Source organism: Pseudomonas sp. NFACC45 (assembly GCF_900113505.1).
Lineage (GTDB): Bacteria > Pseudomonadota > Gammaproteobacteria > Pseudomonadales > Pseudomonadaceae > Aquipseudomonas > Aquipseudomonas tehranensis.
This window is the reverse complement of sequence record NZ_FOPO01000009.1, coordinates 267,750-319,309: the sequence shown is the minus strand read 5'-3', so window position 1 is coordinate 319,309 and position 51,560 is coordinate 267,750. Positions and strand designations below refer to the sequence as shown.

Below are 51,560 nucleotides of genomic sequence, written 5' to 3'. Positions count from 1 at the left end.
ACCGTGCGCGGGCGTGACGGCATGGCCGAGGCGTCGATGCAGGTGCGTGATGCGCAATTCCAAACGGACCTGGGCGAGCCCAAAGTGCTGACCGCTGACGGCGACTGGTTCATTGAGCTTCCGGTGCTGGAGTTTCGTACCTACACCCTCGACGCGCAGCAAACCTTGCGTGGGCAAGCCTCCGAGCGCAGTGAGACGGTGACCTTCACGGTGGTGGTGTTGCCGCCGGAGTTTGACGTGCCGCAGCCGGGCGGCAATCTGCCGCGCAGCATGACATTGTCTGGCACAGGCATGTCGGGCGGGCGGGTTGATATCTGGCTGCAAGGCGCAAGCGAACCGTTGATCGAGGATGTTTTTGTCGGCGCCGATGGCTGGAAAGCGCAAGTGACCCTTCCCGTTGGCGAGACCACCATTCTGGCTCGGCAACGCTTCGAAGGTCGCCCCTCCAAAGACACCGCGCCGTTGACCTTCAACGTGGTTCCTGCTGCCCCGTACATTGAAACCCCGGCCACCGACGAGCACATTGGCCGGCGCGTGGTGGTGTCCGGTTTCGGTGTGCCGGGCGACACCGTGACGGTGAAACTGGGCGACGCCGCGCGCACGGTGCTGGGCAGCAGTCCGGTGCTGGAAGACCGCACCTGGTCGCTGACGGTGGTGTTCGATCAACCCGGCGGCCCCTACGGCCTGATGGCCGTGGCGTCGAGCGAGGGGTTTGATTCCGCCGATTCACCGGCGCGGGCGGTGGTGTTGGGCACCTATCTGCCTTCCATCGAGGTGCCCATGGCCGGAGCCTGGGTCGACAACCCGGTCCAGTTCGAAGGCGAGGGCCGGCCAGGCATCGGGCAGGTGGTGAGCTGGTTCAATCCGGATCAGATCTGGGCTTCGGGGCTTAACGTCGAAACCGGTGGTTGGCAGGGCGGGGCAGCGCAATCGCTGTCCGCTGGCGGCCACTGGTGCCGGTTCAAGCAAACCCTCACCGACACGGCGGACGGCGCAACGGTTTCCGATTGGGTTGAGAGCGAACGCTTCGAAGTCCTGCCGCCCACTCGCCCGACCCAGGCGCCCAACTCCCGATAGACGGTCATGAAACCTGTCGGTTCTGACAGTAGACGGCTTCGGCCCTTAAGCGCCCAATCATGTTAACCAAACGCTCGACCTGACGGCTTCCTCGGGCCGTTGCGGGCCGACATCGAATGCGAGGACTCGTTCATGGCTGATTCGCGCCCTGCTTTACAGCTGCTGACTCAGGTGTTCAGTGAGCAACAACTCACACATTACTCGACACTGCAGACGTACCTCGAAGAGGGTGGTTCGATTTTTGCGCTGGTGGAAAAGGGCGGGCAGGGATTGGTGAGGGACTTTGGCGTGAGCCCCGATGATGCCCGTCAGTTGTTACGGCGCTTTAACAGCATGGCCATTTACCTGCGGCGTCAGTTCATCGAACACAGTCTGTACGGTTCTGCAAAAGAACGGCGGCGGGCAAGCAGTGGCTTGCTGTCGATGGTTCAAGGCCCCAGTTTTGAACTCCTGTTTGACCCTAGGTTCGACAGTCTATGCCCACCCCAGGCGCTGGAGTCTATCGCCTCACCCGTGGCGTATTTGATTGAGTTGATGAGGTGGATCGAGCAACGCATCGAAGCGGCGTCGAACCATATGCTCAAGCTGCCATTGCATGACCGGCGCAAAGACCTGAAGCCGCTGAGCATTGATTTCAACGCGGTGCATCAATCGGTGTCATCGGTGGACATCATCGTCCCGGTGCTGGAAAAGTTTATCGATCTGGCGCCAGAGAACCTTGAGCAGGCCATGATCGAGGCGCGCTACCCCAATGGGCTTCCTTACTACCAGCATTGGGTTACGGTGGATACGGTCGCCCGCCATCATGGTTTGTCGGTGGGCAGTTTTGCCCAGCACGTGAGCCCGTCCTTTCCTTACTTTTTCCAGACTCAGGCCTGGTACGGCGATGCAGGACCTGCCCTGGCCCATGCGTCGCGGCTGGGGCCTTATCAGCGGCGCTTGCTCACGGAGGCGGCTGCAAAGCTCGCCGACCGCGAAGTCTTTTATAGGCAGAACTTTGGCACGGATGACTTGACATGGCAGGACCTCAACGAGGTGCCGTTCTTCGGCGAACGGACCAAACTCGACACCCAGGGGCTCGAGGCCCTGCTGTCGGTACGCGGCTTCGCGCCAATACGTTCGGCCAATGTGACCTACTTGTCGCAAACGGAACCCGACGTGCCGGAAAGCGGGCGCTCGGGGTCGGTTTACCTCAATGCCAACAACCACCCGGGTGTCAGTATTGTGGGCAGCGCAGACGATCTTGCGTTCCTGCACAGGCTGTCAGTGAGCCCAGATGATGCCGCCGGACTCGCACATTACGACCGAATGAATCGCAAGTTGCGCCTGGATCAATGGCTGGCACTGCCGAGCGAGCAGGTGGATGGGCTGCTGGTGGCGGCCATCAAGGCTGAAGTGCGCGGTGGTGCGCCGGCCGGCGACTGGTGGATCACCGAACAAGTCGTGCATGCGCTGGGGTTGTTTCAATCATTGCGCGAGCGCTGTGAGTGTCCGGTGGACGATTTTGCGGTGTTCATCGACGAGTTGTCGATTTACGGTCGCGGTGAAGCGCTCTCCCAATTCGATCAGGTCTTCAATGACCAGGGCGACTACCGTGAACCCTTGAAGCTCGATGACGGAACGTTTCCGATCGTGCCGGCACCGGAGGTGCCCGACCTGACCGTGAGCCAGCTGTGCAGCGCGTTGGGCATCGACCTGCAGACCTACAACTACCTGGCCGTGGCGATTGCCAAGGCTCATGGCATCGCCGGCGACAGTCTGCCGCGTAATCTGGCGATCATGTCCAGCTTCTACCGCATGGTGAAGCTGCCCCGACTGTTGGGCATCACCCCGGTCGAAGGCGTGTTGTTGCTGACGGTGCTGGGTGGAGAACTTTGGCTCAACGGCCTGGCGGGTGTGCCCCTGATCCATTCCAGCGCCAGCGACAGCCCGGATGCGCTGAACCTCATCCATGCCATGCAATTGTGTGTGGACTGGTGCGCCGACCACGACCTGCCGGTGCTTTGGATGGTGCAGCAGGTCTCGTCGCCCTCCGTGCTGGACACCTCCCTGGACGCTGAGGGGCGGCTTTTTGAACAGCTGCTCAACCTGTTGCCCGGCGCACTGCTCACCCACTCGGCGATCCTGATGGCCGGGGTGCCGGCGATGGCGGGCGCCAGCTGGCTGGAGTTGTTGGGGATGCAGACGATCTTGGTCGAGTCTGACGGGCTGGTGACGTCACGGCCGGGCACCGAGGCTCAATACCTGGAGTTTGCCCGAGAACAGCTTAATCAAGCCGTGACCATTGGCCTGGGTGACCAATATGAGTTGGAGCGGCCCGCCATTGTCGAGAGAATGCTCGCCGTGGTGCTGGAGGCCAGGGACGCCCAGATGTCGGTGGTCAAGGAATGCCTGGCGGTTTACACCGGGGTCAGTGCGGAGCAGGCATTTGAGGTGCTGGCGTGGGCCAATTCAACGGTGAGCCGGCTGCTGCGCCAGGTGCTCGACCGTGACCTTTCGAGTCTTGACGGCAGGGTGAAGGGCCGTAACGCATTGACTGACCCATTGCTTGCGCTGTTGGCCGATGTACGCCGGCGCAGTGCGGTGGTGGCGAAACTGGAGCTGGGTGCCGTTGTGTTGCGCGAGTATCTGGATTACGGCCATAAAGCCTGGCTGGACCAGGACGACAAGCATGCATTCACCCTGCGCACGCTGTACTACCTGACCACCCTCAACCGTGCGTTTGAGCTGAGCGACCAACCGGCGCAGACGCTGCTCGACTACCTGCGCGAGGTCAATGCGCTGCCTTCTCCAATAGGGGGGCACGCGCTGCGTCTGGCCGAACAGGCGGCGTCCATCCGCCTGGCCGGGTTTTTTGACTGGAGCGTGCAAGAGGTGCGCGAGTGCGTCAGCCGTTTCGATTCTGCGCACAAAATCCTGAAAAACCTGCCTCAACTGGATCTGCTGATGCGGGTGCGGGTGCTGGCGGCGCGCACCGGCATGGATGCCTTGACGATTTTCCTGATGGGCGGGCTGCCAGAAGAGGTCGACAAGCCGGCCTACAAAGAGGCCGCCGAGCATGCCTTGCTGAGCCTGTCCGAATCCGATCGGCCGTTGGTGACCTTCACCGGGGATCTGAAGCAACTCGTTACCGTGACTTGCGTCGCGGACACTGACACGGTGGTGGCTGCGGCTGGGGAAAAAATCACCTTCACGGTCACCCTCAAGGACAGCGACGGCAACCCGTTGGTCGGGGTCAACGTTTACTGGAGCGCCGAGCTGGGGACCATTGAAACCGAGGCGACGACTACCGAAGGCGTGGTTCTGGCCGAGTACATACCGGGCAAGGTGTTGGGGTGGGACACGCCGCAATTCTGGCTCGATCTGTTTGAACGCGAGCATGCCCCTACCGTCCTGGTCACGATCGATCATCTCGAAATACGTATCCCAAGAGCGTACATGTCACCGGTACCACTGGATACGGTTCCCTTCGGTCAGGAAGTCGAACTTTACGCCACTATCCAGGACGCTCATGGAAACCTTGCGAAAAACCATCTCGTACGCTGGTTAACCGAGGATATGGACGGTGGGCAAGGTACGGTGGTTTATCGACCGGACCAGTCCTTCACCAATCAGGAGGGTATGGCTCGAACATTTGTGTCCAGCCCTACCGGCGGGAGGTTCATGATCACCATTTATCCTGAAGGTGACGTGACCGCTGATTTCCCGCCCATCACCTTTGAAAGCGAGGAGCCAGCGCCATGACACTGAACACGATGAGCGACTTGCTCGAAAAGCGTCGGACCGCCCTGATCGAATACAGCCTCGGGCATGTTGGGAAAAGTGGCGCCAATCCTCCGTACAACTTCCTGCGTACCCCGGCGGATCTGTTCGAACTGCTGCGCCTGGATCCGTTGGACAGCTACCCGGTGCAGAGCTCCTGGGTCGCCGAAGCGACCAGCTGCGCCCAGCAGTTCATCCATGCCGCCTACCGCAAACTGGAACCCGGCTATGCCGACACCGAGTTCGACAAGCGGGACCTGGCCACCTGGGAACTCTACAACAACTACCCGGATTGGTCGGCGCTGCAAATGATCGCGCTGTACCCGGAAAATTTCATCAACCCCTTCGTGCGGCAGCGCAAGACCAGCCTGTTCAAGGCCCTGGAAAACAACCTCAACCAGGCCCACTTGAACAGCGATTCGGTTCAGGTGGCTTTGCAGGAGTACCTGCAAACGTTCGAGCAAACCTGCAACCTGGACGTGCTCAGCAGCTACATGGACAGCGTCTCGCCCGCCCGGGCCGATTACTACTTTGTCGGCCGTCAGCGGGTGCCGCCTTACCAGTATTTCTGGCGCAAGGCCGAGGTCGAGCTCTCCCCCAGTTGCACAGCCATTAACCCGGCGGCCTGGAGTGAGTGGCTGCCGGTGGATACGCCGACGGGCGTGAATATCCTGGATATCCGACCGGTGTTCTGGAGCGGACGGCTGTGCCTGGTCTGGGCTGAATGGCAGTACAAGGTAGAAGGTAGCGGTGATCAAAGCGTGCCGCACCGTCTGGACGTCAGAGTGGCGTTCATGGCCCAGAACGGTCGTTGGTCGGCACCGCTGAGCCTGCACAGTGGCGAGTATGAGGAGGACCGTTCCGAAGGCGCCCGCCTGATTGCCATCGTGTGGGCCGACCACTACCACCCCAAGGGCAAGCTGGGGGTTTTGTTGACTAACGGCAGGGCTGATAACGACCCCGAACGCCTCAAGGTGATAGCCGTGCGTGATGTGCTGTTCCGCCCTGTGACCTGGGATGATGGGCACTGGTTGGAGCAGGCTGCTTACCAGCGCTTTATCAGTGCAAATACGGTCCAGCACCCGCTGACGAATCAGCCGACCATGGTCAAGACCGTCGAGGGTGCAGGGGGCACGCTGACGCCGTACCTGGGTTTGCAGGCTGTGGTGTTTCGCGTCTTGGACGATGATGTTCTCATGGTGCAAGGTTTTTTGCGGCCCTCCGGTCAAACCGGCAGCGCTGTGTTTGATTTGACCTTGGACCACAAGGATGGCAGTGACCCGGACCCGATTACCGTCACCAAGTCGGTTGCCGGAGGCTGGAGTACCGAATGGCAGGTCTTTAGCCGGAGCAAAGGTTCATGGAACAAGCCTGTCTTTTCCTTTGGTACTAAAACCGGCGGCTATGGGCGTATAAACGTTGAACTGACCATTATCAACGTCACGAAGTTTCCTCCCGCGTCACTGCTCAAAAATAGCCTGGATGCGGCGCAGTTCCTCTCTCTCAACCAGGCCGAGCTGACCCTTAAATACGCCCGCCTGAATTCGCTGTTCGGCCCCGAGCTGGTGCAGCGCTCGAATATTTCTGTCGATGCGGTGCTGGATTGGGACACGCAGTTTCTGGCGGAGCCGCCCCCGGAATCCCAAACGATCAGCGAGCCCAACGGTGCCTTTGACGGGGCTAACGGGCTGTTTTTCTGGGAGCTGTTTTTCCACCTGCCGCACCTGGTGGCCACACGCTTGCGCATCGAAGACCGGTTCCTGGAGGCGCAGAACTGGCTGCATTACCTGTTCGATCCGCAAGCGCCGGCCGACCCTGGCGATGACCCTCAATACCCCCATCCCAAACCGGCGTATTGGCGCTGCCGTCCCTTGAGCGGTTCGGGCAACCTGGGCTGTGAAACCCAGGCGCCCACCGACCCTGACGCCATCGGCTATTCGGCGCCCAAGCACTTTCAAATCCTGGTGTTCTCCGATTACGTCAGGAACCTGATGGCCTGGGGAGACTGGTATTACCGCCAACTCACCCGTGACAGTCTGGTGGCGGCCAAGCTGTGTTACGTCCAGGCCGAATTCCTGATGGGCAAGGCACCGGCGGTGCGAACGGTCAACCGTTGGGAAACCGACACGGTGGACAGCCTGATCAACAAAAGCACGTCGCGACCGGATCTTGAGGCGTTTGAGCAACACTTCGCCTTCAGCCTCGCGGACTTTCCCGCTGCCGCCGAAGCACCGCCGTTGCTGGGGCTGTTGGCCAACGATCCCTTCAAACCGCCGATCAATGAACAGTTGCTCGCACTGTACGACTTGCCCGGCCAGCGCCTGCATAACCTGCGCAATAACCTCACCCTGGACGGCAAGCCACTGGAGGTCGCGCTGTTCAGCCCCCCCACCGATCCCAACGCGTTGCTGCGTGACCTGGCGGCCGGTGGTGCCGGTGCGCCCAGACCCATGGGCGGCCGATTGGTGGTGGGGGCGTTCCGTTGGCGTACGACGTTCGAGGTGGCATTGCGCGCCGTACAGGCACTGCAGGATCACGGCGCCCAGGTCCTGCGTTTACTCGAACAACGGGACCAGGCCGAGCAGCAGGAGCTGCAGCAAAACCATCTGGTGGAGCTGGGCGCTTATGCCCAGACCGTGCAAGAAGAGAACATCAGTCAGCTACAAGCGAGCAAGATCGCGCTGGAGCAAAGCCGGGCGGTGGCACAGGAGCGGGCAGACGCTTATGGGCGTCTCTATAAAGAAAACGTGTCGAAGGTTGAGTACGAGGTCATGGAGAGCCTGCAGCTTTCCAAAGTGCTGTCGTTGACGTCGGCCAATATCAAACCTGGAGGTGCGGTGATTGCCTCGCTGCCGACGATCTTCGGCCTGGCCAACGGTGGAAACCGTCTCGAAAAAATAGCCGACGCGGTGTGTTTCGGGTTGGATATCGCCGCGTCGGTGAAGCAAATGGACGCCGACAAACAGGCCACCACCGAGAGCTACCGTCGCCGCCGCGAAGAGTGGTTACTGCAACGTAATCAGGCGTTGGCGGAGGTGCGTGCCATCGATGCGCAAATCGTCGCCCAAGACCACGCCGTGAAAGCCACCCAAACCACCCTGGAGCAAACCCTCGTGGCCAACAGTCAGGCCGTGACGGTGTACAACTTCATCAAAAAGCGCGCGACCAATGCCGAGCTGTACGGCTGGTTGCTGGGCCAGTTCAAGGCGTTGCATTACCAGGCCTACGATGCCGTCGTCAGCCTGTGCCTCAGCGCCCAGGCGTCGCTGAGTGCCGAAACCGGTGACTATGACTCGCAGGTTCCCTTGCCCCAGGTCTGGTTGGACGAGCGCCACGGCCTGACGGCCGGCGAGCACTTGCGCGGGCATTTGATGCGTATGGAGCGCGAGTACCTGCAGCGCTATGAACGACGGTTGGAGCTGGTCAAGACCATTTCCTTGCGCCAGTTGTTCGATGATACGAGCGACCCGCAGACGGGCATCGACAGTTGGGACAAAGCGCTGGTGCAGTTATCCAAAGGGACGCTGGAGTTCAAACTCTCTCAGTTGCTGTTCGATCGCGACCACCCGGGGCACTACTGCCGGCAAATCAGCTCAGTCGAGGTCGACCTGCCTGTGCTGATCGGGCCTTATGAACATGTACGTGCCACCTTGCTGCAGATCAGCAGCATGACCGCGACCAAGGCAACCATTCCGTCGGTGGAGTACTTGCATGATCCGACGGGTAAAGTGGCGCCTTCCGATCTGCAGATCAACCTGCGCAGCGGTCAGCAGATCGCCTTGTCGATGGGGCTTGGCGACCACGGCATGGTGGCGATGAAACCCGATGACAGCATGCTCAACCCCTTCGAAAACACCGGGGTGGTTTCGCGCTGGCTGTTGAGCTTTCCAAGGCCGGACAAAGAGCCGCAGAAAAGCATGCTGCTCTCTTTGACGGACATCATCGTGCGCATCCGTTACATGGCCAGGGCCGGCGAGCCGCCGTTCGTGCGAGCCGTCGAAGATCAGATCAGCAAGACTGAAATCAAACCTATCCGCTCTTCAACCGGCGAAGGAGCAGGTCGCCATGAATAAGCCGATTATCCTGGCCAATGAAAATCTGGTGCTCAATGGCGACTTCGATTACTGGACCGACTACTGGACAGTGGGACCGATTCAGGGCTACTTGGGGACTATGAGGGAGTGGTATGAGGAGGAGACCCAGTTCGTTCGTTTCCTGACCGCCGGCAATGGGGCTTCGCTCAGTCAGGCGCTGACGGCGCCCAAGGATCCGGGCGCACAAGCTCGCTACGTCCTTACCTTCCTGTGCGAGACGAAACATACCGAATCGGGCAGGCTGGTGATTAGCAGCGATAAACAGCCGCAGGAGCAGGAAATCCTGTTGCCGCCGGGCCCAGCCCGGGATGTGGAGCAGGATCAGGCACGGCTGAGGGATGGTCAGCCACTGGTGTACAGACCCATTGTCTACAACGTCCCGCTGGACCTGCCGTTCAACGCTCAAGACACCCTCACGGTGAGTATCTACAGCCCGCTAAACGCTCCCGGTGACGTTCTCTCAGAGATCCGCATCACGCGCATCAACCTCCAGCTGCACCTTGAACCGGCGGTGATGCAAACGTTCAGGCTTGACGAGCAATCACTACCGGCAACCGGGCCTTTGTACGTGTGCCTGGGTGCCTCGGGTGACTTGGCTCATCAGCTAGCGTTCGTTCCTGATCCGGGCAATGCCTGGGTCGGCACCAGCGCCGCGTTGAGCAGCGACGATAACCCTCAGGGTGCGGTGGTCGCGACCCCGGTCTGGGGCGTGGATCACCCGTTGGATTCGGCCTGGATCCTGGACTGCCCGGCAATCGGTGAGGACGGCCCTTATCTGTTCTCGATGGACCTGGTCAACCAGTTCGCCGCCGAGGCGTATCCGGTGCAGGTGTCCCTGGGGCATCACCGGTTGGCCTTTCGTGAAGTGCTCGAGGCGGCGTATTACCCGGTGCTTGAATACGCGCAAAGTGTGCGCTTGGGGGTGCAGGTTACGTCCTATTACACCGGGCAACCCTTGAGCGACCGCACCGTGAACTGGACATCCACGACCGGGCAGGTCACCGGCGTCGCCGTCACCCGCACGGACGGCTGGGCCTACTTTGATTTTCAGCCGACGCAGGCCGGCGATGCCGAGATCCAGGCGTCGGTCGAGAGCCTGTACTACGCCTCTGGCGTCCTGACTCAAACCCTGACGGTGCGGGTGCTGGCGACGGATCCATGGAAGGATGTGCTGGCGGTGGTGGAGGGCGTTGAGTCGCGGTGGGAGGAAAAAACCGGTTACCCCAATCGCGGCTCGGATTATCCCCTGGACTTGAAACTGCCCGCCGACAGCCCCTTGCAGGGGACGCAGTTGGCGTTGCACTGGAGCGGTGATTCCCATGAGCAACTGGGCGTTGCCGTCAGCCCGGCCCTGGAAGCCCCCGTGCCGGTCACCGGCGCCGAGCTGGCCTGGACCCTGACCAGCGAAGATCAATATGACGGTCGGTTCGAGCTGCAACTGGTCTGCTCGAAACTGTTGCAGCCTTCGCCGAAAAAAGCCATGTCGCTGGCGCGCAATCTGGTCCGGGTGGGCGAAGTACGAGAGGCCAACAAGTTTCCCGTGGTGGACGAAAACGAAAGCGTACTGTTGCGGGTGCAGGTGCTGCACTTCGTGGTCAGCGGTGACGGTGATCCGGTCATCAATGCTCAGGTCGAATGGAAAACCGGGGGCGTGCCGCTATCCACCGTGACCACGGGCATTGGCGGTTGGGCCAGTGTGTTGTACACGCCGCAGAGCGCGGGGGACAAGGTGGTCATCGCCAGCATCAAGGCCCATGACGAGGCCGTGGCGGTGGAGCACCCCTTTGATGTGACGGCGATTGCCACCAGCCCCTGGAAAAACGAGGTCAGTATTCTGCTCGATGATGAGGTGGTCGAGCGCAATGCGCTCGGTGTGCTCTGTCGGCGCGGGCAGACCCACACACTCAAAGTGGTGCCCGAACCCGGCAGCACCTGGATCGGTAAAAACATCAGTTTGCATTGGCGCGGGGCCGCGCCGGATATCGGGTTGGTGCCCAGTGACCTTGGAGCGGCCAAGCCGTTGGTAGCGGCAGGCGCGCAATGGACCCTCGCCTCACAGGTCAATAGCAGCACCAGCAGCCTGTTTGAGCTGGAGTTGCGCCTTGAGAGTGTGTCGCTCGTTCGTGAGCTGACGGGGCGATTGGTCTCCGAGAATCTGACGGAAGAAGTCAGCCTGAGGCTCGACCAGATAACCGCCGCACTGGACGCACAGGCGCTTTATCCGTGCCTGGGGGCGGTTCATCGCTTTAGCGTTTTGCCCAATGCACTGAGCCCGCTGGTGGGATTGGAATCAACGCTGGCATGGTCAGGGACATCCGCCGAGGAGCTGGGGGCAACGGTTCGCCCGGCGTTGAATCTGGCGCAACCGATCAACGACGGCGGCGCAATCTGGACGCTGGACTTTACCGCCAGTCAGCAACCCGGCGAGTTTGCCCTGGCGTGGGCAGTGCCTGCGCTGGACTTCATCGCCACGGCCAAACCGATGACGCTGGCGCATAACAAGGTCAGGATCCACGCCTGGCGCGATGCGCCGGTCGACCCGGTGCCAGGCCAGGAACCTGCGTGGTTGTGGGTCCAGGTGGTTTCCCACTTCACCGGGCTTGCCGTCGATCAGGTTCCGGTGAGCTGGACAGCGGGCCGCACAAGCACGCAGCCCACTAACGCTGAAGGCTGGTCCGGTTTTGCCGTGGCGCCGGCCAGCGCCGGCACCCAGGCGGTGAGGGCCTCGGTCAGCAGTCGCTACGACGGCTACGAGGAGGAACGCCCCTTTGAAGTCACGGCGTTGGCCAGTGACCCCTGGGCGGGGCTGACGGTCCGGTTTGACGGCGCAGCGGCGCAACCCTGGGGCGAAAAAACCTACTTCCCGCGGCGCAAGGGCGAGCACCTGTTTGAGTTGATGGCCCCCGAGAACAGTCCCTTGTTTGAGCGTGAGCTGGCCCTCGGCATGACCGGAACCGGGCCCACCGAACTGGGCATCAGCTTTTTACCTGACCCCTTGGGAATGCCTCGCGAGTTTCCCCGCGAGGGCCTGCGCTTCACGCTCAAGGCCGGCGACCTGAAGGACGGCAGCTTTGCCTTGCGCCTGGCGTCCCAGCGTCTGGCCAGCCTGTCCCCGGCGAACGCAATGTCGTTGGGCGAAGGTGAGCAAGTGCTGGAGATCCGCTGGGACAGCGCTGTTCACCAGACACTGGACTGGGAGCAGGAACTGGTCGAACAGGTCAGCGTGGTCTCCTCCATCAGTGGCAAGCCGATTGCCGGGGTGACCGTGACCTGGCGCGGTGATGACCTGGGGGAAGTGACCACCGTGACCGATTATTACGGCGTGGCGCGCGTGCGTTATGTGCCCACCACGCCCGGTGCGGCGCAGTTGACCGCGACGGTGGGAGAAGGGCAGTACGCGGCATCGGTGGCGCTGTCGTACTTCTTGCACGAGCCCCGGGAAATCCAGTCGCTCACCAGCGACAAAACCAATGGTCATATCGGCGAGCTGGTTTCAGCGGTCGTGACCGTGGTGTCGGCCTTGACCGGCGAGCCTTTGGAAGACGTCGAAGTGCGGTGGGAGTACCCCCACATCACGATTGCTCCGACCAGAACCAATGCCGATGGACAAGCCCCGGTGCAGTTCAGGTTGCCGGGTGTCAGGAAGGGAAGGCTATACGCCATTGTCACGGGGGGGTACGCGGGATGGGAGGTTGCAGTCATGGTTTTTGAATTGGTACCCAATGACATGACCTGGCTTCAGGAGTTCAAGCCCTACATCAATGGCCAATCCGTAAGGTGGCCTGAAGTGGAGTTGAATCTGGTCCCCGAAGAGGTTTGCACACTGACGCTGGATTATGAATACAGCTGGTTGATCGGCGATCCGGAGGCGCAAATCCTGCTGGAATACAAGCCGGGCGAAGAGACGCAAGGGTTGGTGTTCGATCCGCCGTTGGGGCAGTTGGTGGCGATGGAGGCGGGAAGTACTTCGTTGAGTTGGTCTATTTCCACCCAGGAGACGCAGTCTGACCCGTTTGTATTGCAGTTTGATATGCCGTTGATGAGTGGGATGCCGAAGTCACCGCCGTTGCCGGGACAAATAATTCAACCGGAGTTTGAGAACAGGTTTGACGAAATTCCAGTGACTTTCGGAGGCAGTGCCTATCCCTGCCATGGCGCAAGGCATACTTTTACCGTGCGACCTCACACCACCAGTCAGTTTCTGAATAAAAATGTAAACCTGGTCTGGAGCGGGGTGCCCGCCGCAGATCTCGGTGTGGTGATCACTCCCCCCTTGCACACTGCCCAATTGCTCGGCCCCGAGGGTGTGACGTGGCAGTTGAATTTCTTGAATACGACCCAGGATGCGGATTTTTCCTTGCACATGGAGGCCGTGGAGTCGGGGGAGACGACGGAGGCATTGGCTATGTCATTGGGCAATAATCTGGTAACGGTTGAACGTTGGACGACGAGGCTGAATATGGACAGCTCAACGACGAGTCCGCCACCTGATCGTGTTAAGAGCATCCGTGCCCGCTCTCGGTATTCGAATAAAGTCGCCGCGGGGCTTGAGGTACTTGTCAACGGCGGGCCTTCCAGCATTCGCACCGATGCGCACGGTGAGGCTTCGATAGACGAATTTGGAGACGATAATTTTCATTTGTCGATCCGTAACCGTTACGACGGAAGTACCGTCTGATAATGCTTCTGACGGCCTACAGATTCCCCGCCTTCTTCCACCCCAGATACAACGTCACCAGCTCGGCCCCCAACTCCCCGGGCCGGGCTTGCAGCACCGACACACCATGGGCATTCAAGCGCTCATGCAGTTCGGCCCGGGCGTTCAAATAATCCACTGTTCCACAGTAGGTCAGGGCTTCGGGCAGGGTTTGCACCGGTGTCTGACGTAAGCGGTCGAGGGCCTCTTCCCGCAGGCTCGCCACCAGCACCCGATGCTGCTGGCCCAGGCGTTTGACGGCGGCCAGCAGTTCCTCATCGTCTTCATCGCGAAGGTTGGTCACCAGCACCACCAGGGCCCGGCGTTTTTGCCGGGTCAGCAGTTGGTTGACGGCGGCCTGGTAGTCAGCGGGGCGCTGGCTGCTGTCGAGGTCGTACACGGTGTTGAGCAGCACGTTGAGCTGGCCGCTGCCTTTGACCGGGGCGAGGTAGCGTGGCTGTTCGCTGGCGAAGGTGCTCAGGCCCACGGCGTCGCCCTGGCGCAGCGCGGTGTAGCTGAGCAGCAGGCAGGCGTTGAGGGCGTGGTCGAAGTGCGCCAGCTCGCCGTCCTGGCTGCGCATGCGCCGGCCGCAATCGAGCATGAAGATGATCTGCTGGTCGCGCTCGTCTTCGTACTCCCGGGCAATCGGTGTGCGATGGCGAGCGGTGGCCTTCCAGTCGATCTGGCGCAGGCTGTCGCCTTCGCGAAATTCGCGCAGTTGATGAAACTCCTGTCCCTGGCCCCGGCGTTGGCGCTGGCGGATACCCAAATGACTGAGCCAGTTGTCCACCGCCAATAGCTGACCGTCGTAAAGCCGGGCGAAATCCGGGTAGACACGGGTGTCGTCGCGCGCGTCCAGCAGGCGTTTGCCGTCCCACAGGCCCAATGGGCTGGGCAGGCTGACTTCGCAGTGTTCAAAGCTGAAGTGACCGCGTTTGAGCGGGCGCAGACGGTAGCCAATTTGGCTGTGTTGATCTGGTTGCAGCTCGACCGACAAGGGGAGGTTTTCGAAATCCAGGCCGGCGGGGACGTGATCGAAGACCTGAACGCTCAGTGGCTGTGCAAAGTCATGGCTGATCTGTAGCCGCACTTCGCTCCAGCGACCCAATGCCAGGCTGCCGGGCATCTGCCTTTGCACCCGGGGCGAGGGCAAGCGCTTGAGGCGCATGGCGTCGAGTATCGCCAAGGCGAGCAAGGCCAGCAGCAGTCCCCAGTGGATTGACAGCAACATCGATGGAACCGCAACGCCCAGCGCCCGCAATGCGCCCAGGATGATGCCGAGGACTAGCAGAATGGCGAGCCAGGTCAGGAGCAGGCGCGAGGGTTTCATGGGGGCGTTCCCATTGGAGAAATGCAGAGCGCGCTTTTGTGGCGAGGGGATTTATCCCCGCTGGGCTGCGAAGCAGCCCCCTGTTTTTGTCTGACACACCGCAAGGGGCCGCTGCGCGCCCCAGCGGGGATAAATCCCCTCGCCACAATGAGTTTCTCCATCATGAAATGTGTATTCACAACCGCGGCGCCGGCACTTGATCGAGCAGTTGGCCCAGCACCTGATCCACCGACAACCCTTCGATGTCCAGCTCCGGCGCTAGCCGCACCCGGTGGCGCAGGACGGCCAGGGCGCAGCCCTTGATGTCGTCCGGCACCACGAACTCGCCCCCGCGTAACAACGCCCGGGCCCGGGCGCAACGTACCAGGGCAATCGAGGCACGCGGTCCGGCGCCCAGGGTCAGGCCCGGCCAGCTGCGGGTGGTGCGGGCCAGGCGCACGGCGTAGTCGAGCACCTGATCATCCATCGGCAGGTCACTGGCGATGCGTTGCAGCGCTTGCACGTCCTTGGCCTGCAACACTGTGCGCAACGGCTGTACATCGAGCATGTCGGCCCGGGTCGAACGGCTGACCTGACGGACCATGTTCACTTCCTGGTCGGCGTCGGGGTAATCCATGCGCACCTTGAGCATGAAACGGTCGAGCTCGGCTTCCGGCAGCGGGTAGGTGCCTTCCTGTTCGATCGGGTTCTGGGTGGCGAGCACCATGAACGGTTGGGCGATGGGCAGGGCACGGCCTTCGAGGGTGACCTGGCGTTCCTGCATGGCTTCGAGCAGCGCGGCCTGGGTCTTGGCCGGGGCGCGGTTGATTTCGTCGGCCAGCAGCAGGTTGGTGAACACCGGTCCCTTGCGCAGCTTGAATTGCTCGGTTTGCAAGTCATATACCGCATGCCCGGTGACGTCGCTGGGCATCAGGTCGGGGGTGAACTGGATGCGCGCGAACTCGCCGCCGAAACAGCGGGCCAGGGCGCGCACCAGCAGCGTCTTGCCCAATCCCGGAACCCCTTCGAGCAAGACATGGCCGCCGGCGATCAGGGCCGTGAGCACATCGTCGATCACCGCGGCCTGGCCGACCACCGCCTTGTGCAGCTCAGTGCGGATGGCCTGGGCCAGTTGACTGGCGCGCTGGCGCTGTTGGGCGGCGTGGGTCTGGCCGCCGGCAGGTTCGTTCTGTTCAGTCATAAGGCATTCCTGAGGGTTTGCAGATGGGCGACCTGGCGGCAGAATTCAGCGCTGGACAGGCGCTGTTGCGGCCGGGGGCTTAAGGCCTGGCTGATGGCCCGCGTAGGTTGGCGGGTCAGGCGGGCGAGCACTTGCCATTGTTCGGCCACGGCCAGTTGTTCGAAACCGGGATGCAGATGGCGTGCCCGACGCAGCACGTCTTGTTGCAAGCTGTGCAGCAGATGCTGCCGGCCATTGTGCCGCAGATGAAAACCGGCGCTGGCCTGCAAGTGCTCCTCCAACTGACGCCGCGCTTTGGGTGCCGGTTGTTGCAGGGGGCCCTGACGCACCGCCGAACGCCAGAGCCAGAGGGCGATCAACGCCAGCAGCGCCACCAAGGCCTGGGGGAAATAGCGGAGTAACAGGGCCAGCAAGTTGTCGTGGTCGATGTCGTACAGCAGCGTGACGTTCGTGTCGGCGCTCAAATACCAGAGCAGCCAGGCGTTGTCGTATTGGTCGATATGATCGTTCTTCCACAGCTCGGCGTCGGTGAGCACCGTGATCGAGCCCAGGCCGTGGTTGAGCTGCATCATATGGGTCGCCAATGCGCTGTTGGCCCACGCCTGGGCGAGGTTCTGCGGGTCTTCGAGGTGGAAGTCGGTGTCGAAGCCGACATACGCAGGCGCTTCTTCGTCCTCCAGGTACAGCTTGGTCAACTTGGGGTAGCGATCCTTGATGAGCTCGGGCTCCGGCGCCTTGAGGTCCTTGCTTAGGAATTGACGCAGGCGCACACGGTCCAGCAATAAGTCGCCGCTGCTGGCGGTACTGTTATCCCACAAGGCTTCGGCGACAAACAGCAAGCGTCCACCGGCCTGGGCCCAGTTCATCAATTGGTCGACTTCCCGTGGGGTCATGTGGGTGCGTTCACCCAGCAACATTAGGCTGCGCTGGTGAGGCTCAAGGTTGGGCAGGTCCTCCAGGTTATTGGCGTGCTCGACGTTTATGCCCTGCCGGCGCAGGAAATGTTCGGCGGCCAGGTAGGGATTGGCCTGGGCCTCGGGAGAGGGGCCGTGATCGATGGTTTCCTCATAGGGCACCGCCTTCAAGAACAGGTAAATGCCCAAGACGCACACCAGCGCGGCCACCCCGGCGCCGACCAACAACCCTGCGCGGCGATTCATCGAGCCCCCTGCGGCCCGAACAACCCGCGCCAGTCGTCGCACAGCTGCTGTTGCAGGTGTGTCGGCGGCGGGCGATGGCCGTACGCAATGTTTTGCCAGTGCTGAGTCAGGTGTCGGCTGAATGTCAGCAGGCGTTCATGCTCAAGCAGTTCGATGCGTTGCAGCACCTGGCCTTCGGTGTCGGCCGGTTTCAAGGGAATCGCAAAGTCATTATGTAATCGGCTGAGCAGAGCCCGATACAGCAGGCCCAAGGCCTGGCGCGGGTCAGTGGCCCATAGCTGTTCCACGCTGGCGGCCACGTCGTCCGGCAGGCTCTCTTCGCGAATGTCCAGGCCGAACATCTGCGCCGGCACCGCTCGTTGCGCGGACGGGCGTTTCGGCGGCCGCAGATTCACCAAGGTCCTGAGCCTTTCCCGGTAGCGCCAGGCCAGCCAGACAATCGCCGCCACCAGACACGCCCACAGTACGATCTGGATCAGTGCGGCGGCGATGTCGAAGCGTTGGCCGCTGATCCATTTGAACCATGCCTTGAGCCAGCCCGGCGCTTCGTCGGGCCCGGGCGATTCGGCGGTTTCTTCACCCAGGCGATAGCGGGTGAGCGTTTCCGGGTTCTTGAACGGCGGAGCCTGGAGGATCGCCTTGATGCTGTCCCTGGAGGCTTCGCTGGTCAGGGGTTGGTTGAGCAGCCGCGGGCTGTCGGGGGCGGTGCTGTCTTCGGCGGCCCAGGCCGGCGGTGCCAGCGGCACCAGCAGCAGTGCCAGCAGCATCAGCGCGGGGGCGGTGCTGCTCAGGCGTTGGCGCAGGCGTCGGAACACCAGTTCAATGTCCCAGGCTTCGAGTATCGTGCGCCGGTTCAGGTAGAGGCTGAAACCGCAGGCGACATACACCGGCTCCCAGACGATCAGCAGCAGCGGATACAGCAGGTTGATCAGGTGTTCGAGCCACAACCAGTCGTGCTCGGCGACGGCGATCAGCGTCTGCCAGTTCCACTGCAGTTCGACCTGTTGCGGCACGAGCAGGTAGAACAGGGCCATGAGGCCGAACCACAAGGCGATCTCCAGGTGGACACCGATCACGGTCAGCCATTGAGCTGCGCCACGGTTGCGTTGCAGCAGCACTCGCAAGCGCTGTTCACGCGCCTCGCCGTCGAGTCCTTCGAGTTGCACCACGGGCATCAGGAAGCTGCGACTCAGGCTCAGTCGGCGCCAGGTCAGGCTTGCCAGCAACTGGGGTTTGAGCAGCGTGGGCCACTGACGCAAGGCCTGTTTCAGCGTCGGTGTTTCGCCGAACAGCGCCTTGGACACAATGTACAGGGGCAAACGGTCAAAGGCCGGTTTCAACCACCAGAACAGGAACATCGCCAGGGAAGGTGAATCCCACAGCAGCAGCGACAACAGTGCAAACACCGGCAACGTGATGACGGCCCAACTGGTCATCAGCAAACGTCGATGCTGCTGGCTCATCAGCACGCCCAGGTCCATGGCTTCCCAAGTGCTGCGCGGGCGGATGACCACGGTGGCATCACTCAGACGCATGGCGGGCCCGTCCGGCAAACACCAGATAACTGATCACCAAAAGCCACAACAAGGCGCCGACCGTGTATTTGGTGGCGGCTGTCACGGCGCTGGAGGACCAGTACGCTTCGATGAACGCGGCAATCAGCAGCAACAGCATCACGCCGCCGACCATCAGCACGCTTTTGCCGGCGGCGATGCGCAAGGCCTCGCCTCGGGTGAGGCGCCCCGGTGCGATCAACGCCCAGCCCAGTTGCAGGCCGGCGGCGCCGGCCAACGTGATGGCGGTGAGTTCGAAGGCGCCGTGGCCGATGACGAACGACCAGAACGTCCCACCCGAGCCGATCTGGGTCAGGTGCCCGGCTACCGCGCCAATGGTCAGGCCGTTGAAAAACAGGAAGAACGCGCTGCCCAGGCCAAACATCAAGCCACTGGCAAACGTCTGAAAGGCGATGCCGATGTTGTGCATGATGTAGTAGCCGAACATGACCCAATCCTGGCTGGCGGCCCGCTCGATCGAGCGCCCCAGGTGCCCACTGGCCGGGTCGTACATGTCACGTATCTGGCTGACTTCCTCGACGCTCAACAGGCTGTAGACCAGCTCGGGAAACAGATAGACCAGCAGCCCGATGCCGATCAGGCTGCCCATGAACATCAGGCCGGCGGCCAGTACGAAGCGCCATTGTTCCCGCACGAGGCGTGGGAAGCCGGCCAGGATGAACGCCGACAGGCTGGTCGATGGCCGGCTGCGGTCGCGGTAGAGTTGCTGGTGGCCGCGCAGCGCCAACTGCTGCAGTGTGTCGACCAGCAGGCTGCTGTAACCCCGTGCCTGGGCCAGCGCCAGGTGATGACAAAGCCTGCGGTAAGCAGGAGGAAAGTCGCTGCTTTGAGGGACGTTGCGGCTGCGCTCCAGTTGATCGAGCTGCCGGGACAGGCGATCCCATTCCCCTTGGTGGCGGCTTTCGAACAGGCTTTGTTTCATGTCGGCCCCAGCAGGCCACGGGCGATGCCATTGAGTTCGGCCACGGCTTTGGGCGCCTGGACGTTCAGTGGCGAGGCCAGGATGCTCGCCAGTTCATTGACCCGTGCTTCGGACAGTTCAGCCTGGCGTTCAGCGAAACCCAGCACGGCGCGTTGTTCGTTCAGGCTAAGGGTAAAGGGCGATCGTATCGACTGCGCCAGGGGCAGCGCGGGACGTTTGACCGGTTGCTCGCGATACACCACCAGGGTGCCGGCGGCCAGGTCTCCCAGGCGTTTGAAGGCAGGATGTTGCAGGCAACTGATTGCCCCGAAGGTATAGCCGAAGGGCAGCATGTCGACAAAACGCAGCAGGTTGCGGATCAATGAAGCGGACCAGCCGATAGGCCTGCCGTCGTCCTGCACCACTCGCAACCCCATGATCTGCTTGCCGGGGGAGCGCCCTTGGTTCAGCACCTCGAACAGCACCATGTACCACCAACTGACAACGAACAGCAGGATGGAGCCCAGACCAATGCCCAGCTCACCAAAAAACGCCAGGATGATGAACAGCAGCCCCAGGACCAGCCCGCGTATGCCCAGGTCGATGGCAAAGGCCAGCGCACGAGGCATCAACCCCGCCGGGCGCAGCGGCAGGTCGATGCCTTCGGGCGTTTCAACCTGATACCGCGTATCGAGTGGCGGGGGCAGCGTCGCGTTCCTTTGCAGTGCTGGTCTCTCGAGCATGGGCAACCTGAGTGATGGGCCGGTTCGAACGTTGAATGTCGGCTCAGATGCTAGCAGCCTTCGCACGGGCAAACGACATAACTATGTATGTCATTTCATGGCTTGCAACAGGATTGAGGGCCCGAAGACAAAGCAGAACCCGTGTGGGAGCGAGCCTGCTCGCGATAGCGATGGCGCATTCAACATTGATCCCGACTGATCCACCGCTATCGCGAGCAGGCTCGCTCCCACATTGATTTTTCAGTGCTTACAGAACCCATGTCCGCCTCAGCGCCCGTTTGGATTTCAAAAGTTATGCAGCGCTGGCCGCCGATGGGCTCGAAGGCCTAGACTTCGCCAGTCTTCAACCCAGGAACAACCCGTGACTTCCATCTTCTGGTACGACTACGAAACCACCGGCATCAACCCACGTTGCGACCGGCCCTTGCAGGTGGCGGGGATCCGTACCGATTTCGAACTCAATGAAATCGACGAGCCGGTGAATCTGTATTGTCGGCCCAGCGAGGACATCCTGCCGCATCCGGCGGCTTGTGCGATCACCGGCATTACCCCGCAACGCCTGGCCGACAATGGCTTGACTGAAGCCGATTTCATGACCCGTATCCACGGGCAACTGGCCGCGCCCGGCACCTGTGGCGCCGGTTACAACACCCTGCGCTTCGACGATGAAATGACCCGCTATAGCCTCTATCGGAATTTTTTCGACCCGTACGCGCGGGAGTGGCAGGGCGGCAACAGCCGTTGGGACCTGATCGACCTGGTGCGCGCCGCCTATGCGCTGCGCCCCGAAGGCATTGTCTGGCCGCAAGAGGAGGGCCGCGTGACCCTCAAGCTGGAGCGCCTGACCGCCGCCAATGGTATTGACCACGGCCAGGCCCACGATGCGTTGTCGGACGTGCGCGCGACGATCGCCCTGGCCCGTCTGATCCGCCAGAAACAACCCCGGCTTTACGAGTGGCTGTTCCAGTTGCGCAGCAAACAGAAAGTCATGGATCAGGTCCGCCTGTTGCAGCCTATGGTGCATGTTTCCGGGCGCTTTTCGGCTGCGCGAAACTATATCGGAGTAGTTTTGCCATTGGCCTGGCACCCGAAAAATCGCAATGCTCTGATTGTCTGTGACTTGCACCTGGACCCGCTGGGTTTGCTGGACCACGATGCTGAATCCCTGCGGCAACGTTTGTATACCCGCCGTGAAGAACTGCTCGAAGGCGAGTTGCCGGTGCCTCTCAAACTCATTCACATCAACAAGTGCCCGGTGGTCGCCCCACTCTCGGTGCTGCGTGCCGAGGACCAGCAGCGGCTGCAACTGGACATGGACGTTTACCACGAGCGTGCGCTGCGGCTAACTGACGCACAGCAAGTTTGGCAGGACAAACTTCAGGCTATTTATGGGCGCGAGGATTTCACGGCCAGTGAGGATCCCGAGCAGCAGTTATACGCAGGCTTCATCGGCGACCGCGATCGTCGATTGTGCGAGCAAGTCCGCATGGCTGACCCTGCTCAATTGGCTTCAGCGCACTGGCCTTTTGATGATGAGCGTTTACCGGAGTTATTGTTCCGATATCGCGCGCGTAACTTCCCTGAGACCTTGACCGCCGAAGAGCAGGAGCGCTGGAGACTGTTCTGTCAGCAGCGTTTGTCTTCCCCGGAATGGGGGGCGCCTAATACCTTGCAAAGTTTTGATGAGGCGATGGAGGAGTGGATGGCCGTTTCTACGCCATTGCAGCGCGAGGTACTCATAGAGTGGCAGGGCTACAGCCAGCAATTGCGTAAACGTTTAAGCCTTTGAGTGGCGATGAAGTGGGTAAATCACAGGCATAAAAAAACGCCAGCAATCGCTGGCGTTATTTTTGTTCGCATAAAGCGGCGCGAACCGCTGAGGCTTAGCCCAGCAGGGTTGCCCAGCTTTCAACCACGTCACCGCCCCACTTGGCTTTCCACTCTTTCAGAGTCTTGTGGTTGCCACCTTTGGTTTCGATGACTTCGCCGTTGTGCGGGTTTTTGTATTGCTTAACTTTGCGAGCGCGTTTGGTGCCGGTAGTTTTTACGGCGCCACGGGTTGCTTTGCTCGATTTGGCTTCTGGATCCAGCATGGCAATGATGTCACGCAGCGATTTTTGGTATTCGCCCATCAGCGTACGCAGTTTGCCTTCGAATTCCAGCTCTTTCTGCAGCTTGTCGTCTTTGGAAAGGGCTTTCAGACGCTCTTGCAGTTCTTTGATTGCTTCTTCGGTGCTGCGGTATTCATTGATCAAGGACATGAGGACTACCTTATGTAGGACGCGGGTGACAAGGAGACAGTGAGGCAATAGTAATCAGACAGTTTCATCAAGTAAACATTTAACCGATGTTTTATTTAATTAATTAGTGCAGCCTCGCAAAAACGGCGTTGCAGTTAAATACTGAAACACAGTCTTCACATCTGCTCACAAATATAGCGTGTTGCCGAAGGTCCGCCCCATTGCTGCCTGGGCAGACAAATGTGCGCGGCGTGTCATCGATACTGCAGTTTTGCCGCGCAATGGCTAGAATGGCCGCCTTTGTGAAGTTCTGGAGTTCCCCTAATGCGCACTTTTCGGCTGGTGATCGCTTGCCCGGACCGCGTCGGCATCGTTGCTAAAGTCAGTAATTTTCTGGCGTCCCATAATGGTTGGATCACTGAAGCGAGCCATCACTCGGACACTCACAGTGGCTGGTTCTTCATGCGTCACGAGATTCGTGCCGACTCGCTTCCTTTCGGCATCGAAGCCTTTCGCGAAGCGTTCGCACCGATTGCCGAAGAGTTTTCGATGGACTGGCGAATCACCGATACCGCGCAGAAGAAACGCGTGGTGTTGATGGCCAGCAAAGAGTCTCACTGCCTGGCGGATCTGCTGCACCGTTGGCACAGCGATGAGCTCGATTGCGACATTGCCTGTGTCATCTCCAACCATGACGCCTTGCGCAGCATGGTGGAATGGCACGGTATCCCGTATTACCACGTCCCGGTCGACCCACAGGACAAGCAGCCGGCGTTTGCCGAAGTGTCGCGGCTGGTCAAACAGCACGACGCCGAGGTGGTGGTGCTGGCCCGCTACATGCAAATCCTGCCGCCTTCCTTGTGCAGCGAATACGCGCACAAGGTCATCAATATCCACCACAGTTTCCTGCCATCGTTTGTCGGTGCCAAGCCGTATCACCAGGCTTCGATGCGGGGCGTGAAGCTGATTGGCGCCACCTGCCACTACGTGACCGAAGAGCTGGACGCGGGGCCGATCATCGAGCAGGACGTTGTGCGCGTCAGCCACAGCGACAGCATCGAAGACATGGTGCGTTTCGGCCGTGACGTGGAAAAAATGGTACTGGCGCGAGGCTTGCGTTATCACCTGGAAGACCGGGTGCTGGTGCACGGCAACAAGACCGTGGTGTTCTGACTACACTGCAAAGGGCCTGGGCGAGTGATCACCAGGCCCTTTTTCATGAGGTTCGCCATGACCGATCCGTTGGACAAAGCCACCTCCCGAGCCCCGGCGACCCTGGGTGAGGGTTGCCTGAGCCGTTACGATCCTGAGGCGTTGAGCCCGGAAGATGGCACGGAGTTTCCCGACGCTGCGCAACTGTGGAAACAAACGCACCCCGAGGATGAATCCGATCCCCCGTAGGAGCTGGCGAAGCCTGCGATCTTTTGATCTTCAGCCTCGCTGAAAACACCAAGAGATCGCAGGCTTCGCCAGCGCCTACAAAAGCGCGAAGCGGTGATGTGTGGATGGGCGTCAGGCTTGCTTGAGCTTGATCAGTTTCTTGATCAATGGTCGCCCGACCATCAAAAAGAACACCGGTCCACCGGCGACCAGATAAAAGTAATAGGTTACCGCCCGCCAGATCAGAATCGCCGCTGCCGCCGTGGATTTGCCCACCATCGGCGCCAGCAGTGCCGCCGAGGTCAACTCAGCCGCCCCGGCGCCGCCGGGCAGCAGGCTGAACTGCCCCGCGCTCAAGGAGAGCATCTGGATCAGGAAACTCCAGGCCCACTGCAAATCCGCGCCCAATCCCCTCAACGCCAGATATAACACGCTGTAGCGCAGCGCCCAGTGAAGGCACGTCAGGCCGAAGACCTGAAACAGGGTTTGACGGGGCAATTTCAGGGTGTCGGTAAATGCCGCCAGAAAGTGCAGGATCTTGCGTCCCCAGCGTTGGCGAGTGGCGGTCTTTACCCGCAAATGTCGCAATAACCGCGCGCCCAGCAGAATCAGTTTGCGGTGGTAGCGGGCCACCAGCACGCAGCCGAACAGTCCGCCAAACAACGAGAAGGCACTCAATGCCAGCATCCATTCGATGCGCTGGCTGAGGTTCTGGAACAGTGCATAAAACAGGATGCCGACCAAGGCGCAGAGGAAAAACAGCAGATCGCTCAACTGATCCATGGCAAACACCGCGCTGCCATGGGCCGGACGCACGCCATTACGCGCCAGCAATGCCATCAGCGTCAGCGGCCCGCCACTGCCGCCGGGCGTGGCGCACATGGCGAACTCGGTGGACATGACGACGCCAATGCTTTTCAGCCGGCCGACGCGCCCGCGGTGTTCACCCAGCAGCAAACGCAGACGCACGGAGTTCAAGCCCCAGCAGAGGACAATCATGCCGAGCATGGTCAGCAGCAATGACAAGGGAAAGCGCTGCACCCGCGACCACATCTCCCCGCCACCCATCAGCCACGGCACCAGCAGCGCCATGAGCAAGGCGGCGCTCAGCCAGATCAGCCGTTTCATGCGGCGTCGCAGGCCCGCAGGCCTTGGGTCATCAGCCATTGGACCTTGGTCAACGGCTCGCGACCGTCGTTGAGCAGGCGCTCGAGGGTGCGCAACCAATAATCCCGGGAAAAGTCGTGACGCATGTCGACGGGATGCAGGCCTAGGCGAATGACTGGCGCCTGGCGCCAGCGCTGTTCACGTTGATCATTGATGACTTTGGAAAGGCCACGGCGCCAGGCGCTGCGGGCGCTCCAGACCAACCCCGGGGCGTCGAGCGGGGTGAAGTCCGGCAAGCGATAGAGGTGCTGGGGATCGCTGGTGTAACTCAGTGGCAACTGGCGCAGTGCCTGGCGCGTGCCTTCGCTCATGAGCCAGGCCGGCGCGACGAAACCCTCCAGCGGCCACTGGTAGCGCTGGAAGATTTCGACACCCGCGCGCAGGCGGGCGAGGGCCGCCTCCTCGCCGAGGCTGTAGAACTCGCCTTCGTGGGTATAGACCCGGCGCATGAACCAGTCCTTGGGATGCGTCGCCGGCGGACCGTCGTCGCAATGGTAATAGCCGTGCAGCACCAATTCGTCGCCGCGCTCGACCCTCTCGTCGAGCAGGCGTCGAAAGCCTGGGTGATGCTCCAGCGCGTTGGTGTGGTGAAAGTCCGGCACCACCAGCCAGGTCATTGGCACGTGGCCAAGGGCGTCGACAGCTTCGACAAAGGGCTGGTAGTCAGGCCAGGTTTGCGGCGCCACGTCATGCAACACCAACAGCAGGCTGGGCGAGTGATTGATCGACACGGATGTCACCTCAACCATTGGCCAGCAGGGGCAGTTGTTCACCCAGTACGCTGTAGTAGTGCCCCAACAGGCTGTTGACCACCGAGTCCCACGCGTAGTGGCGCTCCACGTGCTGGCGCGCCAGCACACCGCGTCGCTGGCAGCCTTCGGCAAACAGCTGCCGCACGGCGTTGGCCATGGCCTGTGGATTGTCGGGTGTGCACAGCAGGCCGCAGTCTTCGTGGACGATTTCGGTGAAGGCCCCGGCCGCCACCGCCACCACGGGGATGCCGCTGGCCATGGCTTCAAGGATTACCAGGCCGAAGGTTTCCTGGTCGCCGGCATGCACCAAGGCATCGGCGCTGGCCATCAGCCGGGCGACTTGCGGCGCCGGACAGAACTCATCGACCACCGTAACATTGTCCGGCACCACAGCGGGCATGGACGAACCCACCAGCAGCAGGTGATAACGCTCGCCCAGGCGTTTCATGCACTTGAGCAGCACCGGCAGGTTTTTTTCCCTGGAACCGCGGCCGGCGAAAATCAGCAGGCGGGTGTCTTCGGCGATTCCCAGTTCGGCTCGCAGTTCCGGGTCGCGGGCGGCGGGGTTGAAGGTTTGCAGATCCACGCCCAAAGGCTGCACGTAGACATTCTTGACCCCAAGCCCGGTCAACTTGTCGGCCATGACCTGGCTCGGCGCCAGGACCCGGTCGAAATTGCCGTACAACTTGCTGACATAGGCTTCGATGTTGGGCGTGAACCAGTTGCCCATCCGGTTGCTGACCAGCAGCGGCAGATCGGAGTGATAGAAACCGATCACGGGCACATCGAGCTGACGCCGGGCGTCCAGGGCAGCCCATGCGGTCAGGTAGGGATCACCGACTTCAATCAGGTCTGGTTGTAAATCACGCAGGACATTGCGCCAAGGTGCCAGGCGAAGCGGGAAGCGATAGCCCTTGCCGAAAGGCAGCGCGGGGGCGGGAACCTGATAGATCCCGTCGTGCTCGCTCAAATGCGCGCCGGGGATCAACAGACTGTGACGAATGGCGGGCCGATCACTCAGGCGCCGGTGCTTGGCATCCAGATAAGTGCGCACGCCGCCGCTGGCGGGGGCGTAGAACATGGTTATGTCCGCTATGTGCACGATGAACATCCCTCCGGTCTGTATTCTCCTTTGTTGACCTTTAGTAAGAATAGATGTTCGGTTGGGGTTGTGGGGGGAGGGAGTCAATGAGGTGATGTGGCGTTTGACGGGCCCCCATCGCGAGCAGGCTCGCTCCCACAGTGGATCTGTGTACACAAAACCGATGTGGGAGCGAGCCTGCTCGCGATGGCGTCAGTCCAGGCCTCAGATGCGGAAACTGCCCACCAGTTGCTTCAACCGCGCCGCCTGCTGCTCAAGGTCTGAGCAGGCACGCAATGTCGATTGCAGGTTCTCCACGCCTTCCTGGTTCAGCGTGTTGATCTCGGTGATGTCCACGTTGATGGATTCCACCACGGCCGTCTGCTCCTCGGTGGCGGTGGCCACTGACTGGTTCATGCCATCGATTTCGCCGATGCGCTGGGTCACGCTGTTCAGACGCTCACCGGCCAGGTTAGCGATTTCCACGCTTTCCTGGCTGTGGCGCTGGCTGTCGTTCATGGTTGTGACCGAATCCCGGGCGCCAACCTGCAATTCCTCAATCATGGTCTGCACCTGTTGCGCCGATTCCTGGGTGCGGTGGGCCAGGTTGCGCACTTCATCGGCCACCACGGCAAACCCGCGCCCGGCCTCACCGGCCCGGGCCGCCTCGATCGCGGCATTGAGGGCCAGCAGGTTGGTTTGCTGGGAAATACTGGTGATCACTTCCAGGATCTGGCCAATGTTCACGGTTTTGCTGTTCAGCGATTCAACGTTGCTGCTCGAAGCACTCAGCAAGTCGGACAAGCGATTCATCGCGGCGATGCTGCGATCCACCACTTGTTGGCCGTCCTCGGCCAAGCCACGGGCGTCGCTGGCCTGATGGGACGCTTGCGCTGCATTGCGGGCGATTTCCTGAGCAGCGGCGCCTAATTGATTGATGGCCGCGGCAACGCTGTTGGTGCGACTGGCCTGCTCGTCGGAATTGACCATCGAGGAGTTCGACGCGCTCACCACCCGCAAGGCAACTTCGTTGACGTGTTCGGTGGCAGAGGACACTTCGCGGATCGAATTATGGATACGTTCCACGAAGCGGTTGAACGCCGTGCCCAGAATGCCGAATTCGTCCTGATTCTGGATCGTCAGGCGTTTGGTCAGGTCGCCGTCGCCATCGGCGATGCCCTCCATCGCCCGGGTCATCACATGCAACGGCTGGATCAGCAAGCGGATCAACATGCTCAGCAGCGCAATGATGAACGCCACGGCAATGACCGTCGCCACGACGGCCGAGGTGCGGAAATCGCTGAGCATCGAGTAGGCCTTGTCTTTATCCACCGACACGCCGACGTACCAGTTCACCGAGGGCAGGCCCTTGATCGGCGTGAAGGTCACGATGCGCGTATGGCCATCGACCTCGACTTCGCTGACTTGGTCGCTGATCTTCGGGGTGTTCGTCGGGTAGGCTTCGGCCAGGGTTTTCATGACCAGGGCTTTATCCGGGTGGACCAGGATCTTGCCGTCGGCGCTGATCAGGTAGGCATACCCCATGCCGTCGAAATCCACGGTCTTGAGGTTGTCCACAATGGTCTGCAGGCTCAGGTCGCCGCCCACGACACCGACATTTTGCGTGGCGTTTTTCGAGGCGCTGGCGATGGAAATGATCAGCCCGCCGCTGGCAGCGTCGATGTAGGGCTCGGTCAGGGTCGAGGTGCTGCTGCTTTGTGCGCCTTTGTACCAAGGACGTACGCGCGGATCGAAACCGTCAGGCATCTTCGCATCGGGACGAATGATAAAACTGCCCTGGGCATCGCCAAGGTAGGACGCCATGAAGGTCGAGGTCAGCGCTTTCTGTTCCAGCAGGTGGGTGACGCTGCTCGGGTCCGGTGTGACGGCGATGTTCTGGGCCAGGTTCTCGATAAGCAGGATGCGGCCGGTCAGCCAGGTCTGAATGTTGTTTGCCGTGACAGCACCCATTTCATGCAGGTAGCTGTCCAGGTCGTCACGGATGGCGTTGCGTTGCAGGTAATCGTTGTAGGCCGTGAAGGAAGCGAAGGCTGCAATCACGATGAGCGCGGCGGCTATTAGAATTTTGTGGCTAAAGCGCAGGTTTTTATTCATGGCTCGGGGGGTCCGCTAAGGTCTTGATACGCTAAGCGTGCTTATATACAAGCGCGCAAAAATGGCTTCATAGTGAAAAAAAGCTGATATTTCCTTCTCTCCTTAGGGAATTATCCGACCTTGTTTTCAGTAGGGTCTGTCGCTTTAGATATCGGCCATGCAAGGCCATAGATTAATCACAGGTGACGAAATGCCTGACTCATCGCAACTTGTTATTGGCGCCGACCTTGCCGGCCAACCCATCGCCCAGGCCATGCGCCTGGCCAACCGTCATGGTTTGGTGGCGGGTGCCACCGGCACCGGCAAGACTGTCACCTTGCAACGCCTGGCCGAGACGTTCAGTGATGCCGGCGTTGCGGTATTCGCTGCAGACATCAAAGGCGACCTGTGCGGCCTCGGCGCCGCCGGCAACCCCCAAGGCAAAGTCGCCGAGCGTATCGCCGGCATGTCCTGGCTCGGCCACACCCCCCAGGCGTATCCGGTGACCCTGTGGGACATTCACGGCAAATCCGGTCATCCGTTGCGCACCACCCTGAGTGAAATGGGCCCGCTGTTGCTCGGCAGCCTGTTGGAACTCACCGACAGTCAGCAATCGGCGCTGTACGCGGCCTTCAAGGTTGCCGACCGCGAAGGTCTGTTGCTGCTGGATCTCAAGGACTTGAAGGCGCTGCTCAATCACCTCAGGGACAACCCCGAGCTGCTGGGGGACGACGCCGCTTTGATGACCACCGGTTCCAGCCAGGCTTTGCTGCGGCGCTTGGCCACATTGGAGCAACAAGGCGCCGATGCGTTGTTCGGTGAGCCGGCCTTGCAGTTGGAAGATATTCTGCAACCGGCCAGCGACGGCCGCGGCCGCATCCATTTGCTGGACGCCAGCCGTCTGGTGCATGAAGCGCCGAAAGTCTATGCCACGTTCCTGCTCTGGCTGCTGGCCGAGTTGTTCGAGCAATTGCCCGAGCGCGGCGACGCGGACAAACCGCTGCTGGCGCTGTTCTTCGATGAGGCCCATCTGCTCTTTGCCGATACCCCCAAGGCGTTGCAAGAACGGTTGGAACAGGTCGTGCGGCTGATTCGCTCCAAAGGCGTGGGGGTGTATTTCGTCACCCAGTCGCCAGGAGACTTGCCGGACGACGTGCTGGCGCAGTTGGGCCTGCGCATCCAGCACGGCCTGCGGGCCTTTACCACCAAGGAGCAGAAATCCCTGCGGGCAGTGGCGGACGGTTTCCGGCCCAATCCGCAATTCGATGCCCTGACGGTGCTGACCGAGCTGGGTATTGGCGAAGCCTTGGTCGGCACCCTGCAGGAAAAGGGCACGCCGGAGATGGTCCAGCGCGTGCTGGTGGCACCGCCCCAGTCGCGGATCGGGCCGTTGACCGAAGCCGAACGTGCCGGGCTGATTGCCGGTTCGCCGTTGCAGGGGCGTTATGACAAACCCATTGATCGCGAGTCGGCCTATGAAGTGCTGATGGGACGCAAGGGCTTGGAGCCGCAAGCCGAAGAGGCTCAGGGCAAGGCGACTGCTGAAGAACCGAGCTTCACCGACAAGGCCGGGGAGTTTCTCGGTACGGCGGCCGGCCAGGCATTGAAATCGGCGATGCGCCAGGCGGCCAATCAGTTGGGCCGGCAGTTGGTACGTGGGTTGATGGGGTCGTTGCTGGGGAGCAAAAAACGCCGGTAGTTTTAACAGGGGGGGTGGCTGATATACCGCTATCGCGAGCAGGCTCGCTCCCACAATGGTCCTGTTTCGTGCACAAAATCTGTGTTCACCGAAGATCCCCTGTGGGAGCGAGCCTGCTCGCGATAGCTATTCAATAGGCCCTGAAGATATCAATCCTTGGGCCGCGCATGCGCCGCCAGCCGCTCCAGCGCCGCCCGCAGGTTGGGGTCGCTGATGCCGTCCGCAGTGGCCTGGATGGTGGCGGCTGCGTCGGTGGACAAGTCCAGCGTGTGCCCCTTGACGGCGACCTGCACCGTGGGCGGTTGTACCTTGAACAGAATCCGCGTCAGGCCGGCAAATTCCTCGAACGCCTGCAATTGCCTCAGCAAGCGCTTTTGCTGATAGCGCAAGCGCGTGGCCCAGTGCCCGTCCGTGACGATCAGCAGCAGACTGCCTTCGCGCCAGGAGGCCACGTGGCAATGCTCGCGAGCGGCGGGCTGTAATTGGCTGTCCAGCAGGCGCTGCAAGTGACCCAGTCGTTTGGCGTGGCCGAAGATGGCTTTCAGCGGTTTGGCTTCGCGCAGCAGAACGGCGGGAACCTTGGCTGGAAGAGGGCGAAAGGCCATGAACGAATACCGCAAGTGACAGAGGCGCCATGGTAGCAGAAACCGCCGAGTGCGCCGCCACCGCTCGCCGCGGGCGCCCTTGTCCGCCCAATCAATGAATAACTTCTCTCGTTTGTGGGTTGAAGTTCCCGTAAAAGCCCTTATTTTAGGGAGGCCCCGTCACAGCGCTGTGCCAGCATCGTGGAATAACGCCACTTTCCTCACCATCGTTTCCGGGTAGAATGCTCGTTCGCATGCGGCCATGAGGGCTGCACGGGCGACTCACGGGGCCGCCCTCCATCCCTTTAGTGTGGAAGATCCTGCCGATATGTTTGCGCCTTTGTTAAAGAAACTTTTTGGAAGCAAGAACGAGCGTGAAGTCAAACGCATGCTCAAGACGGTACAGATCGTCAATGCCTTCGAAGAGCAAATGGTGGCCCTTTCGGACGATCAGTTACGCGCCAAGACTGCCGAATTCAAGGACCGCATCGCCAAGGGTGAAACCCTTGACCAGCTCCTGCCCGAAGCCTTTGCGGTTGCCCGTGAAGCCGGCAAGCGGGTGATGGGCATGCGTCACTTCGACGTTCAGTTGATCGGCGGCATGACCTTGCACGAAGGCAAGATCGCTGAAATGCGTACCGGTGAGGGCAAGACCCTGGTGGCGACACTGGCGGTATACCTCAATGCACTGTCCGGCAAGGGCGTGCATGTGGTGACGGTCAACGACTACCTGGCCCGCCGTGATGCCAACTGGATGCGCCCGCTGTATGAATTCCTCGGCCTGACGGTCGGGGTGGTCACGCCGTTCCAGCCGCCGGAAGAAAAACGCAGCGCCTACGCCTGCGATATCACCTACGGTACCAACAACGAATTCGGTTTCGACTACCTGCGCGACAACATGGCGTTCAGCCTGGATGAAAAATTCCAGCGTGAACTCAACTTTGCCGTAATCGACGAAGTCGACTCCATTCTCATCGACGAAGCCCGTACCCCGCTGATCATTTCCGGGCAGGCCGAGGACAGTTCCAAGCTGTACATCGAGATCAACAAGCTGATCCCGCAGCTGGAACTTCACGTCGAAGAAGTCGAGGGTGAAGTGACCAAGGCCGGCCATTACACGGTCGACGAGAAGACCCGCCAGGTCGAGCTCAATGAAGCCGGTCACCAGTTCATTGAGGAAATGCTCACCCGCGTCGGCCTGCTGGCCGAGGGCGAGAGCCTGTACTCGGCCCATAACCTGGGCCTGTTGACCCACGTTTATGCCGGTCTGCGTGCCCACAAGCTGTTCCATCGCAACGTCGAGTACATCGTCCAGGACGGCCAGGTTGTGCTGGTGGATGAACATACCGGCCGGACCATGCCGGGCCGTCGCCTGTCCGAAGGCCTGCACCAGGCCATCGAAGCCAAGGAAGGTCTGAACATCCAGGCCGAGAGCCAGACCCTGGCCTCGACCACTTTCCAGAACTACTTCCGCCTGTACAACAAGCTGTCCGGCATGACCGGTACCGCCGACACCGAAGCGTTCGAATTCCATCAGATCTACGGCCTGCAAGTGATGGTGATCCCGCCTAACAAGCCGCTGGCCCGTAAAGACTACAACGACCTGGTGTTCCTCACCGCCGATGAGAAATACGCGGCGATCATTGCCGACATCAAGGAATGCATGGCCCAGGGCCGTCCAATCCTGGTGGGTACCGCCACGATCGAAACTTCCGAGCACATGTCTGCATTGCTCACCAAGGAAGGTATCGAGCACAAGGTCCTCAACGCCAAGTTCCACGAAAAAGAAGCCGAGATCATCGCCCAGGCCGGTCGTCCGGGTGCCCTGACCATTGCCACCAACATGGCCGGTCGTGGTACCGACATCCTGTTGGGTGGCAACTGGGAAGTGGAAGTCGCCTCCCTGGAAAACCCGACGCCCGAGCAGATCGCGCAGATCAAGGCCGACTGGCAGAAGCGTCATCAACAGGTGCTCGAGTCCGGTGGTTTGCAGGTGATCGCTTCCGAGCGTCACGAATCGCGTCGTATCGACAACCAGCTGCGTGGCCGTGCCGGTCGCCAGGGCGATGCCGGTTCCAGCCGCTTCTATCTGTCGTTGGAAGACAGCCTGATGCGTATCTTCGCTTCTGATCGGGTGAAGAACTTCATGAAGGCCCTGGGCATGCAGCCCGGCGAAGCGATCGAACACCGGATGGTGACCAACGCCATCGAGAAAGCCCAGCGCAAGGTCGAGGGCCGCAACTTCGATATCCGCAAGCAATTGCTGGAGTTCGACGACGTCAACAACGAACAGCGTAAAGTGATTTATCACATGCGTAACAGTTTGTTGGCCGCCGACAACATTGGCGAAACCATCGCCGATTTCCGCCAGGACGTGCTCAACGCAACCATCAGCGCCCACATTCCGCCGCAGTCGCTGCCTGAGCAGTGGGATGTCGCCGGCCTGGAAGCTGCCTTGCAGAGCGACTTCGGCGTGGCGTTGCCGATCCAGCAATGGCTGGACGAAGACGATCACCTGTACGAAGAAACCCTGCGCGAGAAGCTGCTGGCCGAACTGATCGCTGCGTACAACGAGAAAGAAGACCAGGCCGGCGAAGAAGCGCTGCGCTCCTTCGAGAAGCAGATCGTGCTGCGGGTGCTGGACGACCTGTGGAAAGACCACCTGTCGACCATGGATCACTTGCGCCATGGTATCCACCTGCGTGGTTACGCCCAGAAGAACCCCAAGCAGGAGTACAAGCGCGAGTCCTTCACGCTGTTCTCCGAGTTGCTGGATTCGATCAAGCGCGACTCGATCCGCGTGTTGTCCCACGTTCAGGTTCGCCGCGAAGACCCGGTCGAAGAAGAAGCCCGTCTGCGTCAGGAAGCCGAAGCCCTGGCCGCGCGCATGCAGTTCGAGCACGCCCCGGCCCCAGGCCTGGAAGTTGCCCAGGAGGAGGGCGCCGAGGTGGATGTTGCCTTGGCGACCGCGCCGGTACGTAACGAGCAGAAGCTGGGCCGCAACGAGCTGTGCTATTGCGGTTCGGGCAAGAAATACAAGCATTGTCACGGGCAGATTCAGTAACACCCGTTTCAAACGCTGAACGACCCGCGCCGCGACCGGCTTTCAGCCGTCGCGGCGTTTTGCCATTTTGATTCGCCGTCTCGATTAAGGCGGTGTCGATTTATCTATTTAGGAGCGCATTCATGGCTGTTGGTCTTGGTCCGTTGCCAACGTTGCACCCGGTTGCCGGTTTTGAACTCGGTATCGCCTCGGCGGGCATCAAGCGCCCAGGGCGCAAGGATGTCGTGGTCATGCGTTGCGCTGAAGGTTCGACGGTGGCCGGCGTGTTTACCCTCAACGCCTTTTGCGCAGCCCCCGTCATCCTGGCCAAGCAACGGGTCCAGGGGCCGGTGCGTTACCTGCTGACCAACACCGGAAACGCCAACGCCGGCACCGGTGCCCCAGGCCTGGCCGCCGCCGAGCGTACTTGCGCCAAACTGGCCGAGCTGACCGGCGTCGACGCCAGCCAGGTGCTGCCGTACTCCACCGGTGTGATCGGCGAACCGTTGCCGGTCGAGAAGATCGAAGGCGCGTTGCAGGCCGCTCTGGATGACCTGTCGGAAAACAACTGGGCCGCTGCCGCTACCGGCATCATGACCACCGACACGCTGCCCAAGGGGGCCAGTCGTCAGTTCCAGCACGATGGCGTGACGGTCACCGTCACGGGCATCAGCAAAGGCGCCGGCATGATCCGCCCGAACATGGCGACCATGCTTGGCTATATCGCCACTGACGCCAAAGTCTCCCGGCAGGTGCTGCAAGACCTGATGCTCGACGGCGCCAACAAGTCGTTCAACCGCATCACCATCGACGGCGACACCTCCACCAACGACTGCTGCATGCTGATCGCTACCGGCAAGGCCGACCTGCCGGAAATCACTGAAGCCAGTGGTGCGCTGTTCACCGCCCTCAAGCAGGCCGTGTTCGAAGTGTGCATGGAGGTGGCCCAGGCCATCGTCCGTGACGGCGAAGGCGCGACCAAATTCGTGACCGTGCAGGTCAACGGCGGCGGCAACCATCAGGAATGCCTGGATGTCGGCTACACCGTGGCGCATTCGCCCCTGATCAAGACTGCACTGTTTGCCTCCGACCCGAACTGGGGCCGGATCCTCGCCGCGGTCGGCCGTGCCGGTGTGCCGGAGCTGGACGTGAGCAAGATTGACGTGTTCCTCGGTGAAGTTTGCATCGCCAGCCAGGGCGCACGCGCCGCCACCTACACCGAAGCCCAGGGCGCGGCGGTGATGCAGCAGGAAGAAATCACCATTCGTATCGAGCTGGGACGGGGTGATTGCAGCGAAACGATCTGGACGACCGACCTGTCCCACGAGTATGTGAAGATCAACGCTGAGTATCGGACTTAACAGTTCGGGATCGAGTTGCGCCAATCGCGAGCAGGCTCGCTCCCACAGGGGTTCGTTGGGTGATATAAAAAGTAGTCACACCACAATTTCCTCTGTGGGAGCGAGCCTGCTCGCGATGGCGCCCGTACAGATTCGACACAATTTCTGATTGACCCATAAGAAAGGATTCCAGACATGAGCCTGCACCTGATCATCGGCGACAAACACCTTTCCTCCTGGTCCTTGCGCGGCGCTTTGGCCCTGGCGTTGACCGGCGCAAAGTACACCGAGGAACTGGTCAGGCTCGACCAACCCGACACCCGTGAAAAACTGCTCAAGTATTCAGCCACCGCCAAGGTCCCGTTGCTCAAGACCGAATTCGGTGTGATCGCCGACTCCCTGGCGATTGCCGAATACCTGGCGGAACAGTTTCCAGACGCCGGCCTCTGGCCCAGGGACGTAGCGGCCCGGGCTCAGGCACGTTCGGCCTGCGCACAAATGCACAGCGGTTTTTTTGCCATCCGTAGCCACATGCCATTTGACCTGACCCGCGATGCGCCGCTGGAGCCTATGCTGGCGGAGGTCCTGACGGAGATCCAGCGGATGCTGGCGCTGTGGGCCGAGTGCCGTGCCGCGGCGACTGAAGCCGGGCCCTACCTGTTTGGCCGCTTGAGCCTGGCCGACGTGTTCTTCGCGCCGGTGGCCGTGCGCTTGCGCACCTATCAGGTGGCGTTGCCCGAGGTCGATGCGGCCTATGTCGAAACTATCTATCAATGGCCGGCGTTCAAGGCGTGGCAACAGGCCGGCCTGGAGGAAACAGCGCGGTGAAACGAGTCCATGTAGCGGCGGCGGTCATTCGTGACGCTGCCGGCAAAATCCTGATCGCCCGACGGGCCGACACTCAGCACCAGGGCGGCCTCTGGGAGTTTCCCGGTGGCAAGGTCGAGGCGGATGAGTCCGTCGAAACCGCCCTGGCCCGAGAGCTTCATGAAGAGCTGGGGATTGTGGTCGACACCGCCCGGCCGCTGATCAAGGTGCGCCATGATTATCCGGACAAACAGGTGTTGCTGGATGTCTGGGAAGTCTCGGCGTTCACCGGCGAGCCCCACGGCGCCGAAGGGCAACCGTTGGCCTGGGTCACGGGCCGGGAGCTTTTGAACCATGAGTTCCCGGCGGCCAACCAGCCGATTATCGCGGCGGCCCGTTTGCCGGGCGAATATTTGATCACCCCTGAAGGCCTCGAAACGCCGCAGTTGCTGCGCGGCATACAAAAGGCTATTGCCGGCGGGATCAAACTGCTCCAGCTGCGCGCCCCCAACGGCTACGATCCGCAATACCGCGATCTGGCGGTGGACGCGGCAGGTTTGTGCGCCGGCAAGGCCCAGTTGATGCTCAAGGGGCCCTTCGAATGGCTGGGGGACTTTCCTTCCGCCGGCTGGCACATTACCGCCGCGCAACTGCGCAAGCATGCTGCGGCCGGTCGACCTTTTGGCAAGGACCGTTGGTTGGCGGCGTCCTGCCACAACGCCGAAGAGTTGTCCCTGGCGCAGCAGATGGACGTGGACTTCGTCACGCTCTCGCCGGTGCAACCGACCCAGACCCATCCCGAGGCCCAACCGCTGGGGTGGGAAGAGGCTTCGCGATTGATTGAGGGCTTTAACCGGCCGGTGTATCTGTTGGGTGGGGTCGGGCCTGACGAACGGCAGCAAGCCTGGGCAGCGGGCGCGCAGGGCGTGGCGGGGATTCGAGCGTTTTGGCCTGGGCCTTGATTGGGTGGGGTGTTCGCGGGCCTCATCGCGAGCAGGCTCGCTCCCACAGAGAGTCTGTTGCGTGACATGGATACTGGTTACACCACAAATCCCATGTGGGAGCGAGCCCGCTCGCGATGAGGTCCTGCCAGGCGACCCAGCTCAACTCCCAGGCTTGGCAGCCGCCACCCACAGCACCTCCGCCACCCCCTGCCTGCGGGCAATGACCCGCGCCGCGACGAACAACAGATCCGACAGGCGATTGATATACGCCAGTCCCGGTCCGGCCAATGGCTCCACGGCGTTCAACTGCTGACAGCGGCGTTCGGCGCTACGGGCCAGGCTGCGGCAGACATGGGCCTGGGCGATCAGTGTCGAACCGCCGGGCAGGATGAAGTTCTCCAGCGGCCCCACTTCTTCGTTCCATGCATCGATGGCGGCTTCCAGACGCTCGACCTCCAGCGCGTTCAAGGCCTGATACGCCGGCATCGCCAGTTCACCGCCCAGGTCGAACAGCCGGTGCTGACACGGCGCCAAGACCTCGATCAGCTCCTGTAGCGCCGGATATTCAGCTACCTCTACAGCAAGGCTGGCGAGCAACAATCCCAACTGACTGTTGAGTGTGTCTACCTCGCCAATGGCCTCGATCCGTGGATGGTCCTTGGCTACACGGCGACCATCCCCCAACCCGGTTTCACCTTTGTCGCCGGTGCGGGTGTAAATCTTCGACAGGCGAAAACCCATGTTCAGCGCTCCAGTTGCTTGTGTTCCTGCGGCACCATTGAAGGGCCAGTCAACGGCAGGCGCAAGGTGAAGCAGGTGCCCTGGCCCGGCGCGGACTGCACTTCCATCTGGCCCTTGTGGTTATTGGTGATGATGAAATACGACACCGACAGCCCCAGCCCGGTCCCTTGGCCGATTTCCTTGGTGGTGAAGAACGGTTCGAAGGTGCGTTTGCGCACGTTCTCGCTCATGCCGATGCCATTGTCCTCCACCTGGATCTCCGCCCATGGTGGGTTCAACCGCGTGCGCAGGATAATCCGGCCGGGTTCGCTGTCGTCCTGGCGTTGATGGATCGCCTGGGCGGCGTTTTTCAGCAGGTTGAGCAGTACTTGCTCCAGCTCGTTGGCGGTGCCGGGCACTGGGCCCAGGTTCGGGTCGAACTGCCGGATGATCGCCTGGCCCTTGAAATCGAAACCGATCGCCAGGTCAAAGTCGTTACCGGCGATTTCCACCGCCTGGTCGATCAGCGCCGGCAGGTCGCAGGGGGCCATCTGCCGGGTGCTGCGCCGGCTGAAGCTGAGCATGTGGGTGACGATTTTCGCCGCCCGGGCGCCGGCCTGCTGGATGCCATCGAGCAATTGCGGGATTTCCCGGCTTTGCAGGTAAAGGTTTACCCTTTGCAGTTCGATATTCAGTTGTTCGGCCTGTTCGATGTTCTTCGGCAGCTCCGGCGACAGACGCCGACGGATGTTTTGCACGTTGTGCAGGATGGCTCCCAACGGGTTGTTGATTTCATGGGCCATGCCCGCCGCGAGTCCGCCGACCGAGAGCATCTTCTCCGACTGCACCATCATTTCTTCCAGCGACAGACGCTGGGTGATGTCATCGATGCGGATCACCACGCCGCGGCCGGCGCCGCCCATCAGTGGATAGAAGGTCAGGGCATAGTGCCGGGCCTCGTCGTCCTTGGTCCAGGTGACACGTTCGATCTTCGCCACCGTGTGCTGTTCGACCGTTTGCTTGAGCTGCGGCAGATAAGGCTTGAGCGGTTCGAAGGCGAGGAAGATCGGCTGGTTCAGCGCCTCGTCCAGGCGTGTGCCGGAGAGGGCGCTGGCTTCCTGATTCCATTGGGTGACGTAGAGCTGTTCGTCGAGGGCAATCAGGGCCGAGGGCATGGAATCGATAATGCTGTTGAGGTAGTTCTGGAAGCCGGTGAGTTTTTTCTCGATCTTGCTGCGCACCTGGACTTCCAGTTCCAGTTTGCGATTGGTGTGGCGGGTTTCTTCCGCCAGGCCCTGGGCCTGGTCGTAGGCAGCCTGGGAATCGTCCCGCGCGCGCTTGAGCTGCTGCTCCCGGGCTTCGATCCGCGAGAGCATGGTGTTGAACGCCTCGGCCAAGCTGCCGATTTCGTCGTGGTTGCCGCGGGCGGCGCGCAGGGAATAGTTCTCCTCGCGGGTGACCTGGCGCGACAGCTCCTCGAGCTGATGAATCGGCTGGGTGATCAGGCGCTTGATCTGCTGGGCAATGACCAGCCACAGCAATACGCTGAAAATCAGGATGCCGAGGCTGGCGGTCAAGGTGCCGGTGTAGAACGCCGTCGGCAGTTCGCTGCTGGCCACCAGCAACAGATGACCCGGCGCCGTGCCGGGACGGGGCAGGGTGATGACCTGATTGCTGCGAAACTCACTGGCTTGCCATGCCTGCATATGGCGGTAATGGTCCGGCAGCTTGAGCTTTTCGCCCTCCTGCAGTTGCGCCAGGCGTTCACCTTCGCCGTCATACAAGGCAGCGGCCCGCAACGGTGTGTAGCTGTTGAGTTCATCCAGCAAGCGCTGGGCGGTCTGGGGTGACTGGAGGGCGTCGGCGATCAGGCTCGGATTGGCCACCAGTCGACCGATGGTCTGCAGGGCCTGGGGCGCCATGCTTTCCTGGGAGATGTAATAGGCGGCGCTGATAAAGGTCAGGTTGGCCACCAGCAGGACGGTGGTCAACAACACCAGCAGGGCGGCCAGCAATTTCTGGCCGACCGGGAGGTTTTCAAGGCGCTGGCGCAATGGCATCGGACTCTTCGTTAAAAAGGAACACGAGGGCCAGCGTAGCCGCTGCTCAGTCGCCGGGCAATCCGAGGTTGTGCAAGTGGGCAATCAGTCGCTGCCGCACTTGTTCCAGATGGGGCACCGCCAACCGGTGGCGCTCGGCAACCTTGCACGCGTGGCCGAGCAGGTAGCTGATTTCGGTGCGGCGCCCATTGGCGACGTCTTGGTACATCGAAGAGTAGTTGGCGGCGGTGGCCTGGATGACCCGTTCGACTTCCGGCTGCAAGTCTTCGGCTGCCATGGGCTGGCCGCAGCGTTCCAGCAGGTCCGTGAGTTCTGCGCAGAGGGTCGCCACTTCGCAGTGATGCGCCTGCAAGCCGCCGTTCTTGCAGTGGTGCAGGACGGTCAGTGGGTTGATCGCACAGTTGAGCGCCAGTTTGCGCCACAGGCGGGTGAGGATGTCAGCCGTCCATTCGTGGGGAATGCCGGCGGCGGTGAGGTCGTCCAGCCAGATCGGTGCCACCGGGTGCGCGGGGTCGCCCAGCCAGGTGTAGCCGTGGCCGGCGAACACCACGCGCCAGTCACCGTCGCGGAACGCCCCTTCGGTACTGGAGGCACTGATGCAGCGGGCCAAGGGAACACGATTGGCGACCGCGTCCTGACTGCCGAGGCCGTTCTGCAGCAGGATCAGTTCCGAGTCGGCGCTCAGCCGATGGGCCACAGAAGCCACGGCCGCTTCGGCGTCATAGGCTTTGCAGGCCAGGAGCAGGCGTGTGATCGGCTCGGGGGCGTCGGATGTTTGCCCGGGCACCGGGTAATGCCGGGCCTGGCCCTGTTCCACCAGCGTCAGCCCCCCGGCGGCCTGATAGGTCTGCAAGCGTTGTTCATTGCGCAGTACCAGTCGCACCGGCAAACCGGCCCGGGCCAGGCGCGCTGCCCACAACATGCCGAGGCTGCCGGCCCCCAGGACATGCCAGGTGGTGGACATCAGTTTTTTACTCGGTTTGGCGCAGGCATCTGGGGGCTCGCAGTGTCGACAGGAAAAGACCGTTATAATGAGCCCGATTTTAACCACAAGCCAAGCACGCGCCTTTGTTACGGGCGCGTCTTTTTTATTGGAGAACACTACATGCCGTCATTCGACGTGGTATCCGAACTGGACAAACACGAAGTCACCAACGCCGTTGAAAACGCCGTCAAGGAACTCGACCGTCGTTATGACCTCAAGGGCAAGGGCAGTTTCGAGTTCAAGGAGAAGGACCTGACCGTCAATCTGACCGCCGAGGCCGACTTCCAGCTTGAGGCAATGATCGAGATCCTCAAGCTGGCCCTGGTCAAGCGCAAGATCGACGTTCAGTGCCTCGAGGTCAAGGACGCCTATGCCTCGGGCAAGCTGATGAAGCAGGAAGCCGTGCTCAAGGAAGGCATCGATAAGGAACTGGCGAAGAAAATCGTTGCTCATATCAAGGACGCCAAGCTCAAGGTGCAAGCCGCCATCCAGGGCGAGCAAGTGCGCGTCACCGGCAAAAAACGTGATGACTTGCAGGAAGCCATCGCGGCACTGCGGGGCAAGGAATTCGGCATGCCTTTGCAGTTCAATAACTTCCGCGACTGATACTCAACTGTATGGAGACCTGTGGCGAGGGAGTTCACTCGCGCCGGGTTCCGTAGGAGCTGCCGAAGGCTGCGATCTTTTGATCTTTTGATCTTTCGCTTGAGGTTCGGGTGGTTTGGGAAAGATCGCAGCCTCGTTTCACTCGACAGCTCCTACGCAGCTCCTACGCAGCTCCCGCGCGGCGGCAGCGGGGCGGTGGGAGCAAGGTGTTTGCATCGGTCTTACGTGGTAACAGGAATAAAGGAGAAGTAGATGGACTTGAACGCTGAAGTGGACAATTTGATCAAGGCGTCCGAGGCCTGGATCCCCATGATTATGGAGTACGGCAGCCGGGTGCTGCTGGCGGTGATCACGCTGGCCATCGGCTGGTGGCTGATCAACAAGGTAACCCGCAAACTCGGCGGGCTGCTGGCACTGCGCAATGCCGACCTGGCGCTGCAAGGGTTCATCAGCAACCTGGCGAACATCATCCTCAAGATCCTGCTGATCGTCAGTGTGGCGTCGATGATCGGCATTGAAACCACCTCGTTCATCGCGGCCATTGGTGCGGCGGGTCTGGCGATCGGTCTGGCGTTGCAGGGCAGCCTGGCGAACTTCGCCGGTGGCGTGCTGATTCTGTTGTTCCGCCCGTTCCGCATCGGTGACTGGATCGAAGCCCAGGGCGTGGCCGGTACGGTCGACAGCATCCAGATCTTCCACACCGTGATTCGCACCGGTGACAACAAAACCGTCATCGTACCCAACGGCAACCTGTCGAACGGCATCATCACCAACACCAATCGCCAGCCGACCCGCAAGGTGGTGTTCGATGTAGGCGTGGATTATCAGGCCGACCTGCAAAAGGCTCGCGAAGTGTTGTTGGAGTTGGCCAAGGACGAGCGCGTACTGGCCGACCCGGCTCCTCAAGCAGTGATCTCTACCCTGGGGGACAGTTCTATTACCGTGTCGTTGCGGGTATGGGTCAAGACGGCGAATTACTGGGATGTGATGTTCATGTTCAATGAACAGGCCAGGGATCGTTTAAAGGACGCGGGGATTGATATTCCGTTTCCACAGCGCGTTATTCGTATGGTTCACGAAGGGGCCGCGCAGTAACCCTTGGATGATAGGCTTCGATTGTTAGTTAGCTTGCTAATTGCGAAGTTGCTTTAAGCTTGTAATGGGCACAAAAAAACCGCTCACCTGAATCAGGTGAGCGGTTTTTTATGTGTTGCGGGTGTAACTATCGAGTGACCGCTGAATTACAAGATGCTCAGCGGGTATTCGACGATGAAGCGGAAGTCGTTGTTGTCACGGCCAACACCGGTGCTTCCACGATAGAACGCGCTACGAACGCGGAAAGACAGGTCTTTGGCTGGACCGCTCTGCATCACGTACTTGGTTTCGATGTCGAGCTCGTGTTCTTTAGCGTCGTCGTTAGTGGCGGTGTCAATGTTGTCACCGGTGATGTAACGGGTCATGAAGCTCAGGCCAGGAACGCCGTAGGTTTTCATGTTCAGGTCGTAGCGAGCCTGCCAGGAACGCTCGTCTTTATTGTTGAAGTCGGAGTACTGGACGGAGTTGGCGAGGAAGATAGTGCCGTTGCCGTCAGCGCCATATTGGTAGCCAGCGTCACCGGTGGAGCGTTGGTGGGCGAGGGTGAATTTGTGAGCGCCAATGCTATAAGCCGCTGCGAGGGACCAGATCCGGTTGTCAGCTTCACCAGCAAGCTCCTGACCTTCGCCCTTCGTGTCGTAGCCGTTGAAGTCGAAGTTCAGCGACTGATCTTCGTTGATTGGCAGGGTGTAGTTCAGGTTGAGGTATTTCTTTTTATAGAAATCTTCAATGTCGGAAGCAGCAACACCGGCTACAAAATTGTCGGTGAACTGATAGGTTGCACCAGCAATGTTAGCGGATTTAAGGCCGGTACCGTTGATGGTGTCGCGCCCCATGCCAGTCTGATCGCTCAAGGAGGTGAAGCGACCTGCGCTCAGTTCCAGGCCCTTGATTTCGTTGCTGGTGATCAGGGTGCCGGTTGCAACTTCTGGCAGCAAACGGCTGTCGTCGGTGGCGAACACTGGGCTGCTGGTGAACTGGTTACCGTATTTCAGAACGGTGTCGGACAGACGGAATTTAACCGCGCCGCCAGCCTTCGATTGAGTCTTTTCCAGATTGTTATCGCTGTCCGCGGCGAACAAGCCGTTACCGCGACGACCGGTGCCGCCGTCGAAGCGGACGGAGCCCAGTGCGAAAGCATCAACGCCTACGCCGACGGTACCTTGGGTAAAGCCCGACTCGTAGATAGCACGTACGCCAAGACCAGCTTCTTCACGATAACTTTGTTCGTCGCTAGCGTTGTTCTTCCAATCACGATTCATGTACAGCATACGGCTCAGAACGTTCAGGCTCTGATCTTCAAAAAAGCCCTTGGATTCTTCCTGGGAAGAGGCCATTGCGAACTGCGAGGTACTGGCCGAAACAGCCAGTGCGATCATGCTCCACTTCATCACGCGCATCGTGATTTGCTCCTTTGGTTTTTAGAAGAGTCTTGCCGTCCCACCTGTTTTTTTATCTGGGCGGCTCTTTCTTTTTGTGTCGGCGCGAACTTATATCACGACGACATTCATTGGCGATACTTGCCCATCCAATCTTTCAGCTTCTTTACGACCCTGTCGCCAATGGCTCGATCCATGTCGTATTTAGGCTGTTCCGGCGCAATCGGACACACAACTCGAAGTTGCTTCTTTTTTCCCGGCGTCGGTGTAAAGAGTCCTTTGTTACTGCGCTTGAAGCTCCCTGTGGGCAACCTTGCCACTTTATTTATAGGCCAGCAGGTTTTCGCTTCCGGCGAGACCCTGTAGGCAATGTGGGGATGAATGCAACAAGCATGCTCAAACCCGGTTTTTGTTCACGTTTTTTTCACATTCTCCCTGCCGGCGCAGTGAAACCTCATGAAACCGGGCTCCAAAGGCCTTGTTTTAATTAGGGTTGACTGTCGTGCTGCTCTCGTGTTTACAGCAGCTAAACGCCGCGAGACAACCAAAAACGTTACCGGTTCACCCTCTCAGTGAGTAGATCACGGATGCTTTGTGCACTGAGCGTAGACGCGTTGTGCTGTTTTGGTGCAAAAAACTTCATCCTGTACGAAAATTTTACAGGCTCGGTGCAGGATGCAACGTTCGCAGCGCCCGTCTCAGGCCTATGTGTTACCGGTTGCGCTGAGTTGGTGCGGGCGCTGGAAAAAAAGCATCAGGCAGGGTCATCGCTGTACGCAGTGAACCCTTCGGCGTTCAAGGGTATGCTGCGGTTCTGTGTCCCACGCAGGCCCGCTGAGTCGGGCAAAAAACGATAACCAGCGAGGAGTGTGCGCGGTGTTTGCTTTAGATCCACAACTGCAACAAGACACATTGGTCATGGGTGACTTCCCGTTGTGCCGGTTGCTCTTGTCCAACGACGCCAATTACCCGTGGTTCATTCTCGTGCCGCGGCGGGAAGATATCAGCGAATTGTTTCAGTTGGATGACGCCGATCAACAGCAACTGTGGAAAGAAACCACCGCGCTGGCCGAAACCCTCAAGGACTCCTTCAGTGCTGACAAGCTGAACGTTGCAACCTTGGGTAACGTTGTCAGCCAACTGCATATGCACGTCATCGTGCGCAAACGTGATGACGCGGCCTGGCCAGCGCCGGTCTGGGGCAAGCACCCGGCCAAGCCTTATACTACTGAACAGGTGAAGGTCATTCGTGACCGATTGCGAGCGGCCTTGACCGATGATTTCAAGTTTCTGGAGGGCTGAAACCATGAACCTTGAAGAGCGTGTAACGGATCTGGAAAGCCGTCTGGCGTTTCAGGATGACACCATCCAGGCACTCAATGATGTGCTGGTGGCGCAGCAGCGAGTGGTCGAGCGTCTGCAGTTGCAAATGGCTGCTTTGCTCAAGCGCCAGGAAGAGATGGCCGGGCAATTCGAAACCTTTGAAGAAGAAGCGCCTCCGCCTCACTACTGACCGAGTGGAACGCCAGGCAATAAAAAACCGCGAGCAGCGTGGCTGTCTCGCGGTTTTTTTACGCTTGGGATCAGCGGCGCGGTAGCGCGGCGATCACATCTTCGGCTTGTAGGCCCTTGTCGCGGTTCATCACGGAGAACTCCACGCGCTGACCTTCGACCAGAACGCGGTGGCCTTCGCCACGAATGGCCCGGAAATGCACAAAAATGTCATCGCCGGAGTCGCGGGAGATGAAACCGAACCCCTTGGAAGTGTTGAACCACTTCACGGTGCCGGTATCGCGGTTGGACATGTCGTAGTTCTGCGGTGCGGCGGCCGGTGACGACTTCTTGTAGAAGCTGACAGCCAGGTGCAATGCCACGGCAAGCAGTGATGCGGTCAGGCTGAACAGCACAGCCGGTTGACCGGCGATTTGCGGCATGGGCGCCAGCAGGGTCAGGGTTTGCAGGGCAACGGCCAACACCAGCAAGGCGCTGACCAGGTTTTGCAGTTGATGACGTGGGCCTTTGTTCCAGTAGGGGATAACAGGGGCAAGGGTCAGGTTGAGCAGGCCGAAGAAGGCCAGGTAAAGCGCATCGGGATGTTGCAGGTAAGGCGTGGCTTCGGAACCCAGGCTAGGGATGAAGGACAGCAGCAGGGCAGCTGCGCCCATTAGCAAGTGGACGATTTTCAACATTTTGATTGACTCACGGTTAAGACGGATCACTAAGGAAGAGCTGATCGGGGCGGTTCGCTTCGGAACAATAGAGAGGCGTTGGACACATTCCCGAATTCAGCCTATGCGCCATGCCCGGAAAAATGGGCGTAGCGACACACTGCCTATTTAACAGCAAAGCCCCGACCTTCTCAAACCCGTTACGGGGGCGCACCGCGCTGTTCGTCGGCGCAAGGGGGCAGGCAAGGGCGTGAAATTTCCCGCCTCGTCGGAACCGTCCGGTGTTGCGGCTTGTCGGTTCAGGAGGGCTGGCGATTTGTCGCAGGCTGGCGGCGGTAACACCCGCTAGAGTGCAAGAACCGCTGTCGAATTCATCACCGCAGGAGATCAACCAACATGGCAATTGATATCGGGATCAGTGAAGAAGATCGCAAATCCATCGTCGAGGGGCTTTCACGCCTTCTGTCGGATACTTATGTCTTGTACCTCAAGACCCATAATTTTCACTGGAATGTCACGGGGCCGATGTTTCGCACCCTGCACCTGATGTTCGAGGAGCAATACAACGAACTGGCGCTGGCAGTGGATCTGATTGCTGAACGCATTCGTGCCCTGGGCTTTCCCGCGCCGGGCGCTTACTCCGTGTATGCACGCTTGTCTTCTATCAAGGAAGAAGAAGGCGTGCCTGGCGCCGAAGACATGATCCGCCAGTTGGTCGAGGGTCAGGAGGCCGTGACGCGTACGGCCCGTAGCATCCTCCCTTTATCGGACAAGGTCAGTGACGAACCGACCACCGATCTGCTGACCCAGCGCATGCAGGTCCATGAAAAAACCGCATGGATGTTGCGCTCGTTGCTGGAAGACCGGTAAGCGCCGGGCCCGGCGATGACGGGGGGCGTTGGCATTATCGCCAGCGCTTTGTGTAGGACGTCGTAATTCGTCGCCTGCCTGCTGCTGGCTTGTCCTACGCCGATGGTCATAAAGTCATCTGGATCTGGCGATGCCGTTGAGCTTCCATAGAGCCACAGATTGGTTGTTCCAATTGAGAGGTTCGTATGGCAAAGGAGTGTCAACGGTATGATTCAAGGAAAAGAACCCGGGGAAGGTGTGCATGGGCGCTTTCAGCCCATTACCATCGACCCGTTCGTCCGGGGGTTCGACATGCAACTGGCCCGGCCCCTGTCCCGATCGATTCGCCTGAACGGGTTCGCCACCTGTCTTCGGCTTGAGCAGGTCTATTGGGATATTCTCGGTGAGATGGCCCAGCTCAACAGCTGTTCCATCAGCACCTTGCTCTCCCATGTGGACCGGGAGGTGCACCTGCGCCATGGCGGGGTGCGCAATTTCAGCGGTTTGGTGCGCGTGGTTTGCGTGGTGCACAGTTTGAAGGAAACCGGGATGGATCACGGTGCGGCGTAGGAGCTGCCGAAGGCTGCGATTAGACTCAAGTGCTTGGGGCAAGATCGCAGCCTCTTTGCACTCGTCAGCTCCTACGTAGCTCCTACACAGTATCTACTCGACAATGACTGTTTAGTCTTGCGGCTGCACAGGCCGCATTTAATGGATATAATCCCGCTCTTTGCCGCAAAGCCCAGCCTTTGCGCGAGTAACCTGATCGCCGAGACAACCCCCATGCCGATGTACGACTATCAATGTGCTTCCTGTGGTCATCAGATGGAAGCCATTCAAAAGATCAGCGCGGCACCGCTGGTCGATTGCCCTGCCTGCCAGGCGCCGGAACTGAAAAAGATGCTGTCCATGCCAGGTTTCCGCCTCGGTGGCACCGGCTGGTATGAAACCGACTTCAAGACCGGCGCCAAGAAGAACCTGGCCGGTGGCGACAAAGCGGACTGAGTTGAACACGCGCGAGCTCTTGCACGGGCAGGGCCTCCAACCGAATTTCGAATTACGAGAAGTGAAACCACTACCATGATGCGCAGCCATTATTGCGGCCAACTGAACGAAAGCCTGGAAGGTCAGGAAGTTACTCTTTGCGGATGGGTCCATCGTCGCCGTGACCATGGCGGGGTGATTTTCCTCGATATCCGTGATCGTGAAGGCCTGGCCCAAGTGGTGTTCGACCCGGACCGCGCTGAAACCTTCGCCACCGCCGACCGCGTGCGCAGCGAGTACGTGGTCAAGATCACCGGCAAGGTACGCCTGCGTCCGGCCGGTGCCGGCAACGCCAACATGGCCTCGGGCATGATCGAAGTGCTGGGCTACGAGCTGGAAGTGCTCAACGAAGCGGAAACCCCGCCGTTCCCGCTCAACGAATACTCCGACGTGGGCGAAGAAACCCGCCTGCGCTATCGCTTCATTGACCTGCGTCGTCCGGAAATGGCCGAGAAGCTGCGTCTGCGTTCGCGCATGACCACCAGCATCCGTCGTTACCTGGATGAAAACGGTTTCCTCGACGTCGAGACGCCGATCCTGACCCGTGCCACGCCTGAAGGTGCTCGCGACTACCTGGTGCCGAGCCGCACCCACCCCGGCAGCTTCTTTGCCTTGCCGCAATCGCCACAGTTGTTCAAGCAACTGCTGATGGTGGCCGGCTTCGACCGCTACTACCAGATCGCCAAGTGTTTCCGCGACGAAGACCTGCGTGCCGACCGTCAGCCTGAGTTCACTCAGATCGACATCGAGACCAGCTTCCTCGACGAAAAAGACATCATGGGCCTGACCGAAGGCATGATCCGCAACCTGTTCAAGGAAGTGCTGGGTTTGGAGTTCGGCGAGTTCCCGCACATGACCTTCGAAGAAGCCATGCGCCGCTACGGTTCCGACAAGCCGGACCTGCGCAACCCGCTGGAACTGGTGGACGTGGCCGATCAGCTCAAGGAAGTCGATTTCAAGGTGTTCAGCGGCCCGGCCAACGACCCGAAATGCCGGATCGCGGCCCTGCGTGTGCCAGGCGGGGCAAGCATGCCGCGCAAGCAGATCGACGACTACACCAAGTTCGTCGGCATCTATGGTGCCAAGGGGCTGGCGTACATCAAGGTCAACGAGCGCGCGGCCGGTGTTGAAGGCCTGCAATCGCCGATCGTGAAAAACATCCCTGAAGCCAACCTGAACGTGATCCTCGATCGCGTGGGCGCGGTTGATGGCGATATCGTGTTCTTCGGCGCCGACAAGGCCAAGATCGTCAGCGAAGCCTTGGGCGCGTTGCGCATCAAGCTGGGTCACGACCTCAAGCTGCTGACCTGCGAGTGGGCGCCGATGTGGGTCGTCGACTTCCCGATGTTTGAAGAGAACGACGACGGCAGTTTCTCCGCGCTGCACCACCCGTTCACCGCGCCGAAGTGCTCACCTGAGGAGTTGGAAGCCAACCCGGCCACCGCTCTTTCACGTGCTTACGACATGGTCTTGAACGGCACCGAGCTGGGTGGCGGTTCGATCCGTATCCATCGCAAGGAAATGCAACAGGCGGTCTTCCGTCTGCTGGGCATCAGCGAAGCGGAACAGGAAGAGAAATTCGGCTTCCTGCTCGATGCGCTGAAGTACGGTGCACCGCCCCACGGCGGCCTGGCCTTTGGCCTGGACCGTCTGGTGATGCTGATGACCGGCGCCCAGTCGATCCGTGAAGTGATCGCGTTCCCGAAAACCCAGAGCGCGGCCGATGTCATGACCCAGGCTCCGGGCGTAGTGGATGCCAAGGCTCTGCGCGAGCTGCACATCCGTCTGCGTGAACAGCCAAAGGCTGAGTAAGGCCGACACCTGGAGGCGCATCTTCGGATGCGCCTTTTCATTGGGGTCGATATTTCTGGTTGCCGGCTCTTGCGCGAGCGCAGGGCGGGCAATGTTTCAAAGAGAAACCGGAGCGAGTTATGGCAGGTCATTCCAAGTGGGCGAACATCAAGCACCGCAAAGAACGTCAGGATGCCAAGAGGGGCAAGATTTTCACCAAGTGGATCCGTGAGTTGACGGTCGCTGCCCGCCAGGGTGGCGGTGATCCGGGCTCCAACCCGCGCTTGCGCCTGGCCCTGGACAAGGCGCTGGGGGCGAACATGAGTCGCGACATCATCGACCGCGCTATCGCCCGCGGCGCGGGTGCGACCGAAGCCGATAATGTGGAAGAGCTGACCTACGAGGGTTACGGTCCCGGTGGCGTGGCGGTGATGGTTGAGTGCATGACCGACAACCGCAACCGTACCGCCGCCGCCGTGCGTCATGCCTTCAGCAAATGTGGGGGCAACCTGGGCACCGACGGTTCGGTGGCGTACCTGTTCGAGCGCAAGGGGCAGATCAGCTTCGCGCCGGGTATCGATGAAGACGCCCTGACGGAAGCGGCCCTGGAAGCCGACGCCGATGACGTGGTCAGCCATGAGGACGGTTCGTTCGACGTGTTCACCTCGTTCGCCAGCTTCTACGCCGTGCGCAATGCGTTGGAGGCCGCCGGTTTCATACCCGCCGACGCCGAAATCGTCATGCAGCCGACCACCAGCGCCGAACTGGACCTGGAAGGCGCCGAGAAGGTGCTCAAGCTGATCGACATGCTTGAAGACCTGGATGATGTGCAGAACGTTTATTCCAACGCCGATATTCCTGAAGCGGTCGCCGAACAACTCGGCTAACCCCCGTAGGAGCTGGCGAAGCCTGCGATCTTTTGATTTTCTGGTCGAAAAGGCAAAATCAAAAGATCGCAGGCTTCGCCAGCTCCTACACGGCTGTATCCTCAAGCAACCGCATTACCTTTCGCAGGCGTTATGACTTTAATCCTTGGTATCGACCCCGGTTCGCGCATCACCGGCTACGGCGTGGTTCGTGATACCGGGCGTGGCTGCGTGTATGTCGCCTCAGGCTGTATCCGCACCGGCGCCGGTGAGTTGCATGAGCGCTTGCAGATCGTCTATCGCGGCGTGCGTGAAGTCATCCAGACCTACGGCCCGGTCACCATGGGTA

38 protein-coding genes and 2 pseudogenes (1 of these 40 only partly in view) are annotated in these 51,560 nt (G+C 60.5%); 22 read left to right on the top strand and 18 right to left on the bottom strand.

Going from position 1 to position 51,560, the window contains the following annotated elements; genetic code table 11:
- The 4 genes and pseudogenes from BM132_RS18565 to BM132_RS18550 form a co-directional block, all read left to right on the top strand.
- A pseudogene (locus tag BM132_RS18565) lies at positions 1-1,077 on the top strand (hypothetical protein); the annotation flags it as partial.
- A gap of 132 nt (positions 1,078-1,209) precedes the next feature.
- Complete coding sequence (locus tag BM132_RS18560; protein ID WP_092457616.1) at positions 1,210-4,821, top strand: Tc toxin subunit A; 3,612 nt, start codon at positions 1,210-1,212, stop codon at positions 4,819-4,821.
- Positions 4,818-8,912, top strand: coding sequence for a Tc toxin subunit A-related protein (locus tag BM132_RS18555; RefSeq protein ID WP_092457612.1), 4,095 nt, complete (start codon positions 4,818-4,820; stop codon positions 8,910-8,912). The genes BM132_RS18560 and BM132_RS18555 overlap by 4 nt, the downstream gene beginning before the upstream one ends.
- Entirely contained in the window at positions 8,905-13,611 is a 4,707-nt protein-coding gene (locus BM132_RS18550; protein ID WP_092457609.1) for a hypothetical protein, read from the top strand. The genes BM132_RS18555 and BM132_RS18550 overlap by 8 nt, the downstream gene beginning before the upstream one ends.
- A 16-nt stretch (positions 13,612-13,627) precedes the next feature.
- On the opposite strand, the gene BM132_RS18545 is transcribed toward BM132_RS18550, so the two are convergent.
- The 6 genes from BM132_RS18545 to BM132_RS18520 form a co-directional block, all read right to left on the bottom strand.
- Positions 13,628-14,959 (bottom strand): DUF58 domain-containing protein, encoded by a 1,332-nt coding sequence (locus tag BM132_RS18545; protein ID WP_092457605.1) that lies wholly within the window; start codon positions 14,957-14,959, stop codon positions 13,628-13,630.
- A 175-nt stretch (positions 14,960-15,134) separates the two neighbouring features.
- Positions 15,135-16,139 carry an AAA family ATPase gene (locus BM132_RS18540; RefSeq protein WP_092457602.1) on the bottom strand — a complete coding sequence of 335 codons (1,005 nt, stop codon included), beginning with the start codon at positions 16,137-16,139 and terminating at the stop codon, positions 15,135-15,137.
- The gene (locus tag BM132_RS18535; protein ID WP_092457598.1) at positions 16,136-17,299 is read right to left on the bottom strand and encodes a DUF4350 domain-containing protein; all 1,164 of its coding nucleotides are present in this window, start codon (positions 17,297-17,299) and stop codon (positions 16,136-16,138) included. The genes BM132_RS18540 and BM132_RS18535 overlap by 4 nt, the downstream gene beginning before the upstream one ends.
- Positions 17,296-18,834 (bottom strand): DUF4129 domain-containing protein, encoded by a 1,539-nt coding sequence (locus BM132_RS18530; RefSeq protein WP_092457595.1) that lies wholly within the window; start codon positions 18,832-18,834, stop codon positions 17,296-17,298. Before BM132_RS18530 ends, BM132_RS18535 begins: the two co-directional genes overlap by 4 nt.
- Positions 18,821-19,795, bottom strand: a complete 975-nt coding sequence (locus BM132_RS18525) for a stage II sporulation protein M (RefSeq protein ID WP_092457631.1) — start codon at positions 19,793-19,795, stop codon at positions 18,821-18,823. The genes BM132_RS18530 and BM132_RS18525 overlap by 14 nt, the downstream gene beginning before the upstream one ends.
- Positions 19,792-20,517: an RDD family protein gene (locus BM132_RS18520; RefSeq protein WP_092457592.1), complete on the bottom strand. Its 726-nt coding sequence runs from the start codon at positions 20,515-20,517 to the stop codon at positions 19,792-19,794. Before BM132_RS18520 ends, BM132_RS18525 begins: the two co-directional genes overlap by 4 nt.
- 361 nt (positions 20,518-20,878) lie before the next feature.
- On the opposite strand from BM132_RS18520, the gene sbcB reads away from it, so the two are divergent.
- Positions 20,879-22,306 carry an exodeoxyribonuclease I gene (sbcB, locus tag BM132_RS18515; RefSeq protein ID WP_092457589.1) on the top strand — a complete coding sequence of 476 codons (1,428 nt, stop codon included), beginning with the start codon at positions 20,879-20,881 and terminating at the stop codon, positions 22,304-22,306.
- Positions 22,307-22,400: 94 nt separating this feature from the next.
- On the opposite strand, the gene mvaT is transcribed toward sbcB, so the two are convergent.
- Complete coding sequence (gene mvaT / locus BM132_RS18510; protein WP_092393380.1) at positions 22,401-22,778, bottom strand: histone-like nucleoid-structuring protein MvaT; 378 nt, start codon at positions 22,776-22,778, stop codon at positions 22,401-22,403.
- A 303-nt stretch (positions 22,779-23,081) separates the two neighbouring features.
- Between mvaT and purU the strand changes: the two genes are divergently transcribed.
- Together purU and BM132_RS28515 are read left to right on the top strand one after the other, a co-directional pair.
- Complete coding sequence (gene purU, locus BM132_RS18505; protein ID WP_092393378.1) at positions 23,082-23,930, top strand: formyltetrahydrofolate deformylase; 849 nt, start codon at positions 23,082-23,084, stop codon at positions 23,928-23,930.
- A 57-nt stretch (positions 23,931-23,987) separates the two neighbouring features.
- Positions 23,988-24,158, top strand: a complete 171-nt coding sequence (locus BM132_RS28515; protein WP_177218187.1) for a hypothetical protein — start codon at positions 23,988-23,990, stop codon at positions 24,156-24,158.
- 111 nt (positions 24,159-24,269) lie between these two features.
- Here BM132_RS28515 and BM132_RS18500 read toward each other — a convergent pair whose 3' ends face one another.
- The 5 genes and pseudogenes from BM132_RS18500 to BM132_RS28970 all read right to left on the bottom strand — a co-directional run.
- Positions 24,270-25,265: a glucosaminyl phosphatidylglycerol flippase gene (locus BM132_RS18500; protein WP_092393375.1), complete on the bottom strand. Its 996-nt coding sequence runs from the start codon at positions 25,263-25,265 to the stop codon at positions 24,270-24,272.
- Complete coding sequence (locus tag BM132_RS18495; RefSeq protein ID WP_092457586.1) at positions 25,262-26,053, bottom strand: N-acetylglucosaminyl phosphatidylglycerol deacetylase; 792 nt, start codon at positions 26,051-26,053, stop codon at positions 25,262-25,264. Before BM132_RS18495 ends, BM132_RS18500 begins: the two co-directional genes overlap by 4 nt.
- The gene (locus BM132_RS18490) at positions 26,046-27,167 is read right to left on the bottom strand and encodes an N-acetylglucosaminyl phosphatidylglycerol synthase (protein WP_092457584.1); all 1,122 of its coding nucleotides are present in this window, start codon (positions 27,165-27,167) and stop codon (positions 26,046-26,048) included. Before BM132_RS18490 ends, BM132_RS18495 begins: the two co-directional genes overlap by 8 nt.
- A gap of 195 nt (positions 27,168-27,362) precedes the next feature.
- Positions 27,363-28,127, bottom strand: a complete 765-nt coding sequence (locus tag BM132_RS28975; RefSeq protein WP_370695207.1) for a methyl-accepting chemotaxis protein — start codon at positions 28,125-28,127, stop codon at positions 27,363-27,365.
- Positions 28,128-28,220: 93 nt separating this feature from the next.
- A pseudogene (locus BM132_RS28970) lies at positions 28,221-29,252 on the bottom strand (cache domain-containing protein); the annotation flags it as partial.
- A 190-nt stretch (positions 29,253-29,442) separates the two neighbouring features.
- On the opposite strand from BM132_RS28970, the gene BM132_RS18480 reads away from it, so the two are divergent.
- Entirely contained in the window at positions 29,443-30,930 is a 1,488-nt protein-coding gene (locus tag BM132_RS18480) for a helicase HerA-like domain-containing protein (RefSeq protein ID WP_092457578.1), read from the top strand.
- A gap of 149 nt (positions 30,931-31,079) precedes the next feature.
- Here BM132_RS18480 and BM132_RS18475 read toward each other — a convergent pair whose 3' ends face one another.
- Entirely contained in the window at positions 31,080-31,535 is a 456-nt protein-coding gene (locus BM132_RS18475) for a DUF721 domain-containing protein (RefSeq protein ID WP_092393357.1), read from the bottom strand.
- A gap of 307 nt (positions 31,536-31,842) precedes the next feature.
- Here BM132_RS18475 and secA point away from each other — a divergent pair, with 307 nt between their 5' ends.
- From secA to BM132_RS18455, 4 genes are all read left to right on the top strand, one after another.
- Positions 31,843-34,578: a preprotein translocase subunit SecA gene (gene secA, locus BM132_RS18470; protein WP_092457575.1), complete on the top strand. Its 2,736-nt coding sequence runs from the start codon at positions 31,843-31,845 to the stop codon at positions 34,576-34,578.
- Positions 34,579-34,700: 122 nt separating this feature from the next.
- Positions 34,701-35,918 (top strand): bifunctional glutamate N-acetyltransferase/amino-acid acetyltransferase ArgJ, encoded by a 1,218-nt coding sequence (gene argJ, locus BM132_RS18465; protein ID WP_092457572.1) that lies wholly within the window; start codon positions 34,701-34,703, stop codon positions 35,916-35,918.
- A 174-nt stretch (positions 35,919-36,092) separates the two neighbouring features.
- Positions 36,093-36,725, top strand: coding sequence for a glutathione S-transferase family protein (locus BM132_RS18460; protein ID WP_092457569.1), 633 nt, complete (start codon positions 36,093-36,095; stop codon positions 36,723-36,725).
- Positions 36,722-37,666 carry a Nudix family hydrolase gene (locus BM132_RS18455; RefSeq protein ID WP_092457566.1) on the top strand — a complete coding sequence of 315 codons (945 nt, stop codon included), beginning with the start codon at positions 36,722-36,724 and terminating at the stop codon, positions 37,664-37,666. Before BM132_RS18460 ends, BM132_RS18455 begins: the two co-directional genes overlap by 4 nt.
- A gap of 141 nt (positions 37,667-37,807) precedes the next feature.
- On the opposite strand, the gene BM132_RS18450 is transcribed toward BM132_RS18455, so the two are convergent.
- The 3 genes from BM132_RS18450 to BM132_RS18440 are packed head-to-tail and all read right to left on the bottom strand — an operon-like array spanning position 37,808 to position 41,392.
- Entirely contained in the window at positions 37,808-38,389 is a 582-nt protein-coding gene (locus BM132_RS18450) for a cob(I)yrinic acid a,c-diamide adenosyltransferase (protein ID WP_092457563.1), read from the bottom strand.
- A gap of 2 nt (positions 38,390-38,391) precedes the next feature.
- A complete protein-coding gene (locus BM132_RS18445) occupies positions 38,392-40,428 on the bottom strand; it encodes a sensor histidine kinase (RefSeq protein ID WP_092393339.1) in 2,037 nt (678 codons plus the stop codon).
- Between the two features lie 46 nt (positions 40,429-40,474).
- Positions 40,475-41,392 carry a putative 2-dehydropantoate 2-reductase gene (locus BM132_RS18440; RefSeq protein WP_092457560.1) on the bottom strand — a complete coding sequence of 306 codons (918 nt, stop codon included), beginning with the start codon at positions 41,390-41,392 and terminating at the stop codon, positions 40,475-40,477.
- Between the two features lie 141 nt (positions 41,393-41,533).
- Here BM132_RS18440 and BM132_RS18435 point away from each other — a divergent pair, with 141 nt between their 5' ends.
- Both BM132_RS18435 and BM132_RS18430 read left to right on the top strand, forming a co-directional pair.
- Positions 41,534-42,019, top strand: a complete 486-nt coding sequence (locus BM132_RS18435) for a YajQ family cyclic di-GMP-binding protein (protein ID WP_003205057.1) — start codon at positions 41,534-41,536, stop codon at positions 42,017-42,019.
- 252 nt (positions 42,020-42,271) lie between these two features.
- On the top strand, positions 42,272-43,114 hold the full coding sequence (locus BM132_RS18430) for a mechanosensitive ion channel family protein (RefSeq protein ID WP_092457557.1): 843 nt from the start codon (positions 42,272-42,274) through the stop codon (positions 43,112-43,114).
- 146 nt (positions 43,115-43,260) lie between these two features.
- Here the strand turns inward: BM132_RS18430 and BM132_RS18425 are convergent, their stop codons facing one another.
- Entirely contained in the window at positions 43,261-44,514 is a 1,254-nt protein-coding gene (locus BM132_RS18425; protein ID WP_092457554.1) for an OprD family porin, read from the bottom strand.
- Positions 44,515-45,369: 855 nt separating this feature from the next.
- Here BM132_RS18425 and BM132_RS18420 point away from each other — a divergent pair.
- Positions 45,370-45,795 (top strand): HIT family protein, encoded by a 426-nt coding sequence (locus BM132_RS18420; protein ID WP_092393326.1) that lies wholly within the window; start codon positions 45,370-45,372, stop codon positions 45,793-45,795.
- Positions 45,796-45,799: 4 nt separating this feature from the next.
- Positions 45,800-46,006 carry a SlyX family protein gene (locus BM132_RS18415; RefSeq protein ID WP_025215235.1) on the top strand — a complete coding sequence of 69 codons (207 nt, stop codon included), beginning with the start codon at positions 45,800-45,802 and terminating at the stop codon, positions 46,004-46,006.
- A 70-nt stretch (positions 46,007-46,076) separates the two neighbouring features.
- Here the strand turns inward: BM132_RS18415 and BM132_RS28815 are convergent, their stop codons facing one another.
- Positions 46,077-46,682: a cold-shock protein gene (locus BM132_RS28815; protein ID WP_092393320.1), complete on the bottom strand. Its 606-nt coding sequence runs from the start codon at positions 46,680-46,682 to the stop codon at positions 46,077-46,079.
- Between the two features lie 375 nt (positions 46,683-47,057).
- Between BM132_RS28815 and BM132_RS18405 the strand changes: the two genes are divergently transcribed.
- The 6 genes from BM132_RS18405 to ruvC form a co-directional block, all read left to right on the top strand.
- Entirely contained in the window at positions 47,058-47,531 is a 474-nt protein-coding gene (locus tag BM132_RS18405) for a Dps family protein (RefSeq protein WP_092393315.1), read from the top strand.
- A 207-nt stretch (positions 47,532-47,738) separates the two neighbouring features.
- Positions 47,739-48,080: a ribbon-helix-helix domain-containing protein gene (locus BM132_RS18400; RefSeq protein WP_092457551.1), complete on the top strand. Its 342-nt coding sequence runs from the start codon at positions 47,739-47,741 to the stop codon at positions 48,078-48,080.
- Positions 48,081-48,293: 213 nt separating this feature from the next.
- Positions 48,294-48,515: an FmdB family zinc ribbon protein gene (locus tag BM132_RS18395; RefSeq protein WP_003178589.1), complete on the top strand. Its 222-nt coding sequence runs from the start codon at positions 48,294-48,296 to the stop codon at positions 48,513-48,515.
- A gap of 75 nt (positions 48,516-48,590) precedes the next feature.
- Positions 48,591-50,366, top strand: coding sequence for an aspartate--tRNA ligase (gene aspS / locus BM132_RS18390; RefSeq protein WP_092457548.1), 1,776 nt, complete (start codon positions 48,591-48,593; stop codon positions 50,364-50,366).
- Between the two features lie 119 nt (positions 50,367-50,485).
- The gene (locus BM132_RS18385; protein ID WP_092457545.1) at positions 50,486-51,232 is read left to right on the top strand and encodes a YebC/PmpR family DNA-binding transcriptional regulator; all 747 of its coding nucleotides are present in this window, start codon (positions 50,486-50,488) and stop codon (positions 51,230-51,232) included.
- Between the two features lie 132 nt (positions 51,233-51,364).
- Positions 51,365-51,560, top strand: the beginning of a protein-coding gene (ruvC, locus tag BM132_RS18380; RefSeq protein WP_025215229.1) for a crossover junction endodeoxyribonuclease RuvC. Its footprint extends 329 nt past the window's final position; the window shows 196 of its 525 coding nt (coding positions 1-196); the start codon lies at positions 51,365-51,367; the stop codon falls past the right edge of the window.

What these genes read in the sequence shown, in the direction of transcription:
- mvaT (WP_092393380.1), bottom strand. Translation starts at nt 22,778, where the DNA reads ATGTCCTTGATCAATGAATACCGCAGCACCGAAGAAGCAATCAAAGAA.
- BM132_RS28815 (WP_092393320.1), bottom strand. Translation starts at nt 46,682, where the DNA reads ATGTTGAAAATCGTCCACTTGCTAATGGGCGCAGCTGCCCTGCTGCTG.
- BM132_RS18385 (WP_092457545.1), top strand. Translation starts at nt 50,486, where the DNA reads ATGGCAGGTCATTCCAAGTGGGCGAACATCAAGCACCGCAAAGAACGT.
- BM132_RS18460 (WP_092457569.1), top strand. Translation starts at nt 36,093, where the DNA reads ATGAGCCTGCACCTGATCATCGGCGACAAACACCTTTCCTCCTGGTCC.
- secA (WP_092457575.1), top strand. Translation starts at nt 31,843, where the DNA reads ATGTTTGCGCCTTTGTTAAAGAAACTTTTTGGAAGCAAGAACGAGCGT.
- BM132_RS18545 (WP_092457605.1), bottom strand. Translation starts at nt 14,959, where the DNA reads ATGAAACCCTCGCGCCTGCTCCTGACCTGGCTCGCCATTCTGCTAGTC.
- BM132_RS18530 (WP_092457595.1), bottom strand. Translation starts at nt 18,834, where the DNA reads ATGCGTCTGAGTGATGCCACCGTGGTCATCCGCCCGCGCAGCACTTGG.
- BM132_RS28515 (WP_177218187.1), top strand. Translation starts at nt 23,988, where the DNA reads ATGACCGATCCGTTGGACAAAGCCACCTCCCGAGCCCCGGCGACCCTG.
- aspS (WP_092457548.1), top strand. Translation starts at nt 48,591, where the DNA reads ATGATGCGCAGCCATTATTGCGGCCAACTGAACGAAAGCCTGGAAGGT.
- BM132_RS18490 (WP_092457584.1), bottom strand. Translation starts at nt 27,167, where the DNA reads ATGTTCATCGTGCACATAGCGGACATAACCATGTTCTACGCCCCCGCC.
- BM132_RS18495 (WP_092457586.1), bottom strand. Translation starts at nt 26,053, where the DNA reads ATGGTTGAGGTGACATCCGTGTCGATCAATCACTCGCCCAGCCTGCTG.
- purU (WP_092393378.1), top strand. Translation starts at nt 23,082, where the DNA reads ATGCGCACTTTTCGGCTGGTGATCGCTTGCCCGGACCGCGTCGGCATC.
- BM132_RS18400 (WP_092457551.1), top strand. Translation starts at nt 47,739, where the DNA reads ATGATTCAAGGAAAAGAACCCGGGGAAGGTGTGCATGGGCGCTTTCAG.
- BM132_RS18450 (WP_092457563.1), bottom strand. Translation starts at nt 38,389, where the DNA reads ATGGGTTTTCGCCTGTCGAAGATTTACACCCGCACCGGCGACAAAGGT.
- BM132_RS18395 (WP_003178589.1), top strand. Translation starts at nt 48,294, where the DNA reads ATGCCGATGTACGACTATCAATGTGCTTCCTGTGGTCATCAGATGGAA.
- BM132_RS18445 (WP_092393339.1), bottom strand. Translation starts at nt 40,428, where the DNA reads ATGCCATTGCGCCAGCGCCTTGAAAACCTCCCGGTCGGCCAGAAATTG.
- BM132_RS18540 (WP_092457602.1), bottom strand. Translation starts at nt 16,139, where the DNA reads ATGACTGAACAGAACGAACCTGCCGGCGGCCAGACCCACGCCGCCCAA.
- BM132_RS18405 (WP_092393315.1), top strand. Translation starts at nt 47,058, where the DNA reads ATGGCAATTGATATCGGGATCAGTGAAGAAGATCGCAAATCCATCGTC.
- BM132_RS18430 (WP_092457557.1), top strand. Translation starts at nt 42,272, where the DNA reads ATGGACTTGAACGCTGAAGTGGACAATTTGATCAAGGCGTCCGAGGCC.
- BM132_RS18500 (WP_092393375.1), bottom strand. Translation starts at nt 25,265, where the DNA reads ATGAAACGGCTGATCTGGCTGAGCGCCGCCTTGCTCATGGCGCTGCTG.
- BM132_RS28975 (WP_370695207.1), bottom strand. Translation starts at nt 28,127, where the DNA reads ATGGTCAATTCCGACGAGCAGGCCAGTCGCACCAACAGCGTTGCCGCG.
- BM132_RS18480 (WP_092457578.1), top strand. Translation starts at nt 29,443, where the DNA reads ATGCCTGACTCATCGCAACTTGTTATTGGCGCCGACCTTGCCGGCCAA.
- BM132_RS18535 (WP_092457598.1), bottom strand. Translation starts at nt 17,299, where the DNA reads ATGAATCGCCGCGCAGGGTTGTTGGTCGGCGCCGGGGTGGCCGCGCTG.
- BM132_RS18440 (WP_092457560.1), bottom strand. Translation starts at nt 41,392, where the DNA reads ATGTCCACCACCTGGCATGTCCTGGGGGCCGGCAGCCTCGGCATGTTG.
- BM132_RS18415 (WP_025215235.1), top strand. Translation starts at nt 45,800, where the DNA reads ATGAACCTTGAAGAGCGTGTAACGGATCTGGAAAGCCGTCTGGCGTTT.
- BM132_RS18525 (WP_092457631.1), bottom strand. Translation starts at nt 19,795, where the DNA reads ATGAAACAAAGCCTGTTCGAAAGCCGCCACCAAGGGGAATGGGATCGC.
- BM132_RS18425 (WP_092457554.1), bottom strand. Translation starts at nt 44,514, where the DNA reads ATGCGCGTGATGAAGTGGAGCATGATCGCACTGGCTGTTTCGGCCAGT.
- BM132_RS18520 (WP_092457592.1), bottom strand. Translation starts at nt 20,517, where the DNA reads ATGCTCGAGAGACCAGCACTGCAAAGGAACGCGACGCTGCCCCCGCCA.
- argJ (WP_092457572.1), top strand. Translation starts at nt 34,701, where the DNA reads ATGGCTGTTGGTCTTGGTCCGTTGCCAACGTTGCACCCGGTTGCCGGT.
- BM132_RS18435 (WP_003205057.1), top strand. Translation starts at nt 41,534, where the DNA reads ATGCCGTCATTCGACGTGGTATCCGAACTGGACAAACACGAAGTCACC.
- BM132_RS18475 (WP_092393357.1), bottom strand. Translation starts at nt 31,535, where the DNA reads ATGGCCTTTCGCCCTCTTCCAGCCAAGGTTCCCGCCGTTCTGCTGCGC.
- BM132_RS18555 (WP_092457612.1), top strand. Translation starts at nt 4,818, where the DNA reads ATGACACTGAACACGATGAGCGACTTGCTCGAAAAGCGTCGGACCGCC.
- BM132_RS18560 (WP_092457616.1), top strand. Translation starts at nt 1,210, where the DNA reads ATGGCTGATTCGCGCCCTGCTTTACAGCTGCTGACTCAGGTGTTCAGT.
- BM132_RS18550 (WP_092457609.1), top strand. Translation starts at nt 8,905, where the DNA reads ATGAATAAGCCGATTATCCTGGCCAATGAAAATCTGGTGCTCAATGGC.